The organism is Telluria sp. PB2R4, from assembly GCF_059685695.1.
On the sequence record NZ_JCASIC010000008.1, the window covers coordinates 1 to 57,671 of the forward strand.

A 57,671-nucleotide genomic window follows, 5' to 3' on the forward strand; every position below is an offset into this window, starting at 1 on the left:
GCGTCGGCCGCGCCGCGACGGCGGGCCCGGCGCCGGCCCAGCCGCCGCGGCGCGCGCCGATCCGGCTGCGCTGGTGGATCGCCGCGCTCATCGCGTTGTGGCTCATCTGGATGGTCGTGCGTCCCGAAGGCACCCGCATCGAGCGGCGCATGGAGCGTGCGGTGGCGCTGGCCGTCGAGTGCAAGGCGCGGGACGCGCAGGACGAGCTGATCGCCCTGCGCGGCACCCGCGCCACGCCCGAGCAGCTGCGCCAGGTGCAGCAGTCGCTGAACAAGGCGGCCGCCGACTGCACCCGCGCCGAGCAGCGCGCCAGGGCCTGGCAGGATGCCACCGGCGCGATCCAGAAACTGCGGCGCGCCCGCACCTACGACAAGGCGCTGGCCCGCCTGGCTGTCTTCACCAGGCGCTGGGGCGCGGACGAACAGACCCGCGCGCTCGAGCTCGAGATCAAGGACGAGCGCGAGCATCCGCTGGCCGACCCCACGCGCAACGAGTGAGCCTGCGCGGGCGCCAGCCGTCAGCCGCGTTTTTTCGGGCAGGTGTATGCTGGCGGGCAAGCGAACAGCCAGGAGGCAGACATGAAGACGAGCATGTTGGGCACGCTGCTGCTGCTTGCCGCGCTGGCAGGCTGCAGCCGTGAAGACGATGCGATGGGCCCGGCCCAGCGCGCCGGCAAGGCGCTCGACGACGCCGGCGCCAGGGTGTCGCGCCAGGTGGACAACGAACTGGCCAAGGTCGACCGCGCCGCCGACGAGGCGAAAGACAAGGTCAAGGACGCCACCCGCGACGCCAGGGGCGGCCTGAAACGGGCCACCGAGGAAGTCGGCAAGAAGGTGGAAGACGCCGGCGAGAAGATCCAGGACGTGGCGGATTAGCAGGGGGGCGTAGGGTGCTATGCCGGCCGCGCGTTCAGCCGACGGACGTGTCGTGGCAGTGCATGCAGCATCACGCGCTGGCGCGCATGTCCTGCTGGCTCCCCAGCACCACCGACAGTTTCACGTGACCCGCGCGCCATGCGCTTTCAAGGTTCTGTTCCACCTCTTCCATGCAGACCTGGTCCGGATCGCCGAAGCCCTGCACGCCATAGGCGCGGTTGCGGCCGTGCGCCTTGGCCAGGTACAGCGCCATGTCCACCAGGTTGACCGCGCGTTCCCACGGCAGCACCAGCTCGCCGCAGCATAGCGGGAAGGGCGCGAAGCCGACCGACACGTTCACGCCCAGCGTCTGGCCGCCATGCGTGATCTCTACCTTCGCGATGCCGGCCAGGATGCGCTGCGCCACTTCATCCAGCCCGCCGCGCGGGATCGAGGGCAGGAAGGCCAGGAATTCTTCGCCGCCCCAGCGCACGATCATGTCGGTCTCGCGCAGGATCTCGCGCAGGCTGGCGGAAATGGCGGTCAGCACGGCGTCGCCGGCCGCGTGGCCCCAGGTGTCGTTGATGTGCTTGAAATGGTCGACGTCCAGCAGGAACAATGCGCCGCACTCGTCGGATGCCGCCTGCGGCTGCGCGGGTTGCTCCGCCGTGCGCATGTAGTCCAGGAAGTGGCGGCGGTTGTACAGCCCGGTCAGCGGGTCGCGCACGCTCTGCTGCTTGAGTTCCTTGTTCTTTTCGTAGAGCTTGGCGTTGGCCTGGCGCACCTTGCGGTACAGCAGGCCGACCACGACCGAGGCCAGGGCGAAGACCGCCGCCAGAAGCCACCAGACGCGCCGCTCCAGGCGATTGACCTCGTTCTCGCTGCGCAGCAGCTCGATCTGGCGCTGCTTCTTCTCGGTCTCGTATTTCGCCTGCAGGTCGAGCACCGCGCGCTGGCGGCGCTTCTCGAACAATTCGTTCGAAATCCTGCGTTCGCGGTGGTAGGCGCGCAGCGCGCCCGGCAGGTCGCCGGCGCGCTCGAGCGCCTGGCCGTATTCGACCAGCACGAGCTGCAGTTCGGGCTTGTCGCCCTGCTTGTCATAGGCTTGCATGCCGGCCTCGATGTGGCGCTTGCCTTCGACCAGACGTCCGGAGGCCAGCAAGGCCTGGCCCAGGTTCAGGCGCGCCGTCGCTTCGAGCCCGGCATGATTGAGCGCGCGGGCGGCGTCGACGGCCCGCTGGCCGTAGCGCGCGGCATTGGGATAGTCGTGCAGCTTCAGGTAGCAGTCCGACAGGTTGACAAGGGTGCGCGCCATCATCGACGTCGCGCCGATGCGCTGTTCGATGTCCAGGCTGTCGAGCAGGGCCTTCAGCGCGCGCTCGTTCTGGCCGGTGTCGATGGCCAGGCCGTACTCGGCGTGCTTGAGGGTAGCGGTGCGTCCGGGCGAAGCGCCCAGTTTCGCAGCGTTCAGCGCTTCTTCCAGGACTTCAAAACCCTTTGCGTGCTCGCGCATTTGGCCGTACAGGCGAATCAGGGCGTTAAGCGCCATGACGATCTGGGTCGGATCGCGGTGCCGGCGCGCCAGGGACGAGGCTGCCTGCAGGCGTTCCAGTGCAGCCGCGAAATTGCCTTCTTCGGCAAACGACTCGCCCGAGGAAATCGACGCACGTACGCGCAGCTCGATATCCTCGGTCTGGTAGGCCAGCTTTTCGCCCTCCCATATCAGGCGATGGGCCTCGGTCAAGCGCTGCTGGCGGAAGGCCATGTAGCCCCGCCGTAGCAGGCCCTTGGCCAGCGCCACCTTATTGTCGTGTTGTCGTCCGAGCGCCACCAGCGCGTCGGCGGAAGCGGCAGCCTCGTCGGTCTGGCCGAGGCTGTCATGAGCCTGGGATAGCTGGTTCAGGAATTCGATGCGATCTGGTAGCGAAGCGCTGTGAATCTGCGCTTCCATGACCTTGAGCATGGGCAGGGCGCGCTCTGGCACATATTTGTTCACTTCCCTGACCTGGGCCAGTTTTTCGGCCAGCGTCACCGTTGCCGGCAATACCTCCCCAGCCGCGCCGCCGGCGGAAACAAGGCAAAGCGACATGGCAAGCACCATGCGCCGGCATCGGGCGAGCAAGCGGATGAAGGAAGGCAGCATGAGGCGGTACCGGGTGTTCGGAAAAATCGGATCCATTTGTATCAAATCATTATATTCCTGTTGCAATGTGGAAATTCAGTTTCTATTCAATTGTCACCAAAATGACACATCCATATCGTTCGCCAAGCTTGTCCGCCATTTTCGTTCGCAACCCGCGTTAATCCCCCGATTTCGACCGCCCGTCGCAAAACGCTGGTTCTGCCGTGTCCTTTCTCCATATAGTCGAACCCAACGACAAGGCGAGGGGCAAACATGCTGGAACTGCGCGCGGTGACCAAACATTTCGGCAAGGACGTGACGGCGGTGGACGAGGTGACGCTGTCGCTCGGCCAGGGCGTGGTCGGCCTGATCGGCCACAACGGCGCCGGCAAGTCGACCCTGATGGGGATGATCGCCACCCTGGCGCGCCCCAGCGCCGGCCAGATCCTGTTCGATGGCGTCGACATCGTGCGCAAACCCGACGCGATCCGGCGCCGCCTCGGCTACCTGCCGCAGGATTTCGGCGTCTACCCGAACCTGAGCGCGCTCGAATTCATGCAGTACTTCGCGGCCCTCAAGGGCGTGCAGGGTGGTGCAACTGCGAGCGCACGCATCCGGCGCCTGCTGGAGCTGGTCAACCTGCACGAGCAGGCGCACCGGCCCGCGGCCTCGTTCTCGGGCGGCATGAAGCGGCGCCTCGGCATTGCCCAGGCGCTGCTGAACGACCCCGATATCCTGGTGGTCGACGAACCCACGGCCGGACTCGACCCGGAAGAGCGGCTGCGCTTTCGCAACCTGCTGTCCGAGCTGGGCCTGGGCAAGCTGGTGATCCTGTCGACCCACATCGTGTCGGACGTCGAGAGCATCGCGACCGAACTGGCGATCATGCGCTCCGGGCGGCTGGTGGCGCACGAGACGCTGGACGCGGTCGTGCGGCGCGCGCGCGGCCAGGTCTGGACCGCCAGCGTGCTCGAAGCGGACTACGCGGTGCTGCGCGGGCGCGTGCACGTGCTGCAGGCCCAGCGCCAGGATGGGCGCATGCTGCTGCGCATCGCGCACCCGGAGCCGCCCTGCCCGGGCGCACGCGAGGCCGACCCGAGCCTGGAAGAAGCCCTGATGGCCCAACGCTACGCCGTGCAGGCGGAGGCGGCATGAGGATGCGTCCGCCGCAGTCCACGCTCTACGTCCTGGCGGCCAACGAGGTACGGCTGCGCATGCGGCGCCTGTCCACCCTGGTCGCGGTGCTTGCCGTGGTCGCCGTCAGCTGGGCCATGATCGAAGATGCGGGCAGCGGCAGGGCCCTGATGGTGCTGGACGGCGCACGGGTGCTGTACACCAGTTCCGCGCTGGCGCTGGGCAGTGCCACCATGGCCAGCCTGCTGTTCAGCCTTGCCGGTTTCTACCTGGCGCGCGGACGTACCGGCGAAGACCTGCGCAGCGGCATCGGCGGCGCGATCGGCGCCACGGCGGCCGCTGACGCAGTGCTGGTCGCCAGCCGCTGGCTCGGCGCCCTCGGCTGGCTGGTCCTGCTGCTCGGCGCTTTCATGCTGACCACCTTCGCCTGCCACCTGCTGCGCGGCGACGGTCCGCTGCAGCCGCTGGTCTACCTGCAGACCTACGCCCTGATGCTGCTGCCGATGGCCTTCTTCGCAGCCAGCTGCGCGGTGCTGTGCGACAGCTGGGGGCCGTTGATGGGCAAGACCGGCGACCTCCTGTATTTCATGGTTTGGATCGGGCAGCTTTCGATCGGTGCGGCGGTCGAGCAGGGCGGGGCTGCCTGGCTCGTCCTGTTCGACTTTACCGGCGTGTCGAATGCGATGATCAGCCTGCGCAGCCATGCCGACACGGCCGCGCTGGGCATCGGCATGATGCCTTTCAAGGCCGCGCTGGCGCCGGTCGAGCTGCCCGCATGGCTGTGGACGGGCGACATGGCGGGCGGCCGGATGCTGTCCTGCGTGCTCGCGCTGCTGCCGCTGCTGCCCGCGGTGCTCCTGTTCCACCGCTTCTCGCCCGACCGGGTCAAGGCCGGCAAGGCGCGCCAGCGTCGCTCGCCGCTGGCCGTGCTCAATGGCTGGTTGCGGCCGCTGACGCGGGTGCTGCGGCCCCTGCTGGCGCTGGCCGCACGCTTGCCCGGCTTGATGGGCCAGGTGCTGGCCGAGGCCTGCCTGGTCTTGATGACGGCGCCCAGCGCCATCGCCGCCATTGCCGCCTGCCTGGCCGGCGGCCTGCTGCTGCCTGCCGCCGTGCTGCCGGGCCTGCTGGGTGCCGCAGTGGCTTTCTGGGGCATCCTGTGCAGCGAAAGCACGACGCGCGACACCAGCAGCGGCTGCGATGGCTTGACCGGCGCCGTGCCGGGCGGCGTGCGCCGGCGCTTCGTGCGCCAGTGGGCGGCGGCGCTGCTGCTCGGCGCACTGTTCACCGGAACGATCGTGCTGCGCTGGAGCCTTGAAGAACCGCTGCGCGCCTTCGCCGCAGCAGCCGGCCTGGTGGCACTGTCGGGCTTTGCCGCGCTGTTCGGCCAGCTCAGCCGTACACCGCGCCTGTTCCTGGGACTGTTCCTGTTCGGGCTGTATGTCGCCCTCAATGCCAAGGGCGTGTCGATGCTCGACATCGTCGGCTTCCATGGCGACGCCAACCTGCAATCCGCTGCCGCCTGGCTGGCGGCCGGACTGGCGGCGCTGGCGGCCGGCATCGCCTGGAGCCGGCGCGCGTAGCGTCGTTGCGAAGGGCTATACTTGCCTTCGTCCCGTTCCGACGCGAGGTGATGTGATGTGGAAAACACCGTGGTTCCGCTGGGGCGCCGCACTCGGGTTTGCGCTCGGCGGCTTCTTCGATGGCATCCTGCTGCACCAGATCCTGCAATGGCATCACCTGCTCAGCCTGGGCGCTGGGGCTTCTACCGGCACGGCGCGCTGCTGGTCAGCGGGTCTGGGGTGCCCGGCGGCTGCTTTAACTGGAGCAAGGCCTGAGACGATTTCACGGCGCCTGGTGCCGGCGCAACAGGCTTACACGGCGATCTGCTGCAGCAAATACAGGCGCTGGTACAGGCCGCCTTCGATCCGCATCAGTTCCTCGTGCGACCCGGCCTCGCTGATGCGGCCGTGGTTCAGCACGATGATGCGGTCGGCCGCGCGGATGGTCGACAGCCGGTGCGCGATCGCGATGATGGTCACCTTGCCGCGCAATTCTTCCAGCGCTTCCTGCACGATCTGCTCGGTCGCGCTGTCGATGCGCGAGGTGGCCTCGTCCAGCAGCAGGATGCGCGGCTCGCCGGCCAGTGCGCGCGCGATCGCCACCAGCTGCTTCTGGCCCGAGGACAGGCGCGAACCGCCTTCGCCCAGCTGGGTCTCGTAGCCCTGTTCCAGCGCCGCGATGAAGCCGTGCGCATGGGCGGCGCGCGCCGCCGCCTCGATGCGATCGAAGGGCAGGCCGCGCCCCATGTCGATGTTCTCGCGCGCGGTGGCGGCCAGGATGAACGGGTCCTGCGGCACCAGGCCTACCTCGTCGCGGAAGCGATCGTTGCCGATCGCGCCAAGGGGCAGGCCGCCGATCTCGATCGTGCCTTCGTCGGCCGTGTAGTAGCGCAGCAGCAGCGACAGCAGGGTCGACTTGCCGCTGCCGGTATGGCCGACGATGCCGAAGAAGGCGCCCTGCGGGATGTCGAGCGAGAGTTCGTGCAGCACGCGCTGGCCCGGCACGTAGGCGAAGTTCACGTCGCGCACGCGCACCGCCGGGGCCTTCGGGTCGAAGGCCGCATCGGTTTCAAGGCGTCCCGGCGCATGTTCGGCAGCGCCGGTCTCGTCGAGCAGGCTGGAGACGCGGGCCGTGGCCACCACCGCCTGTTGCAGGCCGCTGAACTGCATGGTGATCTGGATTAGCGGCTCGACCACCCGCGCGATGTAGCTGATGAAGGCGTACAGCACGCCCACTTCCACCGCATTCATCTGGCGCTGGCCGAAACCGAAGATCACGATGCTCAAGAGAACCACGTTGAGCAGGTCGAGCGCCGGCCGCAGCAGGAAGGCATTGGCCTTCAGTTCCGCCAGGCGCGCCTTGCGGTGCGCCTGGTTGGTGTGCAGGAAGCGCTCGCCGAAACGTCCCTGGGCATTGCTGGCCTGGAGCACCGTCATGCCGCCGATCGATTCCGCCATCTGGCCGTTGATGTCGCTGCGCAGGGCGCGCGCGCGCGTCACCGCCGGCGCCGACAGGCGCTGGTACAGCCAGACGATCCCGATCACCGCCGGCACCAGGGCCAGCACCACCAGCATCAGGCGCCAGTCGAGCCAGGCCATCGCAATCAGGGTCCCGACCAGCACGATGCTCGAGTCGAGCATTACGAACAGCACCTGGATGTAGAGCGTCTTGACCGCCTCGGTGTCGTTGGTCACGCGGCTCACCAGCTGGCCGGTGATGGCGCGGTCGAAAAACGCCATCGGCAGGCGCAGCACGTGGCCGTAGACCCATTCGCGCAGGCGCCGCACCGAGCGCATCGCCAGGCCCGACAGGCGGATCAGCTGCAGGTAGCGGATCCACGACGAGGCCCAGCCGGTCAGCACCAGGCCGCCGAGGAGCAGCGACATGCGGGTCCAGTCCAGGTTGCGGGTAAGCAGGTGGTCGTCGATCAGCGCCTTGCCGAGCAGGGGGCCGAGCACTTCGAGGGCGGCGGCGATCACCAGCCAGAACGTGGCCCAGACCAGGTGGCGGCGCTCGGGGTCGGCGGCGCGGCGCAGCAGGCTTGCGGCCTGCGCGGTCTGGGCGCGCATCGGCGCCCCGTTGGTATCACTCCGCATCGATGCTGGCCTCCAGTTGTTGATAGCGCCACTGGCTGGCATACCAGCCATCGAGCCGCAAGAGTTCGTCGTGGGTGCCCGATTCGGTGATGCGGCCGTCGCGCAGCACCACGATGCGGTCGGCCCCGGCCACGCTCGACAAGCGATGGCTGGCGATGATGGCGGCGCGCTCGGGGCGGGCAGCACGCAGCGCATCCAAGTGGGCGAGGATGCGGGTCTCGGTGCCGGTGTCCACCGCCGACAGGGCGTCGTCGAGCAGCAGCAGCGCGCTGTCGGCCAGCAGGGCGCGGGCGATCGCGACGCGCTGGCGCTGGCCTCCGGACAGGGTGATGCCTTTCTCGCCCACCGGCGTGTCGTAGCCGAACGGGAAGCGCAGGATGTCGTCGTGGATCGAGGCCATCCTGGCCGCTTCCTCGATCTCGGCGCGCGAGGCGCCGGGGCGGGCGAGGGCGATGTTTTCCGCGATCGTGGCGGAAAACAGGAAGGATTCCTGCGGCACCCAGCTCATGGCCGCGCGCAAGGCGTCCAGCCGGTAGGCCTCGAGCGGATGGCCGGCCCAGCTGGCCGTGCCGCGCTGCGGCGTGGCCTGGCGCAGCAGTACCCGCAACAGCGTCGACTTGCCGGCGCCGGTCGGGCCGACCAGGCCCAGGGTCTGGCCGGGAGCCAGGCTGACCGACACCCCGTCGAGCGCGGGGCGCTCGGCGTCCCGGTAGGCGAAGCTCACGCCGTCGAGCGCCAGGGCACCGCGCCCGACCTGCTCGAGCGTGCCCGTGTCTTCGACCGTGAGCGGCGCGTCCAGCAGCGGCTGCAGGCGCGCCAGGCCGGCGCGTCCGCGCTCGATCAGCGACAGCACCCAGCCGGCCGCGAACATCGGCCAGATCAGCTGGCCCAGGTACATCGAGAAGCTGGTCAGCTCGCCCACCGTCAGCTCCTGGTGCCACACCAGGTAGCCGCCCAGGCCCAGGGTCAGGCCGGTGGCGGCGGTCAGGGTCAGGCCGACCGCCGGTTCGTAGGCCGCTTCCCAGCGCTGCGCAGCGAGGCTGGCGGCGGCGGCATTGCCGGCCAGTTCGCTGAACTGGGCGCTGCTGCGCGCTTCCAGGCCGAGGGCGCGCAGGGTGCGCACGCCCGACAGCGATTCCTGCACGTGGTCGTTGAGCGCGGAGAAGCGCTTCAGCGCGTCGGCTTCGGCCGTATGGACCTGGCGCGAAATGCGCCAGAACGCGAAGGCCATCAGGGGGAAGGGCAGCAGGGCGATGGCCGCCAGGCGCGCATCGACGCCGAGGGTCATGATGCCCAGCACCATGACCAGGGTCAGGCTGCCGTCGAAGCCGGCCAGCATCGCTTCGCCGGCCGCCATCTCGATGGCGTCGATATCGTTGGTGGCCAGGGCCATCAGGTCGCCGGTGCGCTGGCGCTGGTAGAAGCCGGGCCCCTGGCTTGCCAGGCGCGCATACAGGCGGGTGCGCAGCTCGACGCCGAGGTTGTAGGCGGCCGAATACAGGCGGATGCGCCAGCCGACCCGCAGCACGTAGATGGCCACGCCCAGGCCGAGCAGCTGCGCCAGCCCGAGCAGCAGCGCATCCTGGTCGAGGCGGTGCCCGGCCAGGCCGTCGATCAGGGCGCCGACCTTGCGCGGAATCAAGACCGTGCAGATGGCCACGCCGGCCAGCATGAAGGCCGACGAGACATAGGCATGCCAGTGCCGGCGGACGAAACCGCCGATCAGCCTTGCGAGACTCATGTTGTTCCTTGGAGTTTTTGCGCCCGCAACGTCCAAAAACAACGAGCGGGCCGAAGCCCGCTAGTGTAGTCGCTTTGCCAATCGGACGCAGCGGCGCCCGTGCTCCGAGTTTATTTCTTGCGCTTGGAGACCGGCGCGGCGGGAGCCGTCTTCGGTGCTTCGGCCACCGGGGCTGCGGCAGGATGCGGCACGGCGGCGGCGCGCGCCGTGCCCTTGCCGATGGCTTTGGCAATGGCGGTCGGCTCGGCCACCGGGACCGGCTCGGCGGCCAGCGCTTCGGTTGCCGATTGTGGTGCGGCTTCCTGTGCGGCTTCCGGCTCGGCCACGACCACGGGTTCGGTGACCGGCGCGATTGCCGCCACCGGATGCGGGGCTTCCACCGCCGGGGCAGGCGCTACGGCCGCCTCGGCGATCGATTCGGCGGCAGCGGCTGCGGCCGGCACAGCCTGGACGGCGTCGGCGACGCCGCGCTCGAACACTTCCACGGTCTCGGCAGCAAGCTTGCCTGCCTGCAATGAGGCCAGTCCCAAGATTTGCGGACGCACTGCAGGCGGGCGCAGGCTGCTGGCGATGCCCAGCAGTTCACGGCCATAGGCAAACAGGTTGCGCATCTGTTCCTCGGCCTGGCTGCCCACGGCGAAGACGTCGCGCGGATTGCGCGAGTTCGCCAGCGCCAGGCCGGCGCCGAGCGTACGCTGCACCGCATCGCGCGATACCGCCAGGTTCAGGGCCGCTACCCGACCGGCGCTGTCGAGCGCCTGGGTAGTGAAGGAATTGAAGAAATCGAACTGCGCGTCGAACTGGGCCTTGCGTATTGCGGAAAACTGATCGCTGAATGAAGTCATGAGATTTCCTTGTCGCTCGCTACGGTTTTTCGAGCGCCATTATGGCGCACTGCAATATAAGTAGTGTAGCCATGAATGGCTGGCGTTGCAAAGAACTTATTTTTTTCCTTTGTGATGAAAATCTTGCGTTGCAGCATTACGTGTACGTGTCGATTTTGCTTGGCCGTCCGATCTATTGGGAAATGGTTACAATCAGGCAGACAACAAGGAGAAGCGCGCATGGACCTCGTGATTCGCAACGCCTCCCTGCCGGACGGCAGCCGTGGCATCGACATCGGCATCGACAACGGCCGGATTGCCGCCGTGACAACACGGCTCGGCGCCCAGGGCGCGCGCGAGATCGACGCCGACGGCGACCTGGTCAGTCCGCCCTTCGTCGATGCGCACTTCCACATGGATTCGACCCTCAGCTATGGCTTGCCGCGCGTGAACAGCAGCGGGACGCTGCTCGAAGGGATCCGCCTGTGGGGTGAGCTCAAGCCCCAGCTGGTGCAGGAGGCGCTGGTCGAGCGCGCATTGCGCTACTGCGATTGGGCGGTGGCGCGCGGGCTGCTGGCGATCCGCACCCACGTCGACATCTGCGACGACCGCCTGCTGGCCGTCGAAGCGCTGCTGGACGTGCGCAAGCAGGTGGCGCCCTACCTCGACCTGCAGCTGGTCGCCTTCCCGCAGGACGGCCTGCTGCGCAGCCCCGGCGCCTTCGACAACCTGAAACGCGCGATCGCCATGGGCGTCGACGTGGTCGGCGGCATCCCGCACTTCGAGCGCACCATGGCGGACGGCGCCGAATCGATCCGCCTGCTGTGCGAGTTCGCGGCGCAACAGGACCGGCGCGTGGACATGCACTGCGACGAGACCGACGATCCGATGTCGCGCCACATCGAGACCCTGGCCTATGAGACCCAGCGTCTCGGTATGGGAGGCCTGGTAGCCGGCTCGCACCTGACCTCGATGCACTCGATGGACAACTACTACGTCAGCAAACTGCTGCCCCTGATCGCGGAAAGCGGCGTCGCCGCGATCGCCAACCCGCTCATCAACATCACCCTGCAGGGCCGTCACGACACCTACCCGAAACGGCGCGGCATGACGCGGGTGCCGGAGCTGCTCGCGGCGGGCGTCGACGTCGCCTTCGGCCACGACTGCGTGCTCGACCCGTGGTACGGCATGGGTTCGGGCGATATGCTGGAAGTGGCGCACATGGGACTGCACGTGGCGCAGATGACGGGGGTGGAGGCGATGCACCAGTGCTTCCTGGCGGTGACCGAGACCCCGGCCCGCATCCTCGGCCTGGAAGGCTATGGACTGGCGCCGGGCTGCCATGCCGACCTGGTGCTGCTGGACGCCGGTTCCACCATCGAGGCGATCCGCCTGCGCGCGGCCCGCAAGCTGGTGCTGCGGCGCGGCGCCGTGGTGGCCGAGACGCCGTCCGCGCAGGCGACCTTGCACCTGCCCGGGCGGCCGGCCGGCACCAATTTCCGCATGCCGCCGCAGGGGCCCCGCTGACAAATGCAAAGCCGCGCACGATTCACGGATCTCGATGCGGAATGGGGCTAGAATAGAACGCTTTCGATTTCGGTAACGCCGCCCCACAGCCGTGAAAGACATCCAGATCCGCCCCGCCGGCGAGCAAGACTTCGATGCGATGTGGAGCATCTTCTGCGCCCACGTCGCCGCCGGCGAGACCTATCCGTTCACCACCGCCACCTCGCGCGAAGCGGGCCATGCCTACTGGCTCGGGCCGGAGGTGACGTCCTTTGTCGCGACCTCCGGCGCGACGCGCCTGCTCGGCATGTACCGGCTGGTCGCGAACCAGGTCGGGCGCGGCCACCATGTGGCCAACGCTTCCTACATGGTCAGCCCCGCGGCGCAGGGCGCCGGCATCGGGCGCCTGCTCGGCGAGCACAGTCTCGTCGAAGCGCGGCGCCAGGGCTATCTCGCCATGCAGTTCAACTATGTCGTGAGCACCAACGGCGCCGCCGTCCGGCTGTGGAAGAAGCTCGGCTTCTCGATCGTCGGCACCCTGCCCAAGGCCTACCGCCACAAGCACCTCGGCTACGTGGACGCCTACGTCATGTACCAGCTGCTGCACGACCCCGATCACTGGCCGACGGTGGACGCATGACCGAGGTGCGGCGGTCCGACCGCCTGCGCCTGCGCCTGGTCGATGCGCGCGACGCCGCCGTCTACCTCGAGATCCTCAACGACCCGGCCTTCATCGAGCATATCGGCGACCGCGGCGTGCGCACCCTGGAAGCCGCACTGAAGTCGATCGAAGACGGGCCGGTGGCGATGCAGCGCGCGCGCGGCCACTCGATGTACATGGTGGAGCTGCTGGAAGGCGCCGTGCCGGTCGGCCTGTGCGGCCTGATCAAGCGCGACGCGCTCGACGACGTCGACATCGGCTATGCCTTCCTGCCGCGCTATCGCGCCCGAGGCTATGCCTTCGAAGCCGCGCAGGCCGTGGTGGCGCATGCGCGTACGCTTGATATCCCGCGCCTGGCGGCCATCACCACGCCGGGCAACGCGGCCTCGATCGGCCTGCTGCTCAGGTTGGGGATGCGCTTCGAAGGCAGGCGCTGCCTGGTGGAGGGCGAACCCGAACTCAACCTGTACCGCATGGACCTTTCCGCGGAGCGCTAGCGTAACGAGGCAGCTTGCTGGGTGGTGGTAGGATGGCGCTGCATCTCCATCCATCCTTTGACGAACCGAGCCATCGATGCCGACCACCGAGCCGCGCCACGACGCGCCGTTTTTCATTGTCCTCAATGCCGGATCCGGCCATTCCGAGACCGCGCTGCGGCGCTCCACCATCGAAGAGGTATTCGCTGGCGCCGGCCGCATTTGCCATCTGGAACTGGTCGACGATCCGGCCGATCTGGCCGCCAAAGCGCGCAGCATGGCGGCCCGGGCCACGGCCGAGAAGGGCATCCTGGTGGCAGCGGGCGGCGACGGTACCATCAACACGGTGGCCCACGAAGCCGTGCTGGCCGGTTGCCCTTTCGGTGTTTTGCCTCAGGGAACATTCAACTATTTCGGCCGCACCCACGGCATTCCGGAAGACCTGACCGAAGCCGTATACGCGCTGCTGCGCGCCAGCGTGCAGCCGGTCCAGGTGGGCCTGCTCAACAACAAGATTTTTCTGGTGAATGCCAGCGTCGGCCTGTATCCGAAGCTGCTGGAAGAACGGGAAATCGACAAGAAACACTACGGACGCAGCCGCGTGGTAGCGTTCTTTTCCGCGATCAAGATCGCGCTGCGGCCGCACCGGCACCTGCGCATCACGCTCGAGCGCGACGGCAAGGAGCGCCGCTTGCGCACCACGACTTTGTTCATAGGAAATAACCGCCTGCAGCTGGAGCAGGTCGGCATGCGCGACGGCCTGATCGAGGCGGTGGAAGACGGCCAGCTGGTCGCCATTGCGCCGCGCCCGATGGGCAAGCTCGGCCTCCTGCGCCTGCTGGTGCGCGGCATGCTGGGCCGCCTGGGCGGCGACGACGAGGTCGAAGCCTTCGCCTTCAAGCGCCTGCTGGTGCGCACGCCCTCAGTCTATGGGCGCAAGCGCATGAAGGTCGCAACCGACGGCGAGGTGGAGAACATGACGATGCCGCTGGAGTTCCGCGTGCTGGAAGGCCGGCTGCTGCTGATGGCGCACGGGCCGTCGCGCAAGGAAGGGCGGCCGGCCGAGGGCAGTGAGGAAGCTGCCTGACGAGTCTCCACGGCGTTAACGACCGTAGGGTAGGCGGGGCGAATCAGGCCAATGGCTTGATTCGCGCCCACGCGGTGATCGTTGTGGTATGGATGGCCGCACAAGCTGCAGTACCGTGATTTGACCGCGTGGGCGGGTGACCCGCCCACGCTACAAATGCTAGTCAGTGCGCAGCAGACGGACGCCGTGGATATCGACACGGTTCGACGGCCCGGTAAGCCCGCCTGCGGCACTGAAACTGCTGTTACTGTCGAGATAGCTCATATTGTAGAAGTCGCTCATCTCGATGCGGTAGCTGCCGCGCTTCAGGCGCGCGCCCAAGGGCGTCGAATACACCGTCGGCGTGTCCGTCTTCGCCAGCGGCGCATGCGGCAGCTGCACCACGCCCTGGGCCACGACCCGGCCGCGGTCATCCTTCAGCGCCAGCCACTTCACGCCGCCGCTGATCCCCAGGTTCACCTGGTTGGCTGCGTTGTGGTAGCGCAGCTGCACCTGGTAGCTGCCTGCCGCCGGCACGGCGATGCGCTCGACGGCGAAGCGGTCGCCGGGCTGGCCCCAGCCTGCCAGGTGGGGCGTCGCAAACCGGGCGTTCGGCGGGCTCACCTTGACATTGGAGCTCGTGCGCGGGTCAGTGACGGCGACTTCGATGCCAGTATCGACGCAGCGCGGCGCGCTGTGGTGGCTGCGGTTGCCGGTGGCGGTGAACCGCGCCTCGACCGCATAGCAGGCGAAGGCGCTGCCCGTGCGGTCGGTCCAGCTGCCGGCGCGCAGTCCGTCGGCCACGCGCTTGCCGTCGCGGTAGACGCTGTAGCTGACATCCTGCTCCTGCCCCTGCTCACTGCTGGCGATCCGCAGCGTCACGCCTTGCGCGCCACGTTTCAAGCCGGCGATGACCGGCTCGCGCGGGCCGAAGGTGGCGCCGCCATCGGCATACGGGTCGTCCTGCACGCGCCGGATGTCCTGCTGGCCGGGCGTCAGCTTTCCGAGCACGATCTCCACCTGGTTATCCGCCTCCAGCTGCGCCAGGCGCATCCTTGGCCCGGCCGGTTTGCCGTTCAGGAGGATGCGCTCGACCGCGTAATAGCCATCGTCCCGGCTTGCCGCGGGCAGGCGCAGGCGAACGCCGATGCGCTTGCCGTGCAGGAGCAGGTCGTGCAGCGCGATCTCGTTCGCCGTGCCGAACATCTCGCGCCGCAGTTTCGCAGTCACGAATGGCCGCAGCGCGATGCCGTCGTCCTGCGCCGACACCCCGAACACCTCGCCCACGACCATGCCCAGGTAGGCGCCGACCGACCATAGCTGGCGCCGCGAGTTGATCACCGGCCCGATCAGGTTCGGCTTGCGTTCGTCGAGCAGCAGCGGCTGGCCGGACAGCCACTCGAGGTTTTCCATGTTCGACATGTTCAGCGCCGCGCCGCGCACCAGCGAATCGTAAGCCGCATCGGCCACCGCCACGTTCCCGGCGTGGGTGGCGGCGCGCAGGCCGTAGGCCGTAACAAACGGCCACAGCGCGCGGTTGTGGTAGACCGGCATGCCCGGCTGCTGCGGCCAGATCACCGGCGCCCCCATCGGCCCGTGCGGGTAACGCGCCAGGATCGACCGAGCGCGTTCCTCGCCGGCGATGCCGGTGATGATGGCGAGCGACTGGCCGAGCCAGTCGAACTTGTGCAGCGGCGCGCCGTCGAGGTGGCCCGCCGTGAGGCTGCTGTACATGCCGGCATCGTCCAGCCACAGCCGGGTGTTGATGGCGCGGGCCAGCGCGCCTGCCCATTGTGCGTAGCGCTCCGCCATGGCTGCCTCGCCGTGCTCGCGCGCCAGCCTGGCAGCCAGCGTCAAGGCCTGGTAATGGCCGACGTTGGTCGACAGCGATATCGAGGTCGACATCGCGGCCAGGTCGTTCGGGATCCAGGCCGCGTAGCTCTGGTCGCGCCAGTCGAGGAAGGACTGCTCGCCCATGTAAAGGCCGGTGTTCGCGTCAAACGCTGCGATGCGGTCGTTCTCGATGGTGTTCGACAGCGCCCGCAAGGCGCGCTGGGCGAATGCCGCGCGCTCGGACGCGGGCAGGGTGCGCAGCACTTCCTCGGCGGCGAAGGCCCAGGTGACGCGGTCGGTGCTGACCGGCCAGCTGCCGCCGCTGCCGGTGTCCTGCACGATTTGCAGGCCGTCGGCGTCACCGGCGACCTGCGGGGCGATCGGCAGGCCCTTGCGCCAGCCGGACAGCTTGAACTCGAGCGAGTTGCGCACCCGCTGCGGGTCGAGCAGGGCCAGGCCCAGGTCGGCCGCATACGACAGGTCGCGGGTCCAGACGTAGTGCCACTTCTCGCCGGTGGCGAAGCACTCGCAGGCAATCGCGGCGCCGCCGTTGTAGTTGCCGTCGCGGATCTGGCTGACCGCATCCTGGCGCATTTCAAAGCCCGCCAGCGCGAACAGCGCATCGAAGGCCAGGTTGCCGGTGCGGATGCGCGGCAGGCCGGGCTGCTCGGCATATTCGCTGTGCTGCGGTCCCGGATCGCGCAGGTTCATCGTCGTCGAATGGGCATAGCGCCGCAGGTCGGCCTTGGCATCAAGCGTGGAGAAACGCGCGGTTTCGCGCTTGCCGTCCCAGGTCGGCCAGGTGAGCGCAGCGACGGCGTCGCGGCCGGCATGCGGGTCGGCCGCCGCCGCGGCCTGTGGTGTAGCCAGGCGTGCCACGCGCAAGCTCGGCGCCGCCGGGTTCGAGGCATCCACCGTGAAGCGGTAGCTGCCGGTCTGGCGCACGAACAGGTAGTCTTCCGGGCCGGGCCGGGTGGCGAGCCGGTAGGGCGTGCCCGGCGCGATCGTCACGCTCTTGTTCGCGTCGAGCACCCACTCGTCGCTCCAGTCGCGGCTGCCCACCTTGAAGGCATGGTTGCCCGGGCTGACCAGGATGTCGGCTTCATAGATGCCCTTGCCCTTGTGGGTGAGGGCGTTGTCGGTTCCCCAGCCGTTGAAGGCGCCGCGGATGTACAGCTCCTTCTCCTGGGCGGATGCCCCCAGGCAGGCGAGAAGCGCGGCGCTTGCGAGCAGGCGGCGCTTCATCGTGCGGCGTCCAGTTCGAGGATGATGCTGGCCATGGCCGGCAGGCGCAGCTCCTTGCCCAGGTCGAAACGCTTGCCGCTCAGGACGTCGACGCCGCCCGGCACCCCCGCCAGCATCTCGCGGAAGCGGTGGGTGTCCAGCACCATCTCCTTCGGGTTGTTGTTGAAGGCGACCAGCACCTTCTTCTTGTCGTCATGGCGGAAATACACCCAGGTGTTGTCGCGCGGGCCGTAATGCATCAGCTTGCCCCGGTGGATCACCGCCTGGCCCTTGCGCCAGTTGGCCAGCTTGCGCACCAGTTCCTGCGCCGCCCGCTGCTGCGCGCTCAAGCCCTTGCCCGCGAAGGCATCGACCTTGTCGCCCGCCCAACCGCCCGGGAAGTCGCGCCGATAGCTGGCGTCGTCGCGCTCGCCGGTGGCACTGGTCATCAGGAGCTCGTCGCCCGTGTAGAGCTGCGGGATGCGCGGCATCGTCATCACGAACACCATCATCATCCGGTAGCGGTCGAAGTCTTCGCCCACTTCGCTCCAGATGCGCGAGACGTCGTGGTTGGCCTCGAACAGCACCAGGTTGCCCGGTTCCGGATACAGGTAGTCCAGCGAGAGCGTTTCATACACGTTGGTGAATACGTTGCCGCCACGCTTGTCGGCCAGCGCGGTGCGCATGGCTTCGGCCAGCGGGAAGTCCATCAGGCTCGGGGTGGAGGCGCGGTAGCCGTCGAAATTGTCCTTGCCGCGCTGCCAGCGCGCCACCACCGGCACCAGCTTGCTCCACTCTTCGCCGACCATGTTCAGCTTCGGGTATTCGGCCAGCAGGCGCCGGGTGTAGTCGGACAGGAAGGCGCCGTCCGAATAGCCGAAGGTGTCGATCCGCAGCCCTGATAAACCGGCGTACTCGATCCACCAGATGTTGTTCTGGATGAGATAGTTCGCCACCAGCGGGTTGGACTGGTTCAGGTCGGGCATGCTCTCGACGAACCAGCCGCGCGTGAAGTTGTCGGCATCTTCCTTCGAGGCGTAGGGGTCCTGAACGGCGGTGCGGTGGTGCTGGGTCGGCACGAACTTGCCGCCGTAGTTGACCCAGTCCGGGGTCGGCAGGTCCTTCATCCACCAGTGCCCGCTGCCGATGTGCGACAGCACCACGTCCTGGATCAGGCCGATGCCGCGCCGCTTCGCTTCTTTTGACAGGCGCACGAAGTCCTCGTTGCTGCCGTAGCGCGGATCGATGCGGTAGTGGTCGGTGGCGGCGTAGCCATGGTAGGAGTAGGCCGGCATGTTGTTCTCGACCAGCGGCGTCGGCCACAGCTGCGTGAAACCCATGCCCTTGATGTAGTCGAGCCTGTCGATGATGCCCTGGATGTCGCCGCCGTGGCGTCCGGAGCCGTTGGCTCGGTTGGCCTTTTCCAGCGTGTCGGCCGTGGAGTCGTTGCCCGGATTGCCGTTGGCGAAGCGGTCGGGCATCACTTGATAGATCGCATCGCTGCTGTCGAAGCCCTGGCGCCGGGCCGAGCCGGGCGCGCGCGCCAGCAGCTGGTAGGTGTAGCTGGCCTGGCGGCCGGCGCCCTTGAACACGATGTCGAACTTGCCGGGCTTGGCTTGCTCGCCGATCTCGAGGTCGATGAACAGGTAATTTCTGCTGGGTACGCGGGTGACCGAAGCGATGCGCACGCCCGGATAGGCCAGCGCAGGTTCGAGCTCGGCGATGCGCTCGCCATGCACCATCAGCTGCAAGCCCCTGTGCTGCATGCCGGTCCACCAGAACGGCGGCTCCATGTGGGCAATGGCGGGAGCCTGGGCGTGGGCCGCGAACGGTGCGAGGAGGGTACTGCCGAGCAGGAAGGTAGCGAACAAGTGTCTCATGGATTGTAGGCATCCCTGCGCCGCCGGCCTGCCGTCCCGGGCATGTTGACGTAGTCAGACTACAGCCACTGGACGAAACCGACGAAGGAAAATGCCGGAGCTGGTTATGTTGCGGCGAGAATACTATGAATTAACTACGATACACAAACGAAACGCATGTTCGAAATCTAGTCAAAGTACATCTTGAACATAGGAAACTTAAATTTCCCAAGTGAACTTTTATCAACATTTGAGCGTCTCTGCGTACCCGAGTGCACCAAGTTGGTGCGATTGGGTCGTCTTATGTCGCTAAATTGGGCATTTGTAGTCCGACTACAACTATCTGAATGTCGCTCTGTAGCCCAAATACAACGCAAAAGGCGTGCTGTACTGCCGATTTTCGGAAAAACATGCCAATATCGTAGTAACAAGCAACTCCCGTTGACAGTGCATCTAGTTTTAATACAGAATCCTTGACAGAACGTCTAAACCGTTTGCTTGAGGCTGCCGCAGCCGCCTGTCGCGCTGTAGTTTCGGGAAAAAATTATTGGTCTTTTTGAGGGGACAAATGAATATCTTCGCAACCAAGCGCGCCGACTCGGCCCGCCTTGCATTCCAACTGAGCCCGGTTGCCGCCGGCTGCGCAGTCTTCCTGTCGGTGTTCGCGGGCAGCGCTTACGCGCAAGCCACCACCCAGGACAACACCACCACCACGACCAGCGCCACGTCGAGCGTCGCGACCGCGCCGGCCTCCGCCGAGCAGGCAGCAGCCGCCGCCGAGCCGACGCCGCCGGGCGCGACCGCCCAGCCGGGCGTCGCCACCGTCCAGGTGACCGGTATCCGCCGCGGTATCGAAGCGGCGATCTCGATCAAGAAGAACTCGTCGTCGATCGTCGAAGCCATCTCGGCCGAAGACATCGGCAAGCTGCCGGACCAGAGCGTCGCCGAATCGATCTCGCGCCTGCCGGGCGTGTCGGCCCAGCGCAGCCGCGGTTCGGGCCGTGCTGCGGACATCTCGGTGCGCGGCCTGTCGCCGAGCTTTAACGGCACCCTGCTGAACGGCCGCGAAATGGCCTCGACCGGCAATGCCCGTTCGCCTGAGTTCGACCTGTTCCCGGCCGAACTGATGGGTTCCATCGTCATCTACAAGACCCCGGACGCGAGCGTCATCGGCCAGGGCCTGGCCTCGACCATCGACCTGCGCACCGTGCAGCCGCTGGACTTCGGCAAGCGCACCATCGCCGCCAGCTACAAGAAGACCCGCCTGGGCGTGAAGCACCCCGATGGCCTGCCTGAAGGCGACGGCAAGCGCGCCACCCTGTCGTACATCGACCAGTTCGCCAACCGCACCATCGGTGTGGCGGTGGGCTTCACCCGCTACGAAGAAACCGGCGGCGGCCAGACCACCTTCAATTCGTGGGGCACTGCCGAGATGGACTTCGGCGGCGCCAAGGTCAAGACCCCAGGCGGCTTCGGCTACGACACCGTGGTCGATTCGCAGGAACGCGACGGCGCCTTCGCCTCGCTGCAGTTCCGTCCGAACAAGAACTTCAAGTCGACCGTCGACCTGTTCTACTCGGCCGGCGAAACCGGCCAGAAGAAGACCGGCTTCGAAGGCGGCGTGGCCTACAACGGCGGCGGCGCCTACGAGCTGCCGCACGTGCTGAGCGCGGCCACCGTGTCGAACGGCGTCGCCACCAGCGGCACCCTCAGCAACTGGAAGGGCGTGGTGCGTAACCACTACGAGGGTTCCGAAGACGACCTCAAGACCATTGGCTGGAACTCCGAGCTGAAGATCGCCGACTGGACCACCGCGGCCGACCTGACCTGGTCGAAGGCGACCAAGCTGAGCTCGCGCTACGAGACCACCGCCGGCCTGGCCGGCCGTGCCCAGGACACCCTGCGCTACACCAACTTCAACGGTGCCAACGTCTCCGAAGTGAAGTACACCCCGGGCTCGAACTACGCCGACGCCGGCGTGGCGCGCCTGACCGACGTGATGGGCTGGTCGGGCGGCGAGAATTCGCCGCAGGCTGGTTACCTGGCCCAGCCTTACGTCGAAGATACCGTCAAGGCCGTGCGCCTGACCGCCAAGCGCGCCGTCGAGTTCGGCCCGGTGACCGGCGCCAGCTTCGGCTACAACCACACCTCGCGCGACAAGTCGCGCACCGGCGACGAAGGCCGTCTTATCATCAAGGGCGGCGCCGGCCCGTACGCGGCCGTGGCCATGCCTGGTGGTGTTGTCGCGCAGGCCGGCAACTCGGGCTTCAATGTGCTGTCGTGGGATCCGCGCGGCTCGCTCGGCTCGGTCTACGAGCTGGCCCAGAAGGTCGATGCCGACATCCTCAACAAGTATTGGGACGTGAGCGAGCGCATCAACACCGCCTACGTGATGGGCGACCTGGAAGGTAACCTGTTCGGCCTGGACTACACCGGTAACGCCGGTGTGCAGGCGATCCATACCAACCAGCGCGGTGGCGGCTTCGTCGTCGACCGTGCGCGCTGCACCGGCAATACCGCCCAGACCTGCCCGGCGCAGCGTACCAGCGACGGCGACAGCTACTGGGATGTGCTGCCGAGCCTGAACATGAGCTTCGACCTGAAGAACGAGCAGAAGCTGCGCCTGGGCCTGGCCAAGGTGGTGTCGCGCGCCAACCTGGACGATCTGCGCGCCGGCAGCGGCTTCGGCATCTCCAGCACCGGCGTGCCGATCCTGACCGGCAGCTCCGGCAATCCGCAGCTCAAGCCGTTCCGCGCCAAGGCCTTCGACCTGTCGTACGAAAAATACTTCGGCAACAAGGGCTACATCAGCGCCGCCTACTTCTACAAGAAGCTGGACACCTATATCCTGCGCGTGCCGCGCGTGTTCGACTTCGGGCCCTACGTGACGCCGACCACCCCACTGCCGCTGACCGGCCCGTACGCCGGTTCGACCGTCGGCCTGCTGAACCAGCCGGTCAACGGCGACGGCGGCAACCTGAAGGGCTTCGAACTGGCCGTCAACGTGCCGTTCTCGATGCTGACCGAATACCTGGACGGTTTCGGCGTCATGGTCAACCACTCGGACACCAAGAGCAACGTGAACCTGCCGGAAAGCGGTTTCGCCAACGTGAACGGCGATCCGCTCAGCATTCCGCTGCCGGGCCTGTCGCGCAAGGTGACCAACCTGCGCCTGTACTACGAGAAGAACGGCTTCCAGATCGCCGCCGCGGCGCGCAAGCGTTCGAGCTTCCTGGGCCAGGTGTCGGACTTCCAGGACAACGCCCAGCTCACCTTCATCAAGGGTGAGACCATCGTCGACCTGCAGGCTTCGTACGAAATCCAGCGCGGCTGGCTGAAGGGCGTGAGCCTGTATGCCCAGGCGCAGAACTGGAACAACGCACCGTTCCTCGAGTTCACCACCGACGAAGAGAACCCGTCGAACCGCCGCGCCTACGGCCGTACCTACCACTTCGGCGCCAGCTACAAGTTCTAAGCTGAGCTGAAGTAAGGTAAAGTAACGACCCCTGCCGGGCATGCGCCTGCCAGGGGTTGTTTTTTTGACCTCCGGGTAAACACCTATGCAAAACGCACCAATCAAGGACATCGTCATCGTCGGCGGCGGCACCGCCGGCTGGATGACCGCGGCGGCCCTGTCCACCATGCTCAACGGCCGCTACAACATCCGCCTGGTCGAGTCGGACGACATCGGCATCGTCGGCGTCGGCGAAGCGACCATCCCGATGATCCAGCGCTTCAACCGCGTGCTCGGCATCGACGAGCACGAGTTCATGCGCGAAACCCAGGGCAGCTTCAAGCTCGGCGTCGAGTTCGTGAACTGGGGCCGGCTGGGCGACCGCTACATGCACGGCTTCGGGCGCCTGGGGCAGGACCTCGCCACCGTGCCCTTCGACCAGTACTGGCAACGCATGCACATGGCGGGCAAGGCCGCGCCGCTCGAGGAATACTCGATCACGCGCATGGCCGCCAAGGCCAACAAGTTCATGCCGCCGCGCTTCGACGTGCAGAATTCGCCGCTGCGCGACATCAACTACGCCTACCACTTCGATGCCGGCCTGTACGCGAAATTCCTGCGCAAGCTGGCGGAAAGCCGCGGCGTCACCCGCATCGAAGGCAAGATCACCCGCGCCACGCTGCGTGAGCCCGATGGTCACGTCGACGCGGTCGAGCTGGAGAACGGTACCCGCGTCGAGGGCGAGCTGTTCATCGACTGCTCGGGCTTCCGCGGCCTGCTGATCGAGCAGACGCTCGACACCGGCTTTGAGGACTGGACCCGCTGGCTGCCGGCCGACCGCGCGCTGGCCGTGCCTTGCGAATCGGTGGCCGCCATGACGCCGTATACCCGTGCGACGGCGCACAAGTCGGGCTGGCAGTGGCGCATCCCGCTCCAGCACCGCACCGGCAACGGCCATGTGTACTGCAGCCGCTTCATCAGCGACGACGAGGCGGCCAGCACGCTGCTGGCCAACCTGGACGGAAAGGCGCTGGCCGAGCCGCGCCTGATCAAGTTCCAGACCGGCATGCGCAAGCAGGCCTGGAACCGCAACGTGGTGGCGATCGGCCTGTCCAGCGGTTTCCTGGAGCCGATCGAGTCGACCAGCATCCACCTGATCCAGTCCTCGATCCAGCGCCTGATCGACTTCTTCCCGGACCGCCGCTTCAGCAGCGTGGACCGCGAGGAGTACAATCGCCAGGCGCGCTTCGAGTACGAGCGCATCCGCGATTTCATCGTCCTGCACTACCACCTGAACCAGCGCACCGATTCCGAGTACTGGAAAGAGTGCGCCAACATGGCCATTCCCGACACGCTGCGCCACAAGATGGCCATGTACCGCTCGCACGGCCGCGTGGTCCGGGTCGACAACGAATTGTTTTCGGAAGTCGGCTGGATCCAGGTGTTCGAAGGGCAGAACATGCCGATCGACGGTTACCATCCGCTGGCCGATACGCAGTCGGAGGAAGACGTTGCCGAGTACCTCGCCAGCGTGCGCGAGGTGATCGCCAAGTGCGTCAATGTCATGCCGTCGCATGACGACTACATCGCCAAGATGTGCGCTGCCAGGAAGATGTAGCGACCCTGCCTTACACGCGGCCCCATGCGTGAAAGCGCATGGGGCTTTTGTTTTTTACCATCCGGTAAAATCCAGCCCGTTCCAAATTGTGCCCGCCCTCCCTGTCCGAGAGAGTAAACTGCGGGCTTTAGTATCAACTTTGAAAGTTTTGCCATGTCCGACACCCCCCTCCCGAACTTTGCCGACCTCGACCTCTCCGCGCCCGTACTCAAGGCGCTGAAGGACGTCGGCTACGAAACGCCATCGCCGATCCAGGCTGCGACGATCCCGTTGCTGCTGGCCAACCGTGACGTCCTCGGGCAGGCCCAGACCGGCACCGGCAAGACCGCCGCCTTCGCGCTGCCGATCCTGTCGCGCATCGACATCAAGCAGATGGCGCCGCAGGCGCTGGTGCTGGCGCCGACGCGCGAACTCGCGATCCAGGTGGCCGAGGCCTTCCAGAGCTACGCCGCCCACATCAAGGGCTTCCACGTGCTGCCGATCTACGGCGGCCAGAGCTACGGCCCGCAACTCTCCGCCTTGCGCCGCGGCGTGCACGTGGTGGTCGCCACCCCGGGCCGCGTGATCGATCACATCGAGAAGGGCTCGCTGGATCTGAGCCAGCTGAAGACCCTGGTGCTGGACGAAGCGGACGAAATGCTGCGCATGGGCTTCATCGACGACGTCGAGCACATCCTGCAGCAGACCCCGCCGGAGCGCCAGACCACGCTGTTCTCGGCCACCATGCCGCCGGCGATCAAGCGTATCGCCAAGACCTACCTGCGCGACCCGCAGGAAGTGACGGTCGCCGCCAAGACCGGCACCGCCGCCAACATCACCCAGCGCTACTGGCTGGTGTCCGGCATGCAGAAGCTCGATGCGCTGACCCGCATCCTGGAAGCCGAACCCTTCGACGGCATGATCGTCTTCGCGCGCACCAAGCTCGGCACCGAAGAACTGGCGACCAAGCTGCAGGCACGCGGCTTCGCGGCCGTGGCCATCAACGGCGACATGGCCCAGCAGGCGCGCGAACGCACCATCGAACAGCTCAAGAACGGCAAGATCGACATCCTGGTGGCGACCGACGTCGCCGCCCGCGGCCTGGACGTGGAGCGCATCAGCCACGTGATCAACTACGACGTGCCGTCCGACCCGGAAAGCTACACCCACCGCATCGGCCGTACCGGCCGCGCCGGCCGCAGCGGCGAAGCGATCCTGTTCATCACCCCGCGCGAGCGCGGCCTGCTCAAGGCGATCGAACGCGCCACCCGCCAGCCGGTGGCGCCGCTGACGCTGCCGACCATCAAGGCGGTAAACGACGTGCGCATCGCGAAGTTCAAGGAGCAGATCGCGGCCACGCTGGCCGAGGGCGGCCTGGAAGTATTCCGTTCGCTGATCGAGGAATACGAGCGCGAACAGAACGTGCCGGCGGTGGACATCGCCGCGGCGCTGGCCAAGCTGGCGCGTGGCGACCAGCCGCTGCTGATCGACAAGCCGGACCGCGAAGCGAAGCCGGCGCAGTTTGGTAACGATTTCGCGCCGCGCGAATCGGCCCGCGATGCCGGCGGCTGGGAAGACCGTCCGGTCCGTCCGGTGCGCGAAGCCCGCGAGCCGCGTGAGCCGGCCTTCAAGAAGGAGCGCGTGGTGCGCGACGCCGAGCCGGGCATGGCCACCTTCCGCATCGAGGTCGGCCACCAGCACGGCGTCAAGCCGGGCAACATCGTCGGCGCCATCGCCAACGAAGCCAACATGCCGGCCAAGTACATGGGCCGCATCGAGATCTACGACGACTACAGCACGATCGACCTGCCGGACGACATGCCGGCCGACCTGGTCGACCACCTCAAGACGGTGTGGGTGGCAGGGCAGCAGCTGAACATGACGCGCGACGGCGAGGAGCCGATGGCGACGCCGCCGAAGAAAAAGAGCTTCACGAAGGCGGGCACCAAGAAGCCGCACCGCAAGGGCTGAGTTACACCGTAGGGTGGGCAGGTTCCCTGCCCACGCGGTGATAGTCAGCAGCAAGATCATCCGGCACGATAGCGGAGCCACAAACTATCACCGCGTGGGCGGGAGACCCGCCCACCCTACGTCTTATCAGGCGCAAACATCCACAGCAGCGCCTCACGCAGCTCGCCCGCCCAGAACGCCTCGTTGTGCTCGGCCTCGGGCACGATCCTGAGCGCCGTGTTGGCTGCCGGATGCCCGGCCTGCTTCATGGTCTCGGCCATGCGCTTGACGTCCGCATTCATCTGCGGTCCTTCCTTCCCGCCCATCAGCATGAACACGCGTGCATCCTTCGGCACCGGTTTCGACGCCACGAAGCCGAAGGACGGCTGCGCCGTCCAGTAAGCCGGCGAGAACACGCCCGCCTTGCCGAACACCTCGGGGTACTGCACCAGCGCGTAGTGCGAGGCCAGCCCGCCCATCGAGCTGCCCATGATCGCGGTGCTTTCGCGGCCGGGCAGGGTGCGGTAATGCTTGTCGATCATCGGCTTGACGGTCTTGACGATGAAGTCGGTGTAGGCGCGGCCTTCGCCCGTGCCGAAACGATCGTTGTCCCAGGCGTTCAGCTCCGTCATGCGCTTGTCCTGGCCGTTGTCGATGCCGACCACGATCAGTTCCAGCTTGCCTTCCTTCGCCAGCGCATCCAGGGTCTCGTCCACTTTCCATTCGCCCGCATAGGCGGTCGCCGCATCGAACAGGTTCTGGCCGTCGTGCATGTACAGCACCGGATAGCGCTTCGTGGTGGTGGCGTAACCGGGCGGCAGGTAGAGGCGCAACTGGCGCTTGCGTTCAAGGCCGGGCATCGCCAGCGGTTCGCCCAGCAGGCTCACGCCGGGCCGGGCGGTCGAGGTCTTCGGGGTGTCGGCGGCAAGCGCGGGCGCGCCAGCCACGACGGCCAGCAGGAGGGGAAGAGCAGCACGGCGAAGCGATGACATGCGAGGGTCTCCTTGATCAATTGTTTGTGTTGTTTGACTACAGAGCTGTGCTATTTAGCCAGCCCTGTTGTGTCGATTCTACTATGAGAGCTCTTCGATTGACACTCGGAAATCGACATGTTATTTTGCTACAGCTACCTGTAGGTTGGCCTCATCCGGGCTGCCTGCTTCACACGAGAGCCCGCAAGGTCCGGGCCAGATTGGGGACTCCACGATGGATATGCAAACCGGCGCGATCAAGCCACGCCTGTCGTTCTGGCAGCTCTGGAACATGAGCTTCGGCTTCTTCGGCATCCAGTTCGGCTTCGCACTGCAGAACGCCAACACCAGCCGCATCTTTTCGACGCTCGGCGCCGACCCCGACAACCTGGCCCTGTACTGGCTGGCAGCGCCGGTGACCGGCCTGCTGGTGCAGCCGATCATCGGCTACCTGAGCGACAACACCTGGCACCCGAAATGGGGCCGCCGCCGTCCGTTCTTCTTCATCGGCGCCGTGCTGGCCGCCATCGCGCTGTTCCTGATGCCGAATTCCAGCGTGCTGTGGATGGCCGTCGCCGTGCTCTGGATGATGGACGCCGCCATCAACGTCTCGATGGAGCCGTTCCGCGCCTTCGTGGGCGACAAGCTGGACGCCTCGCAGCAGACCGCCGGCTACGCGATGCAGACCTTCTTCATCGGCTGCGGCGCGGTGATCGCCTCGCTGTTGCCGACCTTCTTCGAATCGATGGGCGTGTCGAACGAGGCGGTTGGCGGCATGATTCCCGAGACCGTGCGCTACTCCTTCTATGCCGGCGGCGCGATCTTCTTCCTGGCCGTGCTCTGGACCGTCATCAGTGCCGACGAACTGCCGCCTCCGGACATGGACGCCTTCAACGCCGAGCGCAAGCACTCGCGCAGCCTGGGCGTGGCCCTGAAAGAGATCGTCGGCGGCTTCGGCAAGATGCCCAAGACCATGGTGCAGCTGGCCTTCGTGCAGTTCTTCACCTGGATCGCGCTGTTCGCGATGTGGATCTACACCGGTTCGGCAATTGCCGACAACGTCTTTGGCACCACGGATGCGCAATCGTCCGAGTTCCAGGCCGCGGGCAGTTTCGTCGGCGTGATGTTCGCGGTCTATAGCGGCGTTTCGGCGCTGGCCGCCTTCCTGCTGCCGGTGTTCGCACGCGCTACCTCGCGCAAGACCGTGCACGCGACTTGCCTGGCGATCGGCGGCCTGAGCCTGGCCAGCATTGTCCTGATCACCGACCGCGACATGCTGATGCTGCCGATGATCGGCGTCGGCCTGGCCTGGGCTTCGATCCTGACCATGCCCTACGCGATCCTGGCGGGCTCGCTGCCGGCCAAGCGCATGGGTTACTTCATGGGCCTGTTCAACTTCTTCGTCGTGATCCCGCAGATCTGCAGCGGCCTGCTGCTGGGCGGCGTCACCAAGCACTTCTTCGGCGGCCACACCGTGATGACCGTGGCCCTGGGCGGCGCTTCCATGCTGCTGGCGGCCGTGCTGACGCTATTCGTCACCGACCGCGCCGCGCCCGTTAAATCGAGCATCTGAGCGCCGCGCGCCAATGATTTCGCGCCTGTCGTATCGTAACGTTTTACCAACATCGTGCGGTGTTGCACTACGTTATAACGACAGGAGCGAAGCATGAGCATCCACGCCAATCCGACCACGCCGTTCGCCGGGCAACGCCCCGGCACCTCGGGCTTGCGCAAGAAGGTCACCGAGTTCCAGCAACCCGGCTACCTCGAGAATTTTGTCGAAGCGATTTTCCTTACCCTGGGCGAGGGCGAGGGCGAGGGCGAAGGCAAGGGTGGGGGCGGCACCCTCGTCGTCGGCGGCGACGGCCGCTATTTCAACCGCGAAGCGATCCAGACCATCCTGCGCATGGCCGCCGCCCATGGCGTGGCACGTTGCCTGGTGGGCCGCGGCGGCATCCTTTCCACGCCCGCGGTCAGCTGCGTGATCCGCAAGCACGCCGCTTTCGGCGGCATCGTGCTCTCGGCCAGCCACAATCCCGGCGGTCCGGATGGCGACTTCGGCATCAAGTACAACATCGAGAACGGCGGCCCGGCGCCAGAGAAGATCACCGAGGCGATCTTCGCCAACACCCAGGCCCTGAGCAGCTACCGCATCAGCGATGCCGGCCCGGTCGACCTCGACCAGCCGGGCCGCACCCAGCTCGAGAATATGGTGGTCGAGGTCATCGACCCGGTGGCCGACTACAGCGAGCTGATGGCGCGCTTGTTCGATTTTTCCGCCATCCGCGCGCTGTTCGGGCGCGGTTTCCGGATGCGCTTCGACGCCATGCATGCGGTGTCCGGTCCTTACGCGAAAGCCATCATCGAGGGCATGCTCGGCGCGCCAGCTGGCACGGTGGTGAATTGCGAACCGCTGGAAGACTTCGGCGGCGGCCACCCGGACCCGAACCCGGTCAATGCGGCCGACCTGGTCGCGCACATGAACGCCCCCGATGCGCCCGACTTCGGCGCTGCGTCGGACGGCGACGGCGACCGCAACATGATCGTCGGCCGCAACCTGGCCGTGACCCCATCGGACAGCCTGGCCATCATCGCCGCCAACGCCACCGTGGCGCCTGGCTACGCCAGGGGCATCGCCGGCATCGCGCGCTCGATGCCCACCTCGCAAGCCGCCGACCGCGTGGCCGATGCGCTGGGCATCTCCTGCTTCGAGACCCCGACCGGCTGGAAGTACTTCGGCAACCTGATGGACGCCAACCTGGTCACGCTGTGTGGCGAAGAAAGCTACGGCACCGGTTCGCACCACATCCGCGAGAAGGACGGCCTGTGGGCCGTGCTGTTCTGGCTGAACCTGCTGGCTGTGCGAGGCAAGTCCGTGAATGAGCTCGTGCGCGAGCACTGGGCCCGCTTCGGCCGCAACTATTATTCGCGCCACGACTACGAAGCGGTCGACGCCGCCGCCGCCGACGGCCTGATGGCCGCCTTGCGCGCAAAACTGCCGGACCTGGCGGGCCAGACGCTGGGCAGCTTCCGCGTGGCGGAGGCCGACGACTTCGTCTACAACGACCCGGTCGACGGTTCGGTGGCCACGCGCCAGGGCATCCGCATCATCATGGCGGACGGCTCGCGCATCGTGCTGCGCCTATCGGGCACCGGCACCGAAGGCGCGACCATCCGCCTCTACCTCGAACGCTACGAAGCCGACCCGTCCCGGCACGAGCTCGACACCCAGCAGGCGTTGTCGGAACTGATCGCCATCGCCGACAGCGTGGCCGAACTGCGCCAGCGCACCGGCCGGGAGAGCCCGACCGTGATCACCTAAACCCCTCACCCACAGGAACCCGCATGAAACTACCCGTCCTTGCCGCCTCCATGCTGCTGGCCGCAGTTGGCACATTCTCTGCCCAGGCCGGCGCGCAGACCGCCACCGCCGCCAAACCGGCCGGCAAGCCTTTCGTCTGGGAGAACGCCACCGTCTACTTCCTGCTGACGGACCGTTTCAACAACGGCGACAAGGCGAACGACCTGGCGTACGGCCGCAAGAACGACGCCGCCAAGCTGCGCGGCTTCATGGGCGGCGACCTGGCCGGCATCACGGCCAAGATCAAGGACGGCTATTTCAAGGAGCTAGGCGTGACCGCCATCTGGCTCACGCCGCCGGTGGAACAGATCCACGCATCCACCGACGAGGGCACCGGCAACTCCTACGGCTTCCATGGCTACTGGGCCAAGGACTTCACCGCGGTCGACGCCAACCTCGGCACCGAGCAGGACTTCCGCACTTTTGTGGAGACGGCGCATGCCCACGGCATCCGCGTGATCCTCGACGTGGTGATGAACCATACCGGGCCGGTGACGAAGGAAGACCCGGTGTGGCCGAAGGACTGGGTACGCACGGGGCCGAAGTGCACCTACAAGGATGCGCCGACCACGGTCGACTGCACGCTGGTGGACAACCTGCCGGACATCCTCACCAATAGCAATGCCAACGTGGCGCTGCCGCCGGCGCTGGTGGCGAAATGGAAGAAGGAAGGACGCTACGAGCGCGAGGTGAAGGAGCTGGACGCCTTCTTCAAGCGCACCGGCTACCCGCGCGCGCCGCGCTTCTACCTGGTCAAGTGGCACGCCGACTGGGTGCGCAAGTACGGCGTGGATGGATTCCGCGCCGACACCGTCAAGCACACCGAGCCGGGTGTGTGGAAGGAACTCAAGCAGGAAGCCAGCCTGGCCTTCGAGGAGTGGAAGCGCGCCAACCCGGCCAAGCGACTCGGCAACCTGCCGTTCTTCATGACATCGGAAGTCTACAATTACTCGATCAACCATGGCCGCAGCTTCGACATGGGGGGCGGGGTCACCGTCGACTGGCTGGCCAATGGCTTCGACAACATGATCAACTTCAGCATGAAGTCGGATGCGGCCCAGGGCTACGAGAAGCTGTTCTCGGACTACTCGAAGGCCCTGCACGGCCCGATGAAGGGCTATTCGGTGCTGAACTACATCAGCTCGCACGACGACGGCAGTCCTTTCGATCCGGCGCGCCAGCGCCCGATCGAGTCGGCCAACAAGCTGCTGCTGGCGCCTGGCGCGGCCCAGATCTACTACGGCGACGAGACCGCGCGCATGCTGAACATCGAAGGCGCGGCAGGCGACGCCAAGCTGCGCTCGTTCATGAACTGGGACGAGCTGGCGGCCAACGCCCAGCGCGGCATGCACCGCGTGGCCGACATTCACGAGCACTGGGCCAAGCTGGGCCGCTTCCGCGCCGCCCACCCGGCGATAGGCGCAGGCAGGCACCAGATGATCGCGGCGAGCCCCTACACCTTCAAGCGCACCTGGCAGCAGGGCAGCGTATCCGATCGCGTGGTCGTGGCGCTCGACCTGCCCAAGGACAAGGCGGTACCAATCCAGGTGGCCGGCGTGTTCAACGACGGCCAGACCGTGCGCGAATGGTACTCGGGCCAGAGCGCGGTCGTCACTGGCGGCAAGGTGCAGTTCGCCGCACCGGCGCCCGTGGCCCTGATCGCGCAGGACTGATACCGTAGGGTGGGCGGGTCTCCCGCCCACGCGTTCACATCACATATGCAAGTACGCGCCGTGGTGAGATGAAGGTCGCTGAACGCGTGGGCAAGAAACTTGCCCACCCTACGCCACTTCGGTACGTCGCATCAACGATTGAGCCGTATTCTTGCCAATCGTTCAATGGTATCCTAACGCGATCCGGGACTGATGTCCCGCCCAGCCTCTGATCGCGATGACTGTTGAACCCGACACCGAACTGAAACCCTCCCGCGCCGCATTCGCCGATGGCCCGCGCCTGCTTGCGGACATCGGCGCCACCCATGCGCGCTTCGGTCTCGAGACCGCGCCCGGCGTGCTGCGCCAGGTGGCGGTGCTGCTCTGCGACGACTTCACCGGCATCGTGCCGCTGCTGCACGCCTATCTCGCCCAGACCGGTGGGGTGCGCATCAACCACGCCGCGTTCGCGCTGGCCAATCCGATCAGCGGCGATACCATCCGCATGACCAACCGCGACTGGGCGTTCTCGACCGACGAGGTGCGGCGCGCGCTCGGCCTGTCGACCCTGCTGATCGTGAACGACTTTACCGCGCTGGCGATGGCGCTGCCGGGCTTCGAACCGAAAGACCTGCTGCAGGTCGGCGGCGGTGCGCCACAGAGCCATGCCGTGGCCGGCGTGCTCGGGCCGGGCACCGGCCTGGGCGTGTCTGGCGTGATCCCGACCATCGACGGTTTCGTCACGCTGGGCAGCGAAGGCGGCCACGTCAATTTCGCCCCGGCCGACGAGCGCGAGTTCGCGATCCTGCAGTACGCCTGGCAGGAATGGCCGCACGTATCGAACGAGCGCCTGATTTCCGGCCCCGGCATCGAATTGATGTACCGCGCGCTGGCCAAACGCAATGGGGTCTCCGCACCCGGCCGCAGCACCGCCGACATCGTCAGCGGCGCGCTGGAAGAGGGCGATGCACTGTGCCTCGAAACCCTCGAGGTCTTCGCCGGCATGCTGGGCGGCGCGGCCGCCAACCTGGCGGTGACGCTGGGCGCCTTCGGCGGCATCTTCATCGGCGGCGGCATCGTGCCGCGCATTGCAGAATGGTTCGCCACTTCGCCCTTCCGCGCGCGCTTCGAAGCGAAAGGCCGCTTCACCGACTACATCGCGCAGATCCCGACCTACGTGATCATGACCCCCAACCCGGCCCTGCATGGGGTGGCGCGGATCCTGTCCGAACACCTGCGCGGCCGCAGCGGCGCCAACACGCTGATGGACCGGGTGCAGCAGCTGCGCCACGAGCTGTCGCCGGCCGAGCAGCGCGTGGCAAGCCTGGTGCTGGAGCACCCGCGCAAGATGCTGGGCGAGCCGATCGCCGAGATCGCGCGCCTGGCCGATGTGAGCCAGCCGACCGTGATCCGCTTCTGCCGCTCGCTCGGCTTCCAGGGCCTGGCCGAGTTCAAACTGAAATTCGCCGGCAGCCTGACCGGCACCATTCCGGTGCGCCACAGCCAGGTGCGCATGAGCGACAGCACCCACGACCTGTCGGCCAAGGTGATCGACAACACGGTGTCGGCGATCCTGAAGTTCCGCGACCAGCTGGACGTGCATGCGATCGACCGCGCCATCGAACTGCTGCGCCGTGCACGCCGCGTGGAGTTCTACGCGATGGGCAATGCGCGCGCGGTGGCGCTGGACGGCCAGCACAAGTTCTTCCGCTTCCGTATCCCGGCCGCCCTGTACGGCGACTCGCACCTGTTCACGCTGGCCGCCGGCCTGCTGGGACCGGGCGACGTGGTGATCGCCATCTCCACCGCCGGCCAGCTGCCGGAGCTGCTCGAGGCGGTGGATATCGCCCGTGCCGCAGGGGCGGACGTCATCGCCATCACCAGCAGCAAGTCGCAGCTGGCGAAGAAATCGACCGTCTGCCTGGCGGTGGACCACAGCGAAGACAGCACCACCTTCCTGTCGATGATCTCGCGCATCCTGCAGCTGCTCCTCATCGACATCATGTCGGTCGGGATTTCGCTCGGCAACCAGGGCGGCAATGGGGATGCGCCCGAGGGAGATGCGGAACGCAGGCTGCTCATCTCCCATCTCGATATTTAAGGGTTGGTCCAGGTCAATACAGTGCTAGAATTGGCCCACCCTGAGGATTTTGGAAGCGTTTCCATGTTTGAGCATTCCCCGCGCCGGCGCCAGCTTTTAGGCGGCGCCTTGACCTTGCCGCTGGTGGGCATGGGCAGCGATGCGAGCGCGGCGCCGGCCTCCGGGCCATTGCGCGTGGGCGGCCTGCCCGTCACCTGCAACCTGACGCTGCCGATCGCCTGCAAGGCGCGCGCGGTCAACGACGGCAAGCCGGATGCAGCCTTCACGGCCTTCGAGTACAGCAAGTTCTCGGGCTGGCCGGAGATCAAGGAATCCTTGATGACCGGCCGCATCCAGGCGGCCTACATGCTGGCGCCGCTGGTGATGGACCTGACCGACTGGCGCATCCCGCTCAAGATCGTCTCGCTCGGGCACCGTTCGGGCGCCGTCATCATGGTGCGCACCGATTCGCCGTTCAGGAAGTTCGCCGACCTGCGCGGCAAGAGCATCGCCATCCCGAGCCGTTTCGCGGTGGATTACCTGTTCCTGCGCAAGATGCTGGCGCGCGAAGGCATGTCGGCCAGGGACATCGAGATCATCGAGATGGCGCCGCCCGACATGCCGGCCGCGCTGTATGCGAAGGCCGTGGACGCCTACTGCACCGGCGAGCCGTTCGGGGCCGCGGCCCAGCGCGCCGGCTATGCGCGTCCGCTGTCGATGACGCGCGACCAGTGGCGCAACTACATCTGCTGCGTGCTGACCGTGCGCCAGGAACTCATCGACACCAATCGCCCGCTGGTGCAGGACCTGGTGAACCATGTGCAGGCCGCCGGCACCTGGCTCGACGCCGCGCCCGCCAATCGCGACAAGGCGGCCGTGATCGCGTCCAAGCGCCAGTTCTTCAACCAGGACCCGAACATCATTCGCTTCGTGATGAACAACCCGTCGGATCGCGTGACCTACGGCGACCTGCGCATGCTGCGCGCCGAGTTCGACGAGTTGATGCAATTGTCGGTGCAGGCCGGCACGCTCAAGCGTCCGGTACGCTACGAACAATATGTGGACGAGAGCTTCGTCCGGAATATCAAGCCGGTGAAGGTGACGCTATGAAGTGCAGCGTGCTTGCAGCCCTGCTGCTGGTGGCCGCCACCGTGCAGGCCGCCCCGGCGCTCAAATCGGGCAGCTTCTCGCCGGCGCGCGTGGCGCCCGAGATCGCCTTGACGGCCGCCGACGGCAGCGAGTTCCGCCTGTCCGCGCTGCGCGGCAAGGTGGTGGTGCTGGAGTTCGGCTTCACCCATTGCCCGGCCGTGTGCCCGGCCTCGCTCGCCATGCTGGCGCAGGCGCGCCAAAAGCTGGGCGCCAACGCCGACCGGCTGCAGGTGGTGTTCGTTTCGGTGGACCCGGAACGCGACACGCCGGCGCGCCTTGCCAGTTACCTGGCGCAGTTCGACAAGAGTTTCATCGGCCTGACCGGCACCCCGGCGCAGATGGCGGCCATCCGCAAGGACTACGGCATCACGGCGACGAAGATGGCCGCGCCAGGCGGCCAGGCCGGCTACCAGGTGGGCCATTCGTCTTACCTCTACTTCGTCGACAAGAAGGGCATGCTGCGGGCGCTGGCGCCGTTTGGCCGGCCGGCCGACGAGATCGTGCACGACGTGAACGTGCTGGCGGGCGAATGACAAAGCGGATCGGCCTTGCCTTCTTCATGGCGTTGTTGGCTGCACTGCTGGCCTGGGCGGCGTTCGCGCCGCTGCGCGCCGCCTCGCGCGAGCAGCTGTTCGAGATCCCGAAGGGCACCTGGGAGCGCCGCATGAAAGGCGACAAGACCAGCATCTTGCCCGAGCAGATCACCCTGACCCTGGGTGTGCGCGACGTGCTCCTGCTGCGCAACAGCGATACGGTGCCGCAGGTCTTCGGCCCCGTCTTGATCATGCCGGGCCAGGACTTCCGCCTGCCGTTCGCGCAGGCCGGCGAACACCCTTTCGACTGCACCGCCCACGCCAGCGGCAAGATGACGGTGCTGGTCGAGGAAGCGCCCGTCGCCGGCCTGGCGCGCCTGAAGTGGCGCCTGCATTCCCTCACTAATTTCCCCAATGAGTTCCTCCACTGATCGCAACGCATGAACCATGGATAGACTGAACAGGATATGGCCTCCGCTGCTGGTGCTTGCCGCCATCGTCGCGCTCTGGTGGGCGGCGATCGCGTACAGCGGCAGCCTGATCTTCCCCTCGCCGCAACAGGTGGCCAGCGGCGCGCTGGAGCTGGCCCGCGACGGCACGCTGTGGCAGCACATCGGCGCCTCGCTGGTACGGGTCGCCACCGGCTTCCTGCTGGCGCTGGTGGTCGCGCTGCCGCTCGGTCTGTGGATGGGGCGCGTGGACGGCGCCTACCGCACGCTCAACCCGGTGTTCCAGATCATGCGCCCGATCTCGCCGATCGCCTGGATCCCGATCGCGATCCTGTGGTTCGGCGTGGGCGACGTCGCGCCGGTGTTCCTGATTTTCCTGGCCGCGGTGTTCCCGCTGATCGTGCAGACCTCGGCCGGCGTGCATGCCATCGACGGGCGCTACCTGCGCGCGGCCGAGAACTTCGGCGTGCCGCGCGCCAAGCTGTTCCGCCAGGTGATCGTGCCGGCCGTGCTGCCGGAAGTGTTGACCGGGATGCGCATCGCGTTAGGGGTGGCCTGGCTGGTCGTGGTGGCGGCCGAGATGATCGTGCGCAGCTCGGGCCTGGGTTTCCTGATCATGGATGCGCGCAATGCCGGCAACCGCTACGACCTGGTGGTCGCGGCCATGATCATCATCGGTCTCATCGGCCTGGGGCTGGACGTGCTGATGCGCCGCCTCGAAGGCCTCAAAGGGGTAAGGTGGCGCTATGGACGCTAGGGTAAATGCGAAAATCGCCATCCGCGCGCTGCGCAAGGGCTTCAAGGCGCTGCAGGTGGTGGGCGGCATCGACCTGGACGTTGCGCCGGGCGAATTCATCGCCATCGTCGGCCCGTCCGGCTGCGGCAAGTCGACCCTCATGAAGCTGCTGTCCGGCTTCGAGCATCCCGACAGCGGGACGGTGGCGATCGACGGCGTCCCGGTCACGCGGCCGTCGCCGAACGCCATCGTCATCTCGCAGCACGGTTCGGTCTTCCCCTGGCTGACGGTGCGCGAGAACTTGATGTTCGGCCTGTCCGGCCGGGACAATGCCGCCAAGGCGGCCACCGCCGACCACTACGCCGAGGTCGTGGGCTTGAAGGGCTTCGAGAAGTCCTACCCGCACGAACTCTCGGGCGGCATGCTCAAGCGCGTCGAGATCGCGCGGGCACTGGCGGTGAAGCCCGACATCCTGCTGATGGACGAGCCTTTCTCGGCGCTCGACGCGCTGACCGCGCTGAAGATGCGCAACGAACTGCTGCGCGTGCTGCGCGAGGAGCGCCACACGGTCATCCTGATCACGCACGACGTGGAAGAGGCGATCTACCTGGCCGACCGCGTGGTGGTGCTGTCGCAGCGCCCGACCACGATCCAGTCGGTCTTCCCGATTGCGCAGGCGCATCCGCGCAAGCTGTCGGATCCGGCCCTGCAGTCGATGAAGGATGCGATCCTGGAGCAGCTCGGGTTGACCTGGGACTGAGTTCAGTCGCGCGCGGTGCGCCACTCCTGGCGCTTGGCGGGCGTCTCGGGTCCGGGACAATTGGTCAGCCTGATCTTGCCGTGCATTTCGATCATTTCGACGTTGGTGGCAGTGGAGCGCTCCGTGATGCAGTAGGTGCGCCGGCCGGTAATGACGCGCGTGCGGCGTGCGCCGTCGCCGGTGTTGTTCACCAGTTCCTCCACCTTCGGCGCCTCCCACAGGCGCGGCGGCGCCAGGGCGTGGGCCTGCTCCATGCCCTGGCGCATGCGAATCTCCGGACTGTCGGGCGGCGCCACGATGGTCGGTTTGCTTTCCTTGCGCAGGGCGCGGTCGATGCCGGCGACGCTGCGCCGCGCGTGCTCCATGATGTCGGCCGCACTGGGCCGGCTTGGCGTTTCCGCCGGCTGGGCGGGTTCGGGCGCGCGCTCCTGGACGACGGGTGTGGCCGCATCCGGGGCAGCCGCAGCGGCCGTGGCGGGGCTGGAACGCATGGGACGCCCGGCGGCCGGACGGGCCGGCTGGCGCGCGTCCGCGGCCGGCATGACGGGCGGCGCCACCCTTGCCGGCACGATGGGGGGTAGATCGACCCACTGCATCAGCGCCTCGTCTCCCTGCTGCGCCGGCGACGGCGTGCGGGCCGCTTGCCAGGCCAGGATCAGGGCCGCATGGACCAGCACCGTCGCAAGGATGCCGGCCAGGCGCCGGTCGGGCGGCGCGGCGGACAGCGAAGGGAAGCGCGAAGGGGAGAGCGGGAAACTTGCCATAGGCGGCCAGTATAGCGAAGGCCCTCGCTCTGGATACTCACCAATTCCATCCCGGCGAGAATGCAATCCGTGCGTCGTATGCCGCTTCCTTCTGCTATGTTTTGCTGAACATTTGCGCAGAGGAGCCGGCATGGAACGATACCTGATCGTTTACCGCGGATCGACCGTCGACGAGGCGGAAGGCCCGCAGCACAATCCCGAAGAATGGGACAAATGGTTCGAGATGCTGGGTTCCGCGCTGGTGGACCGCGGCAGCCTGGCGCTGAGCAGCGTCCAGATGCCGAGTCGGCTGCTTGGTCCGAAGCTGAGCAGCGCCTCCTTGTCCGGGTACTCCGTCATCGCCGCGGCCGATTTCAACGAGGCCGTCAGCCTGGCCGAGGAATGCCCGATCTTCGACGAGAAGGGTTCGGTGGAGATCGCCCGTCTGATGGACCCGACGGGCTGATTCCTGGTCGCTGCTTATTCGGCGACGAACACCACCGCGGTGCGCGGCGGCACCGTGAAGCTGCCGCTTGCGCTGTCGAAGCGCGCCTGTGCGGCACGCTTGTCCGCGGCGCCGGCGGCGGCATGCACCGGATGCAGCTTGAGGCGCTTGCCGCGCAGCCCCGCATCGCTCACGGTGTGCGCCACCTTGTCCACGTTCACCAGGTAGCTGATGCCGCCGAAGCGCGCACCCGGATAGCCCTTGCCGTCGATCCACGCTGCCAGCACGGTGGCCTCTTGCTGCGGCCCGGTGTTGAAGAAGCGCAGGCGCTCCACGATGTCGTCGGTCGAGCGCATGCGGAACAGCGTCGAGCTGGCGCGGATCGCCAGCAGGTCGCGGAAGGCGTCGCGCGCAAAGGCGATGTCGGCGGGCGCCGGCTTGAATGCGGCGGCCTTGGCCAGGTAGGGCTTGAGCAGCGGCCAGTCCTTGCCGTTGTCGTCGCTTTGCGGCAGGCCGGTGCCGAAATAGTTGTCCTGGTAGGTCCAGTCGATGCGGTTGAACCAGTCGCCCGAATTGAAGCTGTTCTTGTCCAGCGATTTCGAGCGCAGGGTGTCGATGCCGGCGTGGTAATAGGCCACGCCCTGGCTGAAGGCATTGATCGCCATGCCCAGCACCTGCACGCGGGCTCGCTCGGCCGGGCTGGTATCGACCGGCAGCTTGAGCACGTTGATGTCGAACAGCGTCTGGTTGTCGTGGTTCTCGACGTAGTTCACCACCTCGCCGGGCTGGCTCGCATAGCCGGCCGGCTGGTTGCCGTAGGCGATGTCTTCCAGCCTGCGCCGCTGGCCGTCGAAGGTCTGGAAGGCAAACGGGCGCACCGAACCGGCCAGCCCGACGCGAATCATGTCGGCGGCGCGCAGCAGATCGACTGCCTTGTGTTCGCCGCCTTGTGCGTTGGGGGCTGCATTCGGATCATAAACCAGGCCGTTGATGTAGCCCTGGCGCCGGATCATCGCTTCGCCCGAATCGCCGGCCGAGCCGCCGCGCACCGCATCGCGCGCGCGGTCGCTGAAGGTGCCGATGCCCGAGCCGTTCAGCGACAGCTGCGACGCCTGCACGAAGCGGGCGCCGTCGGCAACTTCACCGAAATTCCAGCCCTCGCCGATCAGCTCTACATGCCGGCCTGCCGCCTTGTCCACCCGTTTCTGCAGGCGCTCCATGGCTTCGCGCGGCTGGTGGCCCATCAGGTCGAAGCGGAAGGAGTCGATCTTGTAGTGACGGGTCCACAACTCGGCCGAGTCGATCATCAGCCTGGCCATCATCATGTTTTCCGTTGCCGTGTTGTCGCAGCAGGTCGAGCGCTCGATGCCGCCCGCCGCGTTCAGGCGGTGGTAGTAGCCCGGCACCACGCGGTCGAGCACCGATTTTTCATTCTGCCCGGCGATGAAGGTATGGTTGTAGACGACGTCGGTGCCGACGCGCAGGCCGGCCTTGTGCAGGTCCATCACCATCTGGCGGAACTCCAGGATGCGGCGCGCGCCATCAAGCGAATCGCTGGCGTAGCTGCCCTCCAGTGCGTTGTAGTGGTAGGGGTCGTAGCCCCAGTTGAAGCAGTCGGTATCCGCGGTCTTGCGGACGAGCGCCTGCTGGAGCTCGCCATCCGGCGCGCCGGCGGGGGCGGGCACTGCGCAATCCTTTTCCGGGACGCTGCCCAGGTCGTACACCGGCAGCAGGTGGATGTCGGTCAGGCCTGACTTGGCCAGGGCCTTCAGATGGCGCATGCCGTTCGAGTTCGCTTCGCCGAACGCAGTGTACTTGCCGCGCTTTTCCACTGGCACGCTCGGGTCGTTAATCGAGAAGTCGCGCACATGCAGTTCGTAGATGACCATGTCGGTCTGCGCCTTGACCGTGTTCGGCGGTCGCGTCGCGTCCCACCCCTTCGGCTTGAGCTTCGCCGCGTCCAGGTCGGCCACGTAGCTGCGCTTCGAGTCGGTGGTGAGGCTGACGGAATAGGGATCGGTGACGAGGTTGCGCACCAGCCCCATGCCGTCCACCGCCACGTCGACCGCATAGCGGTAATAGCTGCCGGAGAGGTCACGTGGAACTTGTGCGTTCCAGGCGCCGGTGCGGGCATCGAAAGCCATGTCGTGGACCGCGTTCGCCTTGCCGGTGGCGCTGTCGTAGCTGCAGACCGCGGCGCTGCGCGCGGTCGGCGCCCACAGGCGGAACGTCGTGCGTCCCTTTTTCGGCGTGGCGCCGAGCCCGGGCAGCTCGCCCGCGGCTGCGTACAGGTCGTCCAGTGCGCCCGCCGCCTGGATGCGCGTCGCCGCGCGTACCGTGCCGTCCGCGGCTTCCTGCACCAGCACCAGCTGGCCGCGGTGCAGGTCCTTCAGGCGCGCCACGTCGCCTGCACGCACCGACAACACCGGGCCTGCAGCCACGTACTTGAAGCGGACCGGCAGTTTTGCGAGGGAAGTCTCGAGCGCCAGCGCGCCATCGGCGCCTTCCACCTTCGCGCCGGGTTTGGCAACGATGGCGGCCTTGGCCGAGTGGTACAGGCGGAAGCCGCCATTTGCGTCGGCGCCGGGCCAGGTTAGTTGCCGGCGGTCGAGCCAGACCGCACGCGCTTCCAACGTGGCGCTGGAGGCGTGCAGGACCTGCTGGAACGACGGATCGTCGCAAGTGGCGAGGGGCACCGCAGCGTGTGCGGACGAGGCGAGGGCGGCGGCTGCCACGGCAATATAGCGAAGTCTGGTCATTGTAGGGTGGGCGGGTCTCCCGCCCACGCGTTCAAGCGGCGGTAGTCCTGTCAATAAAAAGGATGGATTCAGCGACGGTTGAACGCGCGGACGGCATAGCCGTCCACCCTACGAACATCGTCGCACCGAGGTATCAAGCGCGGTAGTGGTCGACCATCTTGTAGCGTTTGGCATACAGGGCGAAGGCCAGCGCGGCCAGCATGGCGAATGCGGCAAAGAAGAACATCTGGAAGGCCATCAGGCCCACGCCCGAGCTTTCGATGCTGGCGATGACGCCGGGGTCCTTCACGCCCTTGTTCACGATCAGCACCCACAGGTTGCCGACGGTGACGGCCAGCGACCACAGGGCCATGATGATGCCCTTCATCGCGGCCGGCGCCTGGCTATAGGCGAATTCCAGGCCGGTGGCCGAGACCAGCACCTCGCCCAGGGTCAGCAGGGCATAGGGCAGGATCTGCCAGGCGATCGATACCGCGTCGCCGGCGTCGATCTGCAGCTGCAGCCAGCCGACCGCGATCCAGGCCAGCGCCGAGAAGGCGATGCCGGCGGTCATGCGGCGCAGGGCGGTGGGCTCCACGCCCATCTTGCGGATCAGCGGGAACAGCACGATGTTGTTGAAGGGGATGAGCAGCATCACCAGCAGCGGATTGAGCGCCTGCATCTGGGCCGGCAGCACGCTGAAGCTGAAGCCGAGCAGGCTGACCTCGGTGGTCATGTCGTTGGCCTGCACGATCCAGGTCGAGGCCTTCTGGTCGAACAGCGACCAGAACGGCGTGACCAGCGCGAACACGATCAGGATGCGCAGCACCGCGCGCACGCCGTCCACCGCAAGGTCGGGGTGGATGCCGCGTGCGCGTTCGAGCTGCATCGATGCGCCGATGCCGACTGCGGCGATCAGGATGACGAGCGCCGTGCAGGCGGAGATCACGAAACCCCAGTTCGGGATTTGCAGCAGCGATGCGAAGGCAGCGACCAGGCCTGCCACGGCAACGGCCAGGCCAGGACGGCCCTGGCCGGGGAACTTCTGCGCCATCAGCGCGCTGCGCACCACGCGCATGAACGAATGTGGGTCGCGCGCCGTCGGTGGCACGTTGACGTACTTCTTGCGGCCGGCCCAGAACACCAGGGTGGCGATGGCCATCAGGATGCCGGGGATGCCGAAGGCCACCGCCGGGCCGTAGTTCTTCAGGAACAGCGGCATCAGGAGCGAAGCGAAGAAGGAGCCGAAGTTGATGATCCAGTAGAAGGCGTCGAACACCAGCTTCGCCTTGCCCTTGTTGGTCTGGTCGAACTGGTCGCCCATGAACGAGGACACCAGCGGCTTGATGCCGCCCGAACCGAGCGCGATCAGGAACAGGCCGAAATAGAAGCCCTTGACGTTGTCCTCGAAGATGGCGAGGCAGGCGTGACCTGCGACGTACACGAGGCTGAGCCAGAGGATGGTGTTGTACTTGCCGAAGAAGCGGTCGGCCAGCCAGCCTCCCAGCAGCGGGAAGAAGTACACCCCGATGACGAAGGTGTGGAACACGTCCTTCGCTTCGCCGGTGCGCATGTTCTCCGGCAGGAAGATCAGCAGCGTCGAAATCAGGAAGGGCGTCAGGATGTTGCGCATCCCGTAGAAGCTGAACCGCTCGCAACCCTCGTTGGCGATGATGTAGGGAATCTGCCGCGGCATGCGCCCGGCGCTTTTCAGTTCACTCGTGGCTGGAGAAGTCATGGCTTCCTCGAAAATCGATACAGACGCGATCCTATGCCGAGGCTGAGTTACTTTGCAATAAAAATATCGCTGCGAAACAAATCAGCTACAAACGATCCGTAGTTTAGCTACTTTCTCAGCGCGATGATCAAATCATGGTTTTTCATAAGTGTTTGAAATAAAAGGATTAAGCTGTTTTGTGAGGCGGAATTGGCCAATTGTAAAGTTCAAGCTCATCATGTATATTCCCTAGAATTCCGACCATTCCTGACGAGCCAGCCATGACCCAGATCTCGACGACCGACAATCCGAACTGGTGGAAAGAAGCCATCATCTACCAGGTCTACCCGCGCAGCTTCCTCGACACGGATGGCGACGGCGTGGGCGACCTGGCGGGCATTACCGAGAAGCTCGACTACATCGCGAGCCTGGGCGTGGACATCGTCTGGCTGTCGCCCTTCTTCACCTCGCCGATGAAAGACTTCGGCTACGACATCGCCGACTACTGCGACGTCGACCCGCTGTTCGGCACCCTGGACGACTTCGACAAGCTGATCGCCAAGGCGCACAGCCTGGGCTTGAAAATCATGATCGACCAGGTGATGTCGCACACCGCCGACACCCACCCCTGGTTCGTCGAAAGCCGCAAGAGCCGCGACAACGCCAAGTCCGACTGGTACGTGTGGGCCGACCCGCTTCCGGACGGCTGCCCGCCCAACAACTGGCTGTCGGTGTTCGGCGGCTCGTCCTGGCAGTGGGATACCCGCCGCAAGCAGTACTACATGCACAACTTCCTGGTGAGCCAGCCGCAGCTGAACTTCCACAACCCGGCCGTGCAGCAGGCCCACCTCGATGCGCAGCGCTTCTGGCTGGAGCGCGGCGTCGACGGCGTGCGCATGGACGCCTGCGTGTTCCACTTCCACGACCGCCAGCTGCGCAGCAACCCGCCGGCGCTGGTGCGCGACACCTCGACCGTCACCGACGTGAATCCCTATGGCATGCAGGCCCACGTCTACGACAAGACCCAGCCGGAGAACGTCGCCTTCCTGCAGCGCGTGCGCGCGCAGCTGGACGAGTTCGGTGCGGTCTCGATCGGCGAAGTCAGCTCGGACGACGCGCTGGCCCAGATGGCCGAGTACACCGAAGGCGGCGACAAGCTGCACATGGCCTACAGCTTCAACCTGCTTACCCCCCAATTCACCGCAGCCCACATCCGCAAGCAGGTCGAAGACTTCAAGGAGCGCGTGAAGGACGGCTGGGCTTCCTGGTCGGTCGGCAACCACGACGCCATCCGCGTCGTCACTCGCTGGGGCGGCGCAGACGGCCAGTCCGCGACCCCGGCGCTGGCCAAGCTGGTGCTGGCGATGCAGCTCTCGCTCAAGGGCACACCCTGCCTGTACCAGGGCGACGAACTGGCCCTGCCGGAAGCCGACGTGCCGTTCGAACTGCTGCAGGACCCGTACGGCATCACCTTCTGGCCCGAGTTCAAGGGCCGCGACGGCTGCCGCACGCCGATGCCGTGGACGGCGCAAAGCCCGAACGCCGGCTTCACGGACGGCACCCCGTGGCTGCCGGTGGCCGAACCGCACCGAGCGGCCAGTGTCGAGCAGCAGGACCGCGATCCGGACTCGATGCTGAACTTCCAGCGCCGCTTCATCGCCTGGCGCAAGACCATGCCGCAGCTGACCCGTGGCGAGATCGTCTTCTTCGATGCCCCGGAACCGGTGCTGGCACTGCGCCGTAACGTCGATGGGATGGACAGCGTGCTGGCCGCCTTCAACCTGTCGAACCGCGAAGTCAGCTTCGACTGGCCGGCCACTGTCGGCGCACGCAAGCTGGACGCGCACGGACTGCCCGGCGAGGCCGCCGGTGGCAAAGTAAGCCTGCCGCCGTACGGCGCCTGGTTCGGCGGCATCGCTGCGGGAGCCGACGCATAATGGGCAGCCAGCAGGATGCGGTGACACTCTCGGCAAAGTCCGCACGTTCGGCCTTCGCCGACGGACCGCGCCTGCTGGCCGACATCGGCGCCACCCATGCGCGCCTGGCGCTGCAGACCGCCCCCGGTGTGTTCAGCGCCGTGCGGGTGCTGTTGTGCGGGGACTTCGAAGGGATCGTTCCCCTCTTGCGCTTTTACCTGCGGGACCATGATGGCCTGAAGTTGCACCACGCCGCGCTGGCCGTGGCCAATCCGATCAGCGGCGACTTCGTGCGCATGACCAACCGCGACTGGCAGTTCTCCACCGACGCGGTGCGGCGCGAACTGGGCTTGACGACGCTCCTGATCGTCAACGACTTCACCGCGCTGGCGATGGCCATTCCCGGCTTCGCTTCCAACGACCTGATGCAGGTTGGGCAGGGCGCGCCGGCGCCGAATGCGGTGGTCGGCGTGCTGGGCCCGGGCACGGGCCTGGGCGTGTCCGGCGTGATCCCGACCGCCGACGGTTTCGTCACCCTGGGCAGCGAGGGCGGCCACGTCAACTTCGCCCCCGCCGACGAGCGTGAGTTCGCCATCCTGCAGACCGCCTGGAAGGAATGGCAGCACGTCTCGAACGAACGCCTGATTTCCGGGCCGGGCATGGAAATCATCCACCGCGCGCTGGCGGCGCGCAATGGCGTGGCTGCGCCCGCGCGCAAGGCGGCCGAGATCATCGCCAGCGCGCTGGACGACCAGGACCCCTTGTGCCTGGAAACCCTGGAATGCTTCTGCGGCATGCTCGGCGGCGCCGCTGCCAACCTGGCGGTGACGCTGGGCGCGTTCGGCGGCATCTTCATCGGCGGCGGCATCGTGCCGCGCATGGGCGAATGGTTCGCGCAATCGCCGTTCCGTACGCGCTTCGAAGCCAAGGGCCGCTTTTCACGCTACCTGGCCGACATCCCCACCTACGTCATCACCACACCCAATCCGGCCCTGCACGGCGTGGCGAGCATCCTGGCCGAGCACCTGCGCGGACGCAGCGGGGCCAATACCCTGATGGAGCGGGTCACGCAGCTGCGTCACAGCCTGAGCCCGGCCGAGCAGCGCGTCGCCAGCCTGGTGCTGGAGCAGCCGCGCCTGGTGCTGAACGAACCGATCGCCGAGATCGCGCGCCTGGCCGACGTGAGCCAGCCGACCGTGATCCGCTTCTGCCGTTCGCTCGGCTTCCAGGGCCTGGCCGACTTCAAGCTCAAGTTCGCCAGCAGCCTGACCGGCGCGATTCCCGTACGCCACAGCCAGGTGCGCACCAGCGACAGCACCCACGACCTGTCGGCCAAGGTGATCGACAATACGGTGTCGGCGATCCTGCGCTTCCGCGACCAGCTCGATGTGCGCGCGCTCGACCGCGCTATCGAACTGGTGAGCAGCGCGCGCCGGGTCGAGTTCTTCGCCATGGGGAATTCGCGCGCGGTGGCGCTGGACGGCCAGCACAAGTTCTTCCGCTTCCGCATCCCGACCTCGCTGTACGGCGATTCGCACCTGTTCCGGCTGGCGGCCGAACTGCTGCAGCCGGGCGACGTCGTCATCGCGGTGTCGAACTCGGGCAGCATCGCCGAGCTGCTGGAGGCGGTGGACATTGCGCGCGCCGCCGGCGCCGACGTGATCGCCATCAGCAACAGCCAGTCGCCGCTGGCGCGCAAGGCGAGCGTGTGCCTGGCGGTGGACCACGCCGAAGACAGCACCGACTTCCTGTCGATGATCTCGCGCATCCTGCAACTGCTGCTGATCGATATCCTCGCGGTGGGGATTTCGGTGGATGGCCAGCACGGCGACGCACAGGGCGCGGACGCACGCAGGCTGTTGATCTCGCATCTCGATAGCTGAGCGATAGCTGGGCGACAATGGCGGCATGACGCAAGACGACACCGCCTCAAGCAGCCTTCACGCCCATTACGACGCCATGTGGGAACGCGCCCATGGTGCGATCGCCGCCGGCGATATCGACCGCGACGAGTGGGTCCTGGCAGGGCTTGACCCACGCCGCGGCCTGACCCTCATCGCGCGACCCGGTCCGGCGCTGGCGGCACGCTTCGACGCATTGCTCGACCGCCTGGCCACCGCCGAGCCGGGGCAGTATCGCCATCCACCCGCCGACATGCATGTGACCATCCTGTCGCTGTTCACCGTCACGATGGATGCGGCCGCCCAGCTGGCGCAGCTGGACGCCTATCGCGACGCCGTGCGCACCGCGCTGGAAGGCATCCCGGCATTCGGGATCGATTTCGGCGGCATCACGCTGTCGCGCGGCGCCGTCATGGCATGCGGCTATCCGCGCGGCGCGGCGCTGGAGAGCCTGCGCGAGCGCCTGCGCGGCCAGCTGAGGGCGCGCGGCCTGGATGGTTCACTGGACGGGCGCTACCGGCTGGTGAGCGCGCATGCGACGCTGTTGCGCTTCGCCGCGCCCTTGCAGCAGCCGGCGCGCTTTGCGGCGCTGCTCGAGGAGCTGCGCCACCAGCCGCTGGGCAGCATGCAGGTCGACCAGCTGGAGCTGGTCGTCAACGACTGGACCATGTCGAGCGGCTCCTTGCAGCAGGTAGACCTGCTGCGCTTGCCGGGCTGAACCGCTTCAGGGATAGGGTGTATACGCGAATCCGTCCGTCATCACGCCCACCAGCGCCGCCTTGTTTTCGGCGCTTTCGCTGAAGCCGACCAGCACGTCGGCCACCGTCAGCGTGTTCGAATCCAGCAGGCCGGTCCACCAATCGATGCCGGCCTTTTCGCCGGGACGCTGCAGCACGTTCTGATAGAACTGGGAGACGATTTCCAGGTTGGTCGGTGCGGCGCCGTACTTCTGCTTGAACTCCGCTGACGCGACGAAGCCTTCGGCAACGCTCTTGAGCGTGGCGCCGACGTCCATCGCATTCATCCAGTAGCCCAGGCCGCCCAGGTCGGGCGTGCGGGCGAAGGCAGCCTGGTAGACGCGGTAGGCCTGGCCGCCAGTGCCGTCGATGTCGAGGGCAAGCGCGCCGTCGCTGAACACCAGGCGCTCGATGTTGATCAAGGTGTCGGTCACGCCGCCGCTGCCCACGCTGAAACCCTCGCCCGTCTTCTTGACGCTGAAGCCGGCGCGCTGGCCCGCGTACACCATCTTGTCCAGGCCGGCGCCGCCGTCGGCGCTGTCGGCGCCCTTGCCGCTGTGGATGGTTTCGTTGGCCGCGCCGCCCGCCACCTTGCCGCCGTTGTCGCCGAAGCGGTAGACCAGGCTGGCGCCGATCCGGTCGGGCGTGGTGTTCAGCAGCACCGAGAAGCCGGCGCCGGTGGCTTCCACCAGGTCGGGCTTGCCGTCGCCGTTGATGTCCATCGAGACCACGTGCTGGTTCGGGGTGCCGTTCCAGCCGAGGGTGAACTTGCCGCTGCCGTCGTTCAGGTAGACGCGCGAGGAGGAGGCGTTCATGCCGTCCACCAGGATATCCTGGAAACCGTCGCCATTGACGTCCAGCGCGGTGGCCGAGAGCAGCCAGGAGGTTTCCTTCCCCGGGCTGAGCGACTGCGGCAGCCGCTGGGCAGTCTCGTCGCGGAAGCGGCCGTTGCCTTCGTTGACGAGCAGCTGGAGATAGGGCAGCTTGTAGAACTCGTCATGGGTGCCGTCATTGGTCAGGCTGACCATCATGTCCGGCAGTGCATCGCCGTTCAGGTCGATGGTTTCGATGCCGATCACGGTCTCGCTGAAAGCGCCGGGCCGGGGCAGGGCGACCGGCGTGGCGTTGGCGAAGCTGCCCTTGCCGTCGTTGAGCAGGACCAGGCTCGGGCTCGAATTCGGCTTCCAGGTGCCGAGCACCATGTCGTCCCAGCCGTCGCCGTTCAAGTCGCGCAACATGGACCAGGTATTGCCGGCGTCGTAGCCGGCCTGGCGCAGGCCGGCGGGCAGCAGCGATTGCGTCGGCGTGAAGCGGCCGGCGCCGTCGTTGATCAGGACCTGATTGGCGTTGCCGGTGGTCTCGTGCAGCGCGTTGACCAGGATATCGATGTGACCGTCGCGGTTGATGTCGCCGAGCGCGGTGCCATGATTCTGCTTCAGGCCCTGCGGCAGCGTCGCGCTGACATTCTCCAGCAGGCCGGTCGCCTTGTTCGAGATGAACAGCGAGTTTTGTCCGCCCGGGAAGGGCGCCTTGTCGAGACCGAAATCCGGCGTGAAGATGTCGGTGATGCCGTCCTTGTTGAAGTCGGCCGCGAAGATGCGCGGGACGTAGTTCACATAGGGGATGCCGCCCTTGAACAGGCTGGCGGTCATGTCGGTGAAGCCGCCCTTGCCGTCGCCGGCCAGGATCTGCAGCGGCACTGCGGTTTCGCCCAGGTCGCCACGGGTGCGGGTCACCAGCAGGTCGCCAAGGCCGTCGCCGTTGAAGTCGCCGGCGCGCAGCTGGTTCACGGCGAACATCTCGAACGATGGCACGACGGTGGCCTGGCGCAGGAAGCCGGTGCTGTCGTCGAACATGTCGCGCGTGTACTGGGCATAGGTGCCGTCGGGGCCCAGCAACTGGATGCTGTTGACACCCTGCAGCGTGTCGGTGCCGGTCTTGAAGCTTGCCTGCTTGACGACGGTGAAGCTGTCGGTGGCGCGCGAATAGCTGATCTTCACTTCGGACGGCTTGACGTCCCAGTACTTGACGGTGTCCTGGCCGCCGCCGCCGACCACGCGGTCCGAGCCGTTGCTGAGCCAGAACTCTTCGCTGGCGCCGCTGCCGATGATCTCGTCGCTGTGGCCGGAATCCTGGATAGTGCGGACGTTGACCAGTTTGTCGACCGTGCCGTAGCCATCCTGGGCGACGCCGGTCGCGAGGTTGACCTTGATGCCGGCGGGTGCGCCCCAGTAGGCAACCCCGGCCCAGGCCTGCAGCGCGGTGATGGTGTCGTTGCCCTGTTCGCCGACCGCGGTGCCGCTGGCGATGACGATGGTGTCGTCGCCCTTGCCGCCGAAGATATTGGTGCCGGCCGGGATGCCGAGCTTGTCCTGGTCGATGGAATCGTTGGCGTCGGTGCCGCGATAGTCTGCCATGGCGTCTGTTCTTATTGAAAAACAGCCATTTAAGTTGCTGCAGCGCAAAAAGTCAAACCCTTCCAGCGCCACTGTGGCGAAGTTGCCATGGCTGCCGAACGGCGGAGAACGGATGTGCTGCGCAGCTCGTCCCAGAGGCGAGATTATGCTGCTTGCGCGCCTAGTCCGCGCTCTTGAGCTCGACGCGCTTGATGTTGCGGCGCCATTCCTGCAGGCTCATCAGGGTATCGGTCTCGGCGTCTTCCACCAGGATCTCCTCGCCCTGGCGCGAAACCAGGAAGCTCTCGCGGCGGCGCACCTCGTCGCTGCGGTTCTCGACAAACGTCAGCTGGTAGTACTGCTTGCCGTTGATCTCGCGCGGCGTCGGATCGTCCTCGATGACCGCGCCATGCGCCTTGCCCTTCGAGCGCTGCTCGATCTGTTCCGACCAGGCCTTCAGCTCCGGGACCGCGAGCAGGGTTTCCATTGCCTGTTCGCGGGTACGCTCGGGCGCCTCCTTGACGACCGCGGGGGCCGGCTTGGGCGCCTCGCGTTCGGCACGCTTGCAGCCGGCCGCCGTCAGCGCCAGGACGAGGGTAGCGGCCAGCAAGGGCAGGGAAGGAGGGATTGCGGCGCGTATCGTCATGAATGACATGGGTGACATGGATGCCTCGGAGGGTGAGCGCGCAGTCTACACCCAGTGTGTTTTTACGGCAACACGCCCAGGGCGCCATTGGTACGCAGGTTGCGGGCAAGGTAGCCGGCGACGGCGGCGCTTGGTGCCGGCGCAGGCGGACCGCCGAGGTAGCGGTGCAGCATCCGCAGCAGCAGGTGCATCTGCGCCTTGCGCGCCACCGGGTTGCGCGGGTTGTGCCCCTCGTCCGGGTCGACCAGCAGGCTGACCGGTTTGCCCAGTTCCTGCAGGCGCGCCACGTAGTCGGCAACCGCCTCCACCTCGACCTTGTCGTCCTTGGCGCCGGCCACCAGCAGCAGCGGCGCGCGCACCCGGTTCGCCAGCCCGTGCGGGGCAGCGGCGGCGATCGGACCCAGCTGCGCCGGGTCGGATGGATCGATTCCCACCGCGGCCAGCACCTGGCGCAGCGGCGGCTGGCCCGGCCGCGCCGGCTCGGCCGCTCCCTGGCGCAGCGCGCGCGCGAAGTCCGTGGGCGGCTGGGTCGCCATTCCGAAGCGGAACATGGTGGGCGTGTGGGTCAGCGCCAGCAGCGTGGCGTAGCCGCCGAACGAGCCGCCGGCGATGCCGAGCCGCCGCGGGTCGCCGATGCCCTGCGCCAGCAGCCAGCGCACGCCGTCGATGATGTCGGCCTGCACGCGGCCGTTGCCGTAGCCGGCGCCCGGCGCCAGCGTGTAGCGCGCGCCGTAGCCGGTCGAGCCGCGGAAGTTCGGCTCGAACACCGCGAAGCCGCGGTTGGCCAGCAGCTGCGCGTTCGCGCTGTAGCCGCCCGTGACGTGGCCCCAGGGGCCGCCATGCACGAAGGTGACCAGCGGCAGCGAGCGGGCCGGCAGGCCGCGCGGCAGGGTCAGGTAGCCGTGCACGGTGAAACCGTCCGAGGCCGCATAGCGCAGTGCGATCCGCTGCGCGAGCTGGGCTTCCGGCGGCATGCCGCCTTTCGCGCGGACGCCGTCGAGCACCGGGTGGAAGGCATGGCGCTGCAGGTCCAGGAGCCAGTAGCGGGCATGCGCCATCCGGGCATTGCGCTCGGCCAGCAGGCAGGCATTCGGCGCGCACGATTCGACCGCCACGCCGCCGTCCGGGAAGCGGCGCGCGATGCTGGCCGCGATGCGCTTGCCATCGGCATCCAGTCCGACCAGGCGCAGGTTCGGCAGCTGGTAGGTGGCCAGCATCGGCTGCCCGTCGCGCGGCGACAGGGTTACGTCGACCAGGTCCGCCAGGCCTTCCGGATCGGTGTGGACCAGGCGCCGGGCGCCGTTGGCGAGCGTGAGCTCGAGCAGCGCCTCGCGGTCGCCGGCATGCAGGGTGCGCATGAACAGGCGCCTGCCGTCGGGCGACAGCGCCAGCGGGACGCAGGTGCGCAGCGGTGCGCAACGGGCGGCTTCGGTCCACGCCTTGCCGCGCCGCTGCAGGATCAGCTGGGTGAAGTCGGCTTCCTGGCGGCGCAGGATGGCGGGCGCGCCGCCTGGCGCGGAAAGCAGGGCGTTCACGGCGCCGCGGCCCTCGACCAGGAGGCTGCGCGCACCGTCGGCGCCGATGCGTACCAGGCGCGTGCCGCGGCCCGCGATGTCCTGCTCCTCGATCAGGGCGTGGCGCGGCATGGCGCGGTCGATCCCGGCGAAGCGCTGCCGTCCTTCCTTGTCGAACATGGCGATCCGGCCGCCGGCGCCGTCGCGCACGCCGATCGCCGCGACGCCGCCTTCCTGCGCCAGGAACAGCACCGTGCCGTCGCGCGACCAGTGCACCCGGTCGTTCGGCTCCAACGCGGCCAGCGGACGCGCCGCTCCGCCGGCCAGCGGCATCACGGACAGCTCGGCTTTGCCGTCGACTTCCTCGACCCAGGCCAGGTGGGCGCCGTCCGGGGCGAGGCGCACCTCGCGCAGGCGTTCCGGGCGGTCGAACAGGCCGGGGTCGAGCAGCGGAGCGCGCGGCAGTGCGGCATTGCGCGCCAGTTCGCTGGACAAGGGCGCAGCGTGGGCGAAGGAGATTGCCAGCAGCGCAGCGCACAGGTGTGCGCCGGCCCGCACCAAGGCGGCGCAGCCAGGATGTTTCATCATCGGTCCCTTCATGCGGCGGCTGGCACGGGGTGTGTGGCGCGTGCTTCGGCGGCAGCGGCAGCGGCGGGGATAGCGCGCGGCGCCAGCACCCACAGGGCGGCGGCACAGGGCGGTCCCAGCACCAGGGCAGCCACGGTCCAGGCCAGCCGGTAGCGCATTGGTTGACATGGTCCGCCACTGCGGCGCAGGCGCCATGCCGCCAGCGCGGCGGACAGCAGGGCTGCGGCCAGCGCCGCCGCGACCACCGCCGGCGGGCGCGCCTGGACCGGCGTTCCCGGCGCGTCCTCGATCAGGCCCTTGTCGAGCAGGCGTTCGGGCAGTGTCACCACGGCGTTGGCCACGGGCGACAGCCACCAGTCCTTGTGCTCGAACAGCAGCGGGAAATCATGCTTGACGAGGCGCGAGGCAACCGGCGTCGCGCGCCCCAGGGCGTCGACGAACAGCACCTGCTGGCGCGAGCCGGTCTCGCCGTTCACCATGCGGCGGCCAAAATTGAAGGAGAGCAGGGTGCCGTCGAGCAGGCGCGCGACGTCGACCCGGTTGAGGTCTCCGAAGGGGCCCGGCAGGGGCACGCTGTAGAGTTCGTCCAGCGCGGCCGGCGCCCTTGCCTGGGCTGCGCCCGGGGCCGGGCGGCGGAACGCGATCAGGCGCTGGTTGGTCAACAAGAAGGGCTGGCGGCCGACTTCCTGCACGCCGCCGGTCAGCTTCTCGGCGCCGCGCACCGTGACCAGCGTATCGGCGCGGCCGGATTCGGAGTCCAGCTGTAACAGGCCTTGCTCCGTCATGAAGAATTTGCCCACGATGAGCGCCGGCGAGTCGAAGGGACGCAGGTCGCCCACCCCGCCCATACCGAACCAGCCGCGCGGCGCATCGGTGTGCATGTCGCGTCCTTCGTACAGCATGCGGTCGTGGTTGAAGGTCCAGGCGATGTTGCGCTTCGGGTCGCCCCACTGCGTCGTGTCGAGGTTGGCGATCGCGCCGCGTACCGGGTGGTCGCGCCCCTCGGGCTGGACCTTGCCCACCTCGAGCAGCGCCAGCTGGCGGCGCCAGTGGGCGGCGCGCGGGTCGCTGGAAGCCGCCAGTGCACGCTGCAGGTTGTCGTTGCCGGACGCGCGCACCAGCTCCCGGTAGCCGCCGACCGGCGCCACCCTGCTGTTGAGCGGGTTCACACCCAGCAGCATCTGGCCGGCCTGGAATGCGGTCGAGCCGCCCCACAGCATGAGCAGGTAGAAGCCCAGCACCAGCGGGATCGCAGTTGCCAGGTGAGCGCCCGCGCCGGCGGGCGGTCCGGTGCGGTCCGGCTTGAAGGCGGTGTAGGCCAGCGCCGCCATCAGGGCCAGGCCGATCGCTTCCGGCGCCAACAGTGCGCCGCCGGATGCGAGGTGCCAGGCCAGCGCGGCCGGCACGAACAGCACCACGAAGGCGCTGCGGCGTCCGCACAGCATCAGGTAGCAGCCGCCCAGCCAGGCGGTGTAGCTCGTGATCAAGAGGTGCAGCGGGATCAGGTAGTGGCGGGTGTCGACGGTGTCCCCGGTGAAGTAGTCGGTGCCGGCCAGCGCCAGCAGGAGCGGGAGCCCGACCGCGACACTCAGGAGGACCAGCGAGGCCAGCGCCAGCGCGCCGAAGATGCGGCCACGCGCCAGCGGACGGTGCATCAGCCACAGCCAGCGGCTGGGCTGGCGGTAGCCGTTGAACTGGACCACCGCGAAGGCAAGCCCGATGGCGGCGATGGGGAGCATCATCACCAGCTGCGCCTGCCAGCGCTGCTGCAGCGGGTTGGCCATGCGGATGGTCAGCTGCAGGATCACCAGCAACACGGCGGCCGCGACCAGGGCCAGGGTGCGAAAGCGCCGGCACTCGCTCAGGAAGAGTTCTTTCATCTCGGGACTTTCAGGCTGCGGCAGAATAGGTGTGGACGCCGGCATGACCGCGCGTGAGGAAGCCGTTGACGGCGCGGTCCAGGCTCACCGGCATCTGCTGCGCGGTGCGCGCGCCCATCAGGCGCAGGCGGTGGCCGAAATCGATGCCGCCGTCGAACACCACCAGGTGGGTCAGGCCGTCGATGACGCGCAGCTCGAGCACCCCGGGCAGGTGCGCCGCTTCCGGCTGGCGGAACGGGAAGTCCGCGATCCACAGGCTCACGCGCTCGCAGAATGCGTCGGGCGCCGACATGTGGCGCAGCACGCCGCGCTCGAGGATGACGAGGTTGTCGGCGACGCGCTCGATCTCTTCCATCTGGTGCGAGCAGTAGACGATGGTGGCGCCGTCGTCCAGGCTGGTCTGCAGCAGGGCGTCGAGGAAGGCGCGCTTGGCTACCACGTCCAGGCCGAGCGTCGGCTCGTCGAGGATCAGCAGTTCCGGGCCCTGCGCCAGCGCCAGCGCCAGGCTCACGCCTGCGCGCTCGCCGCGTGACAGCTCGCTGATGCGCTGGCGGTCGGTCACGTTGAAGTTGGCCAGCACCCGGCGGTAGCGCTCCTCGCTCCACAGCGGGTACAGGCGCCGCTGCATGTTGGCCAGCTCCTGCACCCGCATCCAGCCCGGCAGGGTGTGTTCTTCGTTGACGAAGCCGATGCGCGAGCGCAGCGCCGGGGTGAGGACGCGGCTGTCGCAGCCCAGCACCGAGGCCGAGCCGCTGTCGGCGCAGGCGAAGCCGAGCAGCACGCGGAACAGGGTCGATTTGCCGGCGCCGTTGGCGCCGACGATGGCGTGCACGCCGCCGCGCGGCAGGTGCAGGCTGAGGTGATCGAGGGCCTGCTTGCCCTTGTAAGACAGGCACAGGCTATCGGTACGGATGACGAGGTCGTTCATCATATTCCTTATGCCACCTTGCGCGGCAGGCTGGCCGCCAGTTCGTCGGCGACGCGGTCGAGGACTTCGGCGCCGCTGTAGCCCAGGCCGATGACGTCGCCGGTGAAGCGGTCGACCGCCTCGCCCAGGCGGCGTTCGCGTTCGGCGTCCGACAGCATCTGGCGTGGCTGAAGCACGAACAAGCCGAGGCCGGCGCGTGACTCCACCCAGCCTTCCAGGGTCAATTCGCCGTAGGCCTTGGCTACCGTATTCGGGTTGATCGACAATTGCTGGGCCAGGCCGCGCACGCTCGGCAGGGCGGCGCCGACCGGCAGCTCGCCGCTGGCGATCAGGCGCCGCACGCCGTCGACGATCTGGCGGTTGATCGGGCGGGTGTCGCCGGTGGCGATGTTCAGCATCAAGGGTGTTCGGCGGCTCATGTTGTCTCCTGACTGTACTATTACACGTAGTACAGTAGCGGCGGCCGGAGGTGCTGTCAACATATGCATGGGGAGAAGGGCGCAGAATATGCGCCGTTCATAACGAGGAGAGCGCGGGGAATTACGTCGGCAGCTCGATCGCCGTGCGCAGGAAATCGAACATGGCTTTCATGCGCCCGAGGTAGCGCGTATCGGGATGCGCCAGTACCCACAAGCCGATGTCCAGTTCGGGCAAGGGGCCGTCGATCGTCTGCACGCGCGGATGCGCGCCCATCACCGCCAGCGGCACCACGCCGATGCCCAGGCCGTTCACCACGGCGCCCGCCACCGCCAGCAGGTTGCCGACCTTGTGGCGCGGCGCTGCATGTGGATAGTGGGCGCGGCGCCAAACCTGCGACGGGTGGTCCGGCAGGCTGTCGTCCAGCGCGATCCAGTCCATCTCGCCGACCGGCCTGCCTTCCGGCTGCGCCGCCAGATAGTCGCTGGCGCCGTACAGGGCCGAGCGTACCGTACCGAGCCGGATGCCGACCAGGTGGTCGGGCGGCGCATTGGTGACGCGGATCGCGATGTCGGCTTCGCGCTGGCTCAGGTTGACGAGCACGTTGGTGGTCGCCAGCTCCAGGTGGATGCGCGGGTACAGGGCGGTGAAGCGCGCCAGCACCGGCAGCAGCACGGTGTGCAGCAGCGTGTCGGTCAGGGTGATGCGCAGCAGGCCCGAGGGCTCCGTGGCCTGGTGGAAGGCCGCTTCGCGTGCTTCCTCGAGCTGGGTCTCGATCCGCTCCGCATGGCTCGCCAGCACCCGTCCCAGTTCCGTCGCCGTGTAGCCTTGGCGGCCACGGTCGAACAGCAGCTCGCCGACGTCCTTTTCAATGCGCTTGATGGCGCGGAAGACCGTCGATGTGTCCACCCCCAGGCGCTCGGCCGCACCGGCGAGGGTGCGGCCGCGCTGCAGGGCCAGCACGGTCTCGAGGTCCTGCAGGCCGAGCCCCGATTGCAGATTTGCATAGGATGGTTTCATGATTGCCTATTTTATATGCGTTTTTGCATGGGTAGAGTAGGAACTCCTCAACCCACTTCACAAGGAAGCATCATGAACAACACGCTCCGTTTTTCCCTGCTGCTGGTTCGCCTGTCGATCGGCGCATTCGCGCTGGCGCTGGGCCTGCTGACGCTGGTCGCGCTGCTCGTCCCTCAGTTCGGGGCTGCGCTTGCATTGCAGGGCATGCCGACGCCACTGAGCTGGCCGGCCGCGCTGGCCGAATGCGCGCTCGCGGTGGCCGCGTTCTTCCTGCAGGTGCCCGCGCCATCGCGCAGCGCGCCAGTGCACATGAAAAAAGCCTGCAAGGCGTGAACCTTGCAGGCTTTCTTTGCGGTCGATGGCGCCGGCTGGCGCCATCGAGACATTACATCATGCCGTCCATGCCGCCCATGCCGCCCATGCCACCCATGCCGCCC

Annotated in this window: 44 protein-coding genes and 1 pseudogene (1 of these 45 running past the window's edge); 26 read left to right on the top strand and 19 right to left on the bottom strand. The window is 67.1% G+C overall.

The window, feature by feature from the left end; all coding sequences use genetic code 11:
• Positions 1 to 497: hypothetical protein (locus AC56LU_RS14275; protein WP_497176272.1), on the top strand; the 497-nt coding region annotated here is incomplete at its 5' end.
• Positions 498 to 578: 81 nt separating this feature from the next.
• Positions 579 to 875, top strand: coding sequence for a hypothetical protein (locus AC56LU_RS14280; protein ID WP_497176273.1), 297 nt, complete (start codon positions 579 to 581; stop codon positions 873 to 875).
• A gap of 70 nt (positions 876 to 945) precedes the next feature.
• On the opposite strand, the gene AC56LU_RS14285 is transcribed toward AC56LU_RS14280, so the two are convergent.
• The gene (locus AC56LU_RS14285) at positions 946 to 2,943 is read right to left on the bottom strand and encodes a tetratricopeptide repeat-containing diguanylate cyclase (RefSeq protein WP_497176274.1); all 1,998 of its coding nucleotides are present in this window, start codon (positions 2,941 to 2,943) and stop codon (positions 946 to 948) included.
• A gap of 306 nt (positions 2,944 to 3,249) precedes the next feature.
• Between AC56LU_RS14285 and AC56LU_RS14290 the strand changes: the two genes are divergently transcribed.
• The 3 genes and pseudogenes from AC56LU_RS14290 to AC56LU_RS14300 all read left to right on the top strand — a co-directional run.
• The gene (locus AC56LU_RS14290) at positions 3,250 to 4,131 is read left to right on the top strand and encodes an ABC transporter ATP-binding protein (RefSeq protein WP_497176275.1); all 882 of its coding nucleotides are present in this window, start codon (positions 3,250 to 3,252) and stop codon (positions 4,129 to 4,131) included.
• The gene (locus AC56LU_RS14295) at positions 4,128 to 5,690 is read left to right on the top strand and encodes a hypothetical protein (RefSeq protein WP_497176276.1); all 1,563 of its coding nucleotides are present in this window, start codon (positions 4,128 to 4,130) and stop codon (positions 5,688 to 5,690) included. Before AC56LU_RS14290 ends, AC56LU_RS14295 begins: the two co-directional genes overlap by 4 nt.
• A 55-nt stretch (positions 5,691 to 5,745) precedes the next feature.
• A pseudogene (locus AC56LU_RS14300) lies at positions 5,746 to 5,820 on the top strand (DUF2243 domain-containing protein); the annotation flags it as partial.
• 161 nt (positions 5,821 to 5,981) lie between these two features.
• Here the strand turns inward: AC56LU_RS14300 and AC56LU_RS14305 are convergent.
• From AC56LU_RS14305 to AC56LU_RS14320, 4 genes are all read right to left on the bottom strand, one after another.
• Positions 5,982 to 7,766, bottom strand: coding sequence for an ABC transporter ATP-binding protein (locus AC56LU_RS14305; RefSeq protein WP_497176277.1), 1,785 nt, complete (start codon positions 7,764 to 7,766; stop codon positions 5,982 to 5,984).
• Positions 7,756 to 9,507 (bottom strand): ABC transporter ATP-binding protein, encoded by a 1,752-nt coding sequence (locus AC56LU_RS14310; protein ID WP_497176278.1) that lies wholly within the window; start codon positions 9,505 to 9,507, stop codon positions 7,756 to 7,758. The genes AC56LU_RS14305 and AC56LU_RS14310 overlap by 11 nt, the downstream gene beginning before the upstream one ends.
• A 110-nt stretch (positions 9,508 to 9,617) precedes the next feature.
• Positions 9,618 to 10,352, bottom strand: a complete 735-nt coding sequence (locus tag AC56LU_RS14315; protein WP_497176279.1) for a phasin family protein — start codon at positions 10,350 to 10,352, stop codon at positions 9,618 to 9,620.
• Positions 10,349 to 10,489 carry a hypothetical protein gene (locus tag AC56LU_RS14320; RefSeq protein ID WP_497176280.1) on the bottom strand — a complete coding sequence of 47 codons (141 nt, stop codon included), beginning with the start codon at positions 10,487 to 10,489 and terminating at the stop codon, positions 10,349 to 10,351. The genes AC56LU_RS14315 and AC56LU_RS14320 overlap by 4 nt, the downstream gene beginning before the upstream one ends.
• Positions 10,490 to 10,571: 82 nt before the next feature.
• Between AC56LU_RS14320 and AC56LU_RS14325 the strand changes: the two genes are divergently transcribed.
• The 4 genes from AC56LU_RS14325 to AC56LU_RS14340 all read left to right on the top strand — a co-directional run bounded on the left by AC56LU_RS14325 (position 10,572) and on the right by AC56LU_RS14340 (position 14,061).
• Positions 10,572 to 11,858 (top strand): amidohydrolase family protein, encoded by a 1,287-nt coding sequence (locus AC56LU_RS14325; RefSeq protein WP_497176281.1) that lies wholly within the window; start codon positions 10,572 to 10,574, stop codon positions 11,856 to 11,858.
• 91 nt (positions 11,859 to 11,949) lie between these two features.
• Positions 11,950 to 12,477: a GNAT family N-acetyltransferase gene (locus AC56LU_RS14330; protein WP_497176282.1), complete on the top strand. Its 528-nt coding sequence runs from the start codon at positions 11,950 to 11,952 to the stop codon at positions 12,475 to 12,477.
• Entirely contained in the window at positions 12,474 to 12,995 is a 522-nt protein-coding gene (locus tag AC56LU_RS14335; protein WP_497176283.1) for a GNAT family N-acetyltransferase, read from the top strand. The genes AC56LU_RS14330 and AC56LU_RS14335 overlap by 4 nt, the downstream gene beginning before the upstream one ends.
• Before the next feature lie 76 nt (positions 12,996 to 13,071).
• The gene (locus AC56LU_RS14340; RefSeq protein ID WP_497176284.1) at positions 13,072 to 14,061 is read left to right on the top strand and encodes a diacylglycerol/lipid kinase family protein; all 990 of its coding nucleotides are present in this window, start codon (positions 13,072 to 13,074) and stop codon (positions 14,059 to 14,061) included.
• 159 nt (positions 14,062 to 14,220) lie between these two features.
• On the opposite strand, the gene AC56LU_RS14345 is transcribed toward AC56LU_RS14340, so the two are convergent.
• Positions 14,221 to 17,118: an esterase gene (locus AC56LU_RS14345; protein WP_497176285.1), complete on the bottom strand. Its 2,898-nt coding sequence runs from the start codon at positions 17,116 to 17,118 to the stop codon at positions 14,221 to 14,223.
• Positions 17,115 to 18,977, bottom strand: a complete 1,863-nt coding sequence (locus tag AC56LU_RS14350; RefSeq protein WP_497176286.1) for a glycoside hydrolase family 13 protein — start codon at positions 18,975 to 18,977, stop codon at positions 17,115 to 17,117. The genes AC56LU_RS14345 and AC56LU_RS14350 overlap by 4 nt, the downstream gene beginning before the upstream one ends.
• 547 nt (positions 18,978 to 19,524) lie before the next feature.
• Between AC56LU_RS14350 and AC56LU_RS14355 the strand changes: the two genes are divergently transcribed.
• The 3 genes from AC56LU_RS14355 (at position 19,525) to AC56LU_RS14365 (ending at position 25,978) form a co-directional block, all read left to right on the top strand.
• Entirely contained in the window at positions 19,525 to 22,431 is a 2,907-nt protein-coding gene (locus AC56LU_RS14355) for a TonB-dependent receptor (RefSeq protein ID WP_497176287.1), read from the top strand.
• 85 nt (positions 22,432 to 22,516) lie between these two features.
• Positions 22,517 to 24,028, top strand: a complete 1,512-nt coding sequence (locus AC56LU_RS14360) for a tryptophan halogenase family protein (protein ID WP_497176288.1) — start codon at positions 22,517 to 22,519, stop codon at positions 24,026 to 24,028.
• A 153-nt stretch (positions 24,029 to 24,181) separates the two neighbouring features.
• Positions 24,182 to 25,978, top strand: a complete 1,797-nt coding sequence (locus tag AC56LU_RS14365) for a DEAD/DEAH box helicase (RefSeq protein WP_497176289.1) — start codon at positions 24,182 to 24,184, stop codon at positions 25,976 to 25,978.
• 116 nt (positions 25,979 to 26,094) lie between these two features.
• On the opposite strand, the gene AC56LU_RS14370 is transcribed toward AC56LU_RS14365, so the two are convergent.
• Positions 26,095 to 26,949 (bottom strand): alpha/beta hydrolase, encoded by an 855-nt coding sequence (locus AC56LU_RS14370; RefSeq protein WP_497176290.1) that lies wholly within the window; start codon positions 26,947 to 26,949, stop codon positions 26,095 to 26,097.
• Positions 26,950 to 27,163: 214 nt separating this feature from the next.
• On the opposite strand from AC56LU_RS14370, the gene AC56LU_RS14375 reads away from it, so the two are divergent.
• From AC56LU_RS14375 to AC56LU_RS14415, 9 genes are all read left to right on the top strand, one after another.
• A complete protein-coding gene (locus tag AC56LU_RS14375) occupies positions 27,164 to 28,501 on the top strand; it encodes an MFS transporter (RefSeq protein WP_497176291.1) in 1,338 nt (445 codons plus the stop codon).
• 93 nt (positions 28,502 to 28,594) lie between these two features.
• Entirely contained in the window at positions 28,595 to 30,250 is a 1,656-nt protein-coding gene (locus AC56LU_RS14380) for an alpha-D-glucose phosphate-specific phosphoglucomutase (protein WP_497176292.1), read from the top strand.
• A gap of 23 nt (positions 30,251 to 30,273) precedes the next feature.
• Positions 30,274 to 31,962 carry an alpha-amylase family glycosyl hydrolase gene (locus AC56LU_RS14385; protein ID WP_497176293.1) on the top strand — a complete coding sequence of 563 codons (1,689 nt, stop codon included), beginning with the start codon at positions 30,274 to 30,276 and terminating at the stop codon, positions 31,960 to 31,962.
• Between the two features lie 217 nt (positions 31,963 to 32,179).
• Positions 32,180 to 34,042 (top strand): glucokinase, encoded by a 1,863-nt coding sequence (locus AC56LU_RS14390; protein ID WP_497176294.1) that lies wholly within the window; start codon positions 32,180 to 32,182, stop codon positions 34,040 to 34,042.
• Between the two features lie 63 nt (positions 34,043 to 34,105).
• Positions 34,106 to 35,131 (top strand): ABC transporter substrate-binding protein, encoded by a 1,026-nt coding sequence (locus AC56LU_RS14395; protein ID WP_497176295.1) that lies wholly within the window; start codon positions 34,106 to 34,108, stop codon positions 35,129 to 35,131.
• The gene (locus AC56LU_RS14400; protein ID WP_497176296.1) at positions 35,128 to 35,703 is read left to right on the top strand and encodes an SCO family protein; all 576 of its coding nucleotides are present in this window, start codon (positions 35,128 to 35,130) and stop codon (positions 35,701 to 35,703) included. Before AC56LU_RS14395 ends, AC56LU_RS14400 begins: the two co-directional genes overlap by 4 nt.
• A complete protein-coding gene (locus tag AC56LU_RS14405) occupies positions 35,700 to 36,134 on the top strand; it encodes a cupredoxin domain-containing protein (protein ID WP_497176297.1) in 435 nt (144 codons plus the stop codon). Before AC56LU_RS14400 ends, AC56LU_RS14405 begins: the two co-directional genes overlap by 4 nt.
• A 16-nt stretch (positions 36,135 to 36,150) precedes the next feature.
• Positions 36,151 to 36,909, top strand: a complete 759-nt coding sequence (locus AC56LU_RS14410; protein WP_497176298.1) for an ABC transporter permease — start codon at positions 36,151 to 36,153, stop codon at positions 36,907 to 36,909.
• A complete protein-coding gene (locus AC56LU_RS14415; protein ID WP_497176299.1) occupies positions 36,899 to 37,648 on the top strand; it encodes an ABC transporter ATP-binding protein in 750 nt (249 codons plus the stop codon). The genes AC56LU_RS14410 and AC56LU_RS14415 overlap by 11 nt, the downstream gene beginning before the upstream one ends.
• A gap of 2 nt (positions 37,649 to 37,650) precedes the next feature.
• Here the strand turns inward: AC56LU_RS14415 and AC56LU_RS14420 are convergent, their stop codons facing one another.
• Positions 37,651 to 38,412 (bottom strand): hypothetical protein, encoded by a 762-nt coding sequence (locus AC56LU_RS14420; RefSeq protein WP_497176300.1) that lies wholly within the window; start codon positions 38,410 to 38,412, stop codon positions 37,651 to 37,653.
• A gap of 130 nt (positions 38,413 to 38,542) precedes the next feature.
• Here AC56LU_RS14420 and AC56LU_RS14425 point away from each other — a divergent pair, with 130 nt between their 5' ends.
• Positions 38,543 to 38,857 (top strand): YciI family protein, encoded by a 315-nt coding sequence (locus AC56LU_RS14425; RefSeq protein ID WP_497176301.1) that lies wholly within the window; start codon positions 38,543 to 38,545, stop codon positions 38,855 to 38,857.
• Between the two features lie 14 nt (positions 38,858 to 38,871).
• On the opposite strand, the gene AC56LU_RS14430 is transcribed toward AC56LU_RS14425, so the two are convergent.
• Positions 38,872 to 41,595 carry an alpha-1,6-glucosidase domain-containing protein gene (locus tag AC56LU_RS14430; protein WP_497176302.1) on the bottom strand — a complete coding sequence of 908 codons (2,724 nt, stop codon included), beginning with the start codon at positions 41,593 to 41,595 and terminating at the stop codon, positions 38,872 to 38,874.
• 133 nt (positions 41,596 to 41,728) lie between these two features.
• Positions 41,729 to 43,312 carry a POT-type proton-dependent oligopeptide transporter gene (locus AC56LU_RS14435; RefSeq protein WP_497176303.1) on the bottom strand — a complete coding sequence of 528 codons (1,584 nt, stop codon included), beginning with the start codon at positions 43,310 to 43,312 and terminating at the stop codon, positions 41,729 to 41,731.
• 260 nt (positions 43,313 to 43,572) lie between these two features.
• Here AC56LU_RS14435 and AC56LU_RS14440 point away from each other — a divergent pair, with 260 nt between their 5' ends.
• From AC56LU_RS14440 to AC56LU_RS14450, 3 genes are read left to right on the top strand one after another with little or no spacing between them, the layout of a single operon-like run.
• Entirely contained in the window at positions 43,573 to 45,228 is a 1,656-nt protein-coding gene (locus AC56LU_RS14440; protein ID WP_497176304.1) for an alpha-amylase family glycosyl hydrolase, read from the top strand.
• Positions 45,228 to 47,090 (top strand): glucokinase, encoded by a 1,863-nt coding sequence (locus tag AC56LU_RS14445; protein ID WP_497176305.1) that lies wholly within the window; start codon positions 45,228 to 45,230, stop codon positions 47,088 to 47,090. Before AC56LU_RS14440 ends, AC56LU_RS14445 begins: the two co-directional genes overlap by 1 nt.
• A gap of 25 nt (positions 47,091 to 47,115) precedes the next feature.
• Positions 47,116 to 47,826: a 2'-5' RNA ligase family protein gene (locus AC56LU_RS14450; RefSeq protein ID WP_497176306.1), complete on the top strand. Its 711-nt coding sequence runs from the start codon at positions 47,116 to 47,118 to the stop codon at positions 47,824 to 47,826.
• 6 nt (positions 47,827 to 47,832) lie between these two features.
• Here the strand turns inward: AC56LU_RS14450 and AC56LU_RS14455 are convergent, their stop codons facing one another.
• From AC56LU_RS14455 to AC56LU_RS14485, 7 genes are all read right to left on the bottom strand, one after another.
• Positions 47,833 to 50,262, bottom strand: a complete 2,430-nt coding sequence (locus AC56LU_RS14455; protein WP_497176307.1) for an FG-GAP-like repeat-containing protein — start codon at positions 50,260 to 50,262, stop codon at positions 47,833 to 47,835.
• A 160-nt stretch (positions 50,263 to 50,422) separates the two neighbouring features.
• Positions 50,423 to 50,905: a hypothetical protein gene (locus tag AC56LU_RS14460; protein ID WP_497176308.1), complete on the bottom strand. Its 483-nt coding sequence runs from the start codon at positions 50,903 to 50,905 to the stop codon at positions 50,423 to 50,425.
• A gap of 44 nt (positions 50,906 to 50,949) precedes the next feature.
• Positions 50,950 to 52,989: a S9 family peptidase gene (locus tag AC56LU_RS14465; protein WP_497176309.1), complete on the bottom strand. Its 2,040-nt coding sequence runs from the start codon at positions 52,987 to 52,989 to the stop codon at positions 50,950 to 50,952.
• Positions 52,990 to 52,997: 8 nt separating this feature from the next.
• The gene (locus tag AC56LU_RS14470) at positions 52,998 to 54,869 is read right to left on the bottom strand and encodes a hypothetical protein (protein WP_497176310.1); all 1,872 of its coding nucleotides are present in this window, start codon (positions 54,867 to 54,869) and stop codon (positions 52,998 to 53,000) included.
• A gap of 10 nt (positions 54,870 to 54,879) precedes the next feature.
• Positions 54,880 to 55,797, bottom strand: a complete 918-nt coding sequence (locus AC56LU_RS14475; RefSeq protein WP_497176311.1) for an ABC transporter ATP-binding protein — start codon at positions 55,795 to 55,797, stop codon at positions 54,880 to 54,882.
• Between the two features lie 8 nt (positions 55,798 to 55,805).
• Positions 55,806 to 56,216: a GntR family transcriptional regulator gene (locus tag AC56LU_RS14480; protein WP_497176312.1), complete on the bottom strand. Its 411-nt coding sequence runs from the start codon at positions 56,214 to 56,216 to the stop codon at positions 55,806 to 55,808.
• 121 nt (positions 56,217 to 56,337) lie between these two features.
• Positions 56,338 to 57,234: a LysR family transcriptional regulator gene (locus AC56LU_RS14485; RefSeq protein ID WP_497176313.1), complete on the bottom strand. Its 897-nt coding sequence runs from the start codon at positions 57,232 to 57,234 to the stop codon at positions 56,338 to 56,340.
• Positions 57,235 to 57,306: 72 nt separating this feature from the next.
• Here AC56LU_RS14485 and AC56LU_RS14490 point away from each other — a divergent pair, with 72 nt between their 5' ends.
• Positions 57,307 to 57,567, top strand: a complete 261-nt coding sequence (locus AC56LU_RS14490) for a hypothetical protein (protein ID WP_497176314.1) — start codon at positions 57,307 to 57,309, stop codon at positions 57,565 to 57,567.
• Positions 57,568 to 57,619: 52 nt separating this feature from the next.
• On the opposite strand, the gene groL is transcribed toward AC56LU_RS14490, so the two are convergent.
• On the bottom strand, positions 57,620 to 57,671 hold the 3' end of the coding sequence (groL, locus tag AC56LU_RS14495) for a chaperonin GroEL (RefSeq protein ID WP_497176315.1). Its footprint extends 1,595 nt past the window's final position; 52 of the gene's 1,647 nt are visible here — the last part of the coding sequence; its start codon lies off the right edge, out of view; its stop codon occupies positions 57,620 to 57,622.

Bases quoted from the DNA above. Each gene is read 5' to 3' on its own strand.
- AC56LU_RS14280 (WP_497176273.1), top strand. From the start codon at position 579: ATGAAGACGAGCATGTTGGGCACGCTGCTGCTGCTTGCCGCGCTGGCA.
- AC56LU_RS14285 (WP_497176274.1), bottom strand. From the start codon at position 2,943: ATGTCGCTTTGCCTTGTTTCCGCCGGCGGCGCGGCTGGGGAGGTATTG.
- AC56LU_RS14290 (WP_497176275.1), top strand. From the start codon at position 3,250: ATGCTGGAACTGCGCGCGGTGACCAAACATTTCGGCAAGGACGTGACG.
- AC56LU_RS14295 (WP_497176276.1), top strand. From the start codon at position 4,128: ATGAGGATGCGTCCGCCGCAGTCCACGCTCTACGTCCTGGCGGCCAAC.
- AC56LU_RS14305 (WP_497176277.1), bottom strand. From the start codon at position 7,766: ATGCGGAGTGATACCAACGGGGCGCCGATGCGCGCCCAGACCGCGCAG.
- AC56LU_RS14310 (WP_497176278.1), bottom strand. From the start codon at position 9,507: ATGAGTCTCGCAAGGCTGATCGGCGGTTTCGTCCGCCGGCACTGGCAT.
- AC56LU_RS14315 (WP_497176279.1), bottom strand. From the start codon at position 10,352: ATGACTTCATTCAGCGATCAGTTTTCCGCAATACGCAAGGCCCAGTTC.
- AC56LU_RS14320 (WP_497176280.1), bottom strand. From the start codon at position 10,489: ATGCTGCAACGCAAGATTTTCATCACAAAGGAAAAAAATAAGTTCTTT.
- AC56LU_RS14325 (WP_497176281.1), top strand. From the start codon at position 10,572: ATGGACCTCGTGATTCGCAACGCCTCCCTGCCGGACGGCAGCCGTGGC.
- AC56LU_RS14335 (WP_497176283.1), top strand. From the start codon at position 12,474: ATGACCGAGGTGCGGCGGTCCGACCGCCTGCGCCTGCGCCTGGTCGAT.
- AC56LU_RS14340 (WP_497176284.1), top strand. From the start codon at position 13,072: ATGCCGACCACCGAGCCGCGCCACGACGCGCCGTTTTTCATTGTCCTC.
- AC56LU_RS14345 (WP_497176285.1), bottom strand. From the start codon at position 17,118: ATGAAGCGCCGCCTGCTCGCAAGCGCCGCGCTTCTCGCCTGCCTGGGG.
- AC56LU_RS14350 (WP_497176286.1), bottom strand. From the start codon at position 18,977: ATGAGACACTTGTTCGCTACCTTCCTGCTCGGCAGTACCCTCCTCGCA.
- AC56LU_RS14355 (WP_497176287.1), top strand. From the start codon at position 19,525: ATGAATATCTTCGCAACCAAGCGCGCCGACTCGGCCCGCCTTGCATTC.
- AC56LU_RS14360 (WP_497176288.1), top strand. From the start codon at position 22,517: ATGCAAAACGCACCAATCAAGGACATCGTCATCGTCGGCGGCGGCACC.
- AC56LU_RS14365 (WP_497176289.1), top strand. From the start codon at position 24,182: ATGTCCGACACCCCCCTCCCGAACTTTGCCGACCTCGACCTCTCCGCG.
- AC56LU_RS14370 (WP_497176290.1), bottom strand. From the start codon at position 26,949: ATGTCATCGCTTCGCCGTGCTGCTCTTCCCCTCCTGCTGGCCGTCGTG.
- AC56LU_RS14375 (WP_497176291.1), top strand. From the start codon at position 27,164: ATGGATATGCAAACCGGCGCGATCAAGCCACGCCTGTCGTTCTGGCAG.
- AC56LU_RS14380 (WP_497176292.1), top strand. From the start codon at position 28,595: ATGAGCATCCACGCCAATCCGACCACGCCGTTCGCCGGGCAACGCCCC.
- AC56LU_RS14385 (WP_497176293.1), top strand. From the start codon at position 30,274: ATGAAACTACCCGTCCTTGCCGCCTCCATGCTGCTGGCCGCAGTTGGC.
- AC56LU_RS14390 (WP_497176294.1), top strand. From the start codon at position 32,180: ATGACTGTTGAACCCGACACCGAACTGAAACCCTCCCGCGCCGCATTC.
- AC56LU_RS14395 (WP_497176295.1), top strand. From the start codon at position 34,106: ATGTTTGAGCATTCCCCGCGCCGGCGCCAGCTTTTAGGCGGCGCCTTG.
- AC56LU_RS14400 (WP_497176296.1), top strand. From the start codon at position 35,128: ATGAAGTGCAGCGTGCTTGCAGCCCTGCTGCTGGTGGCCGCCACCGTG.
- AC56LU_RS14405 (WP_497176297.1), top strand. From the start codon at position 35,700: ATGACAAAGCGGATCGGCCTTGCCTTCTTCATGGCGTTGTTGGCTGCA.
- AC56LU_RS14410 (WP_497176298.1), top strand. From the start codon at position 36,151: ATGGATAGACTGAACAGGATATGGCCTCCGCTGCTGGTGCTTGCCGCC.
- AC56LU_RS14415 (WP_497176299.1), top strand. From the start codon at position 36,899: ATGGACGCTAGGGTAAATGCGAAAATCGCCATCCGCGCGCTGCGCAAG.
- AC56LU_RS14420 (WP_497176300.1), bottom strand. From the start codon at position 38,412: ATGGCAAGTTTCCCGCTCTCCCCTTCGCGCTTCCCTTCGCTGTCCGCC.
- AC56LU_RS14425 (WP_497176301.1), top strand. From the start codon at position 38,543: ATGGAACGATACCTGATCGTTTACCGCGGATCGACCGTCGACGAGGCG.
- AC56LU_RS14430 (WP_497176302.1), bottom strand. From the start codon at position 41,595: ATGACCAGACTTCGCTATATTGCCGTGGCAGCCGCCGCCCTCGCCTCG.
- AC56LU_RS14435 (WP_497176303.1), bottom strand. From the start codon at position 43,312: ATGACTTCTCCAGCCACGAGTGAACTGAAAAGCGCCGGGCGCATGCCG.
- AC56LU_RS14440 (WP_497176304.1), top strand. From the start codon at position 43,573: ATGACCCAGATCTCGACGACCGACAATCCGAACTGGTGGAAAGAAGCC.
- AC56LU_RS14445 (WP_497176305.1), top strand. From the start codon at position 45,228: ATGGGCAGCCAGCAGGATGCGGTGACACTCTCGGCAAAGTCCGCACGT.
- AC56LU_RS14450 (WP_497176306.1), top strand. From the start codon at position 47,116: ATGACGCAAGACGACACCGCCTCAAGCAGCCTTCACGCCCATTACGAC.
- AC56LU_RS14455 (WP_497176307.1), bottom strand. From the start codon at position 50,262: ATGGCAGACTATCGCGGCACCGACGCCAACGATTCCATCGACCAGGAC.
- AC56LU_RS14460 (WP_497176308.1), bottom strand. From the start codon at position 50,905: ATGTCACCCATGTCATTCATGACGATACGCGCCGCAATCCCTCCTTCC.
- AC56LU_RS14465 (WP_497176309.1), bottom strand. From the start codon at position 52,989: ATGATGAAACATCCTGGCTGCGCCGCCTTGGTGCGGGCCGGCGCACAC.
- AC56LU_RS14470 (WP_497176310.1), bottom strand. From the start codon at position 54,869: ATGAAAGAACTCTTCCTGAGCGAGTGCCGGCGCTTTCGCACCCTGGCC.
- AC56LU_RS14475 (WP_497176311.1), bottom strand. From the start codon at position 55,797: ATGAACGACCTCGTCATCCGTACCGATAGCCTGTGCCTGTCTTACAAG.
- AC56LU_RS14480 (WP_497176312.1), bottom strand. From the start codon at position 56,216: ATGAGCCGCCGAACACCCTTGATGCTGAACATCGCCACCGGCGACACC.
- AC56LU_RS14485 (WP_497176313.1), bottom strand. From the start codon at position 57,234: ATGAAACCATCCTATGCAAATCTGCAATCGGGGCTCGGCCTGCAGGAC.
- AC56LU_RS14490 (WP_497176314.1), top strand. From the start codon at position 57,307: ATGAACAACACGCTCCGTTTTTCCCTGCTGCTGGTTCGCCTGTCGATC.